The 57,263-nt window shown below is 70.0% G+C and carries 48 protein-coding genes, 1 other RNA gene and 2 pseudogenes (1 of these 51 running past the window's edge); 41 read left to right on the top strand and 10 right to left on the bottom strand.

Translation table 11 applies throughout. From position 1 onward, the window contains the following. Nucleotides 1-231 carry the beginning of a polyprenyl synthetase family protein gene (locus tag ASE76_RS14190; protein WP_201781870.1) on the bottom strand. The gene continues 687 nt to the left of window position 1, outside the view, so the window shows 231 of its 918 coding nt (coding positions 1-231); its start codon is at nt 229-231; its stop codon lies off the left edge, out of view. 156 nt (nt 232-387) lie between these two features. On the opposite strand from ASE76_RS14190, the gene ASE76_RS14185 reads away from it, so the two are divergent. From ASE76_RS14185 to ASE76_RS14170, 4 genes are read left to right on the top strand one after another with little or no spacing between them, the layout of a single operon-like run. Continuing rightward, on the top strand, nt 388-1,686 hold the full coding sequence (locus ASE76_RS14185; protein WP_055840633.1) for a nucleotide disphospho-sugar-binding domain-containing protein: 1,299 nt from the start codon (nt 388-390) through the stop codon (nt 1,684-1,686). Next, complete coding sequence (crtY, locus tag ASE76_RS14180) at nt 1,679-2,932, top strand: lycopene beta-cyclase CrtY (protein ID WP_082448546.1); 1,254 nt, start codon at nt 1,679-1,681, stop codon at nt 2,930-2,932. The genes ASE76_RS14185 and crtY overlap by 8 nt, the downstream gene beginning before the upstream one ends. Further along, on the top strand, nt 2,929-4,425 hold the full coding sequence (locus tag ASE76_RS14175; protein ID WP_055840630.1) for a phytoene desaturase: 1,497 nt from the start codon (nt 2,929-2,931) through the stop codon (nt 4,423-4,425). The genes crtY and ASE76_RS14175 overlap by 4 nt, the downstream gene beginning before the upstream one ends. Continuing rightward, nucleotides 4,422-5,375, top strand: a complete 954-nt coding sequence (locus tag ASE76_RS14170; protein ID WP_055840627.1) for a phytoene/squalene synthase family protein — start codon at nt 4,422-4,424, stop codon at nt 5,373-5,375. The genes ASE76_RS14175 and ASE76_RS14170 overlap by 4 nt, the downstream gene beginning before the upstream one ends. Here the strand turns inward: ASE76_RS14170 and ASE76_RS14165 are convergent. Beyond that, the gene (locus tag ASE76_RS14165; protein ID WP_055840624.1) at nt 5,372-5,881 is read right to left on the bottom strand and encodes a sterol desaturase family protein; all 510 of its coding nucleotides are present in this window, start codon (nt 5,879-5,881) and stop codon (nt 5,372-5,374) included. The two genes, ASE76_RS14170 and ASE76_RS14165, sit on opposite strands and share 4 nt — an antisense overlap. Nucleotides 5,882-6,021: 140 nt before the next feature. Here ASE76_RS14165 and rnpB point away from each other — a divergent pair. Continuing rightward, nucleotides 6,022-6,468, top strand: an RNA gene (gene rnpB, locus ASE76_RS15595) — RNase P RNA component class A. Between the two features lie 181 nt (nt 6,469-6,649). Here rnpB and ASE76_RS14160 read toward each other — a convergent pair. Continuing rightward, complete coding sequence (locus tag ASE76_RS14160; protein WP_055840620.1) at nt 6,650-7,396, bottom strand: RNA pseudouridine synthase; 747 nt, start codon at nt 7,394-7,396, stop codon at nt 6,650-6,652. 237 nt (nt 7,397-7,633) lie between these two features. Between ASE76_RS14160 and ASE76_RS14155 the strand changes: the two genes are divergently transcribed. Both ASE76_RS14155 and ASE76_RS14150 read left to right on the top strand, forming a co-directional pair. Then, entirely contained in the window at nt 7,634-8,170 is a 537-nt protein-coding gene (locus ASE76_RS14155) for a helix-turn-helix transcriptional regulator (protein ID WP_055840617.1), read from the top strand. Then, nucleotides 8,167-9,429 carry a type II toxin-antitoxin system HipA family toxin gene (locus ASE76_RS14150; protein WP_055840614.1) on the top strand — a complete coding sequence of 421 codons (1,263 nt, stop codon included), beginning with the start codon at nt 8,167-8,169 and terminating at the stop codon, nt 9,427-9,429. Before ASE76_RS14155 ends, ASE76_RS14150 begins: the two co-directional genes overlap by 4 nt. Before the next feature lie 62 nt (nt 9,430-9,491). Here ASE76_RS14150 and ASE76_RS14145 read toward each other — a convergent pair whose 3' ends face one another. From ASE76_RS14145 to ASE76_RS14135, 3 genes are all read right to left on the bottom strand, one after another. Next, entirely contained in the window at nt 9,492-9,806 is a 315-nt protein-coding gene (locus tag ASE76_RS14145; protein ID WP_369793413.1) for a c-type cytochrome, read from the bottom strand. Between the two features lie 199 nt (nt 9,807-10,005). Beyond that, nucleotides 10,006-10,803 carry an SDR family oxidoreductase gene (locus tag ASE76_RS14140; RefSeq protein ID WP_055840611.1) on the bottom strand — a complete coding sequence of 266 codons (798 nt, stop codon included), beginning with the start codon at nt 10,801-10,803 and terminating at the stop codon, nt 10,006-10,008. Between the two features lie 156 nt (nt 10,804-10,959). Beyond that, entirely contained in the window at nt 10,960-12,597 is a 1,638-nt protein-coding gene (locus tag ASE76_RS14135) for an MBL fold metallo-hydrolase (protein WP_055840609.1), read from the bottom strand. Nucleotides 12,598-12,871: 274 nt separating this feature from the next. On the opposite strand from ASE76_RS14135, the gene ASE76_RS14130 reads away from it, so the two are divergent. Further along, nucleotides 12,872-14,704 (top strand): diguanylate cyclase, encoded by a 1,833-nt coding sequence (locus tag ASE76_RS14130; RefSeq protein WP_168389262.1) that lies wholly within the window; start codon nt 12,872-12,874, stop codon nt 14,702-14,704. On the opposite strand, the gene ASE76_RS14125 is transcribed toward ASE76_RS14130, so the two are convergent. Further along, nucleotides 14,701-16,134 carry a PLP-dependent aminotransferase family protein gene (locus ASE76_RS14125; protein WP_055841381.1) on the bottom strand — a complete coding sequence of 478 codons (1,434 nt, stop codon included), beginning with the start codon at nt 16,132-16,134 and terminating at the stop codon, nt 14,701-14,703. The two genes, ASE76_RS14130 and ASE76_RS14125, sit on opposite strands and share 4 nt — an antisense overlap. Nucleotides 16,135-16,338: 204 nt before the next feature. Between ASE76_RS14125 and ASE76_RS14120 the strand changes: the two genes are divergently transcribed. From ASE76_RS14120 to ASE76_RS14070, 11 genes are all read left to right on the top strand, one after another. Further along, nucleotides 16,339-17,970: an ABC transporter substrate-binding protein gene (locus ASE76_RS14120; RefSeq protein WP_055840603.1), complete on the top strand. Its 1,632-nt coding sequence runs from the start codon at nt 16,339-16,341 to the stop codon at nt 17,968-17,970. 12 nt (nt 17,971-17,982) lie between these two features. Continuing rightward, nucleotides 17,983-18,924, top strand: a complete 942-nt coding sequence (locus ASE76_RS14115) for an ABC transporter permease (RefSeq protein WP_055840601.1) — start codon at nt 17,983-17,985, stop codon at nt 18,922-18,924. A 1-nt stretch (nt 18,925) separates the two neighbouring features. Continuing rightward, nucleotides 18,926-19,798, top strand: a complete 873-nt coding sequence (locus ASE76_RS14110; protein ID WP_055840598.1) for an ABC transporter permease — start codon at nt 18,926-18,928, stop codon at nt 19,796-19,798. Between the two features lie 13 nt (nt 19,799-19,811). Next, a complete protein-coding gene (locus tag ASE76_RS14105) occupies nt 19,812-21,485 on the top strand; it encodes an ABC transporter ATP-binding protein (RefSeq protein ID WP_055840595.1) in 1,674 nt (557 codons plus the stop codon). Next, complete coding sequence (locus tag ASE76_RS20135) at nt 21,485-22,252, top strand: AzlC family ABC transporter permease (RefSeq protein WP_156362787.1); 768 nt, start codon at nt 21,485-21,487, stop codon at nt 22,250-22,252. The genes ASE76_RS14105 and ASE76_RS20135 overlap by 1 nt, the downstream gene beginning before the upstream one ends. Continuing rightward, entirely contained in the window at nt 22,249-22,593 is a 345-nt protein-coding gene (locus tag ASE76_RS20700; protein WP_055840592.1) for an AzlD domain-containing protein, read from the top strand. Before ASE76_RS20135 ends, ASE76_RS20700 begins: the two co-directional genes overlap by 4 nt. Nucleotides 22,594-22,630: 37 nt before the next feature. Continuing rightward, complete coding sequence (locus ASE76_RS14090) at nt 22,631-24,109, top strand: amidase (protein WP_055840589.1); 1,479 nt, start codon at nt 22,631-22,633, stop codon at nt 24,107-24,109. Between the two features lie 115 nt (nt 24,110-24,224). Further along, a complete protein-coding gene (gene dapF / locus ASE76_RS14085) occupies nt 24,225-25,094 on the top strand; it encodes a diaminopimelate epimerase (RefSeq protein ID WP_055840588.1) in 870 nt (289 codons plus the stop codon). Continuing rightward, nucleotides 25,091-25,810: a DUF484 family protein gene (locus tag ASE76_RS14080; RefSeq protein ID WP_055840585.1), complete on the top strand. Its 720-nt coding sequence runs from the start codon at nt 25,091-25,093 to the stop codon at nt 25,808-25,810. Before dapF ends, ASE76_RS14080 begins: the two co-directional genes overlap by 4 nt. Before the next feature lie 176 nt (nt 25,811-25,986). Beyond that, nucleotides 25,987-26,916 (top strand): tyrosine-type recombinase/integrase, encoded by a 930-nt coding sequence (locus tag ASE76_RS14075; protein ID WP_055841377.1) that lies wholly within the window; start codon nt 25,987-25,989, stop codon nt 26,914-26,916. 238 nt (nt 26,917-27,154) lie between these two features. Then, on the top strand, nt 27,155-28,345 hold the full coding sequence (locus tag ASE76_RS14070; protein WP_055840582.1) for a class I SAM-dependent rRNA methyltransferase: 1,191 nt from the start codon (nt 27,155-27,157) through the stop codon (nt 28,343-28,345). Here ASE76_RS14070 and ASE76_RS14065 read toward each other — a convergent pair. Continuing rightward, nucleotides 28,314-28,931, bottom strand: coding sequence for a DUF2239 family protein (locus tag ASE76_RS14065; RefSeq protein WP_055840579.1), 618 nt, complete (start codon nt 28,929-28,931; stop codon nt 28,314-28,316). The genes ASE76_RS14070 and ASE76_RS14065 overlap by 32 nt on opposite strands. Nucleotides 28,932-29,105: 174 nt before the next feature. On the opposite strand from ASE76_RS14065, the gene ASE76_RS14060 reads away from it, so the two are divergent. From ASE76_RS14060 to ASE76_RS20880, 22 genes and pseudogenes are all read left to right on the top strand, one after another. Next, complete coding sequence (locus ASE76_RS14060) at nt 29,106-30,161, top strand: GTP-binding protein (RefSeq protein WP_055840576.1); 1,056 nt, start codon at nt 29,106-29,108, stop codon at nt 30,159-30,161. 148 nt (nt 30,162-30,309) lie between these two features. Beyond that, nucleotides 30,310-31,017 carry an RNA polymerase-binding protein DksA gene (gene dksA / locus ASE76_RS14055; protein WP_369793412.1) on the top strand — a complete coding sequence of 236 codons (708 nt, stop codon included), beginning with the start codon at nt 30,310-30,312 and terminating at the stop codon, nt 31,015-31,017. A gap of 40 nt (nt 31,018-31,057) precedes the next feature. Beyond that, the gene (locus tag ASE76_RS14050; RefSeq protein WP_156362785.1) at nt 31,058-32,737 is read left to right on the top strand and encodes an STAS domain-containing protein; all 1,680 of its coding nucleotides are present in this window, start codon (nt 31,058-31,060) and stop codon (nt 32,735-32,737) included. A gap of 125 nt (nt 32,738-32,862) precedes the next feature. Beyond that, a complete protein-coding gene (hslV, locus tag ASE76_RS14045) occupies nt 32,863-33,411 on the top strand; it encodes an ATP-dependent protease subunit HslV (protein ID WP_055840571.1) in 549 nt (182 codons plus the stop codon). 250 nt (nt 33,412-33,661) lie between these two features. Beyond that, the gene (gene hslU, locus ASE76_RS14040) at nt 33,662-35,014 is read left to right on the top strand and encodes an ATP-dependent protease ATPase subunit HslU (protein ID WP_055840568.1); all 1,353 of its coding nucleotides are present in this window, start codon (nt 33,662-33,664) and stop codon (nt 35,012-35,014) included. A gap of 477 nt (nt 35,015-35,491) precedes the next feature. Beyond that, nucleotides 35,492-35,920 (top strand): division/cell wall cluster transcriptional repressor MraZ, encoded by a 429-nt coding sequence (gene mraZ, locus ASE76_RS14035; protein ID WP_055840565.1) that lies wholly within the window; start codon nt 35,492-35,494, stop codon nt 35,918-35,920. Nucleotides 35,921-35,929: 9 nt separating this feature from the next. Then, nucleotides 35,930-36,853 carry a 16S rRNA (cytosine(1402)-N(4))-methyltransferase RsmH gene (gene rsmH, locus ASE76_RS14030; RefSeq protein ID WP_055840561.1) on the top strand — a complete coding sequence of 308 codons (924 nt, stop codon included), beginning with the start codon at nt 35,930-35,932 and terminating at the stop codon, nt 36,851-36,853. 10 nt (nt 36,854-36,863) lie between these two features. Then, a pseudogene (gene ftsL / locus ASE76_RS14025) lies at nt 36,864-37,217 on the top strand (cell division protein FtsL); the annotation flags it as partial. Beyond that, entirely contained in the window at nt 37,214-38,965 is a 1,752-nt protein-coding gene (locus tag ASE76_RS14020; RefSeq protein ID WP_055840555.1) for a penicillin-binding protein 2, read from the top strand. The pseudogene ftsL and the gene ASE76_RS14020, both read left to right, overlap by 4 nt. Beyond that, nucleotides 38,965-40,485 carry a UDP-N-acetylmuramoyl-L-alanyl-D-glutamate--2,6-diaminopimelate ligase gene (locus ASE76_RS14015; RefSeq protein ID WP_156362783.1) on the top strand — a complete coding sequence of 507 codons (1,521 nt, stop codon included), beginning with the start codon at nt 38,965-38,967 and terminating at the stop codon, nt 40,483-40,485. The genes ASE76_RS14020 and ASE76_RS14015 overlap by 1 nt, the downstream gene beginning before the upstream one ends. Beyond that, nucleotides 40,482-41,975, top strand: coding sequence for a UDP-N-acetylmuramoyl-tripeptide--D-alanyl-D-alanine ligase (gene murF / locus ASE76_RS14010; protein ID WP_082448542.1), 1,494 nt, complete (start codon nt 40,482-40,484; stop codon nt 41,973-41,975). Before ASE76_RS14015 ends, murF begins: the two co-directional genes overlap by 4 nt. A 36-nt stretch (nt 41,976-42,011) precedes the next feature. Next, nucleotides 42,012-43,190 (top strand): phospho-N-acetylmuramoyl-pentapeptide-transferase, encoded by a 1,179-nt coding sequence (gene mraY, locus ASE76_RS14005; protein WP_055840553.1) that lies wholly within the window; start codon nt 42,012-42,014, stop codon nt 43,188-43,190. Nucleotides 43,191-43,194: 4 nt separating this feature from the next. Then, complete coding sequence (gene murD, locus ASE76_RS14000) at nt 43,195-45,153, top strand: UDP-N-acetylmuramoyl-L-alanine--D-glutamate ligase (RefSeq protein WP_082448540.1); 1,959 nt, start codon at nt 43,195-43,197, stop codon at nt 45,151-45,153. A 35-nt stretch (nt 45,154-45,188) separates the two neighbouring features. Then, nucleotides 45,189-46,430, top strand: coding sequence for a putative lipid II flippase FtsW (ftsW, locus tag ASE76_RS13995; RefSeq protein WP_055841365.1), 1,242 nt, complete (start codon nt 45,189-45,191; stop codon nt 46,428-46,430). Further along, nucleotides 46,427-47,491: an undecaprenyldiphospho-muramoylpentapeptide beta-N-acetylglucosaminyltransferase gene (gene murG, locus ASE76_RS13990; protein ID WP_055840550.1), complete on the top strand. Its 1,065-nt coding sequence runs from the start codon at nt 46,427-46,429 to the stop codon at nt 47,489-47,491. Before ftsW ends, murG begins: the two co-directional genes overlap by 4 nt. A gap of 79 nt (nt 47,492-47,570) precedes the next feature. Then, nucleotides 47,571-49,016 (top strand): UDP-N-acetylmuramate--L-alanine ligase, encoded by a 1,446-nt coding sequence (gene murC, locus ASE76_RS13985; protein ID WP_055840547.1) that lies wholly within the window; start codon nt 47,571-47,573, stop codon nt 49,014-49,016. A 59-nt stretch (nt 49,017-49,075) separates the two neighbouring features. Continuing rightward, nucleotides 49,076-50,023, top strand: coding sequence for a D-alanine--D-alanine ligase (locus tag ASE76_RS13980; RefSeq protein WP_055841362.1), 948 nt, complete (start codon nt 49,076-49,078; stop codon nt 50,021-50,023). 7 nt (nt 50,024-50,030) lie between these two features. Beyond that, nucleotides 50,031-50,879: a cell division protein FtsQ/DivIB gene (locus ASE76_RS13975; RefSeq protein WP_055840544.1), complete on the top strand. Its 849-nt coding sequence runs from the start codon at nt 50,031-50,033 to the stop codon at nt 50,877-50,879. Between the two features lie 43 nt (nt 50,880-50,922). Further along, nucleotides 50,923-52,152, top strand: a complete 1,230-nt coding sequence (gene ftsA / locus ASE76_RS13970; RefSeq protein WP_055840541.1) for a cell division protein FtsA — start codon at nt 50,923-50,925, stop codon at nt 52,150-52,152. 299 nt (nt 52,153-52,451) lie between these two features. Next, nucleotides 52,452-53,678: a cell division protein FtsZ gene (ftsZ, locus tag ASE76_RS13965; RefSeq protein ID WP_055840538.1), complete on the top strand. Its 1,227-nt coding sequence runs from the start codon at nt 52,452-52,454 to the stop codon at nt 53,676-53,678. Between the two features lie 222 nt (nt 53,679-53,900). Continuing rightward, complete coding sequence (gene lpxC / locus ASE76_RS13960) at nt 53,901-54,824, top strand: UDP-3-O-acyl-N-acetylglucosamine deacetylase (protein WP_055840535.1); 924 nt, start codon at nt 53,901-53,903, stop codon at nt 54,822-54,824. Between the two features lie 24 nt (nt 54,825-54,848). Then, nucleotides 54,849-55,025 (top strand): hypothetical protein, encoded by a 177-nt coding sequence (locus tag ASE76_RS20880; RefSeq protein WP_168389260.1) that lies wholly within the window; start codon nt 54,849-54,851, stop codon nt 55,023-55,025. 22 nt (nt 55,026-55,047) lie between these two features. Here ASE76_RS20880 and ASE76_RS21240 read toward each other — a convergent pair whose 3' ends face one another. Further along, complete coding sequence (locus tag ASE76_RS21240) at nt 55,048-55,188, bottom strand: hypothetical protein (RefSeq protein WP_236698458.1); 141 nt, start codon at nt 55,186-55,188, stop codon at nt 55,048-55,050. 568 nt (nt 55,189-55,756) lie between these two features. Beyond that, a pseudogene (locus ASE76_RS20690) lies at nt 55,757-57,263 on the bottom strand (hypothetical protein); the annotation flags it as partial.

Raw genomic sequence — 57,263 nt, 5'->3', positions numbered from 1 at the left:
CAGCCCCAGGCCCTTGGCCGAGACCAGCAGCAGCAGGGGGCGCACCCGCTTGCCCGGCGCCAGCGTGCCGTAGCGCATCGCGGCGGCCACCCGGTTCTGGCCATCCGCCGGCAGCAGCGCGGCGAGCCGTTCCTCCACCGTGGCCCGCAATTCGGCCATCAGCAACTCGTCGCCGTCCTCGCGTCGCGCGGTCGCATTCACAGGCGGCAGGGTTCCGAGATTGACGAGCATGGACGTGGTGGCAGGTGCGGCAAAAGCGCTTAGCGTACACACCTTAGCCAAAAAGCGGTTGCGAAGGGTATGCCGGGCACAATCGCGACCACGTCCTACGCTCCGGGTGGACACAATAGCCCTCGCACGCCGCCGGCCCCGCCGGGGCGCAACACCATGCACTTCGCCTTCATCGCCCCTCCCTTCACCAGCCATGTCCGGGCGCTGGAAGCGCTCGCCGCGGTGCTGCTGGCGCGGGGGCACCGGGTCAGCTGGCTGCACCAGGCCGACGTGGGCGGGGTGGTCCGCGACCGGCGCATCGACTTCCACGCCGTAGGCGCGGCCACCCATCCGCCGGGCGGCCTGGCCGCGCTGGTGTCGCGCGCCGCCCGGCCCGGCGGGCCGCTCGGCCTGCGGCGGGTGATCCACGACGTCGCCGCCGGCACCGACATGCTGTGCCGGGAGGCGCCCGCGGTGCTGCAGCGGCTCGGCGTCGATGCGATCGTGGCCGACCAGATGGAGGCCGCCGGCGGCCTGTTGGCGGACGGCCTCGGCATCCCGTTCGTGTCGGTCGCCTGCGCGCTGCCGGTCAACCGCGATCCGCGGGTGCCGCTGCCGGTCATGCCGTGGGGCTACGCGGCCGACGAGCGCGGCGAGCATCTCAACGAAGGCAGCGCGCGGGTCTACGACTGGCTGATGACGCCGCATGCCAAGGTGATCCGCCACCATGCGGCGCGATTCGGCCTGAAAGACCGGCACACGCTGTCGGACTGCCTCTCCACCCGGGCGCAGATCAGCCAGACCACCGCCGGCTTCGAATTTCCCCGCTCCGCGCCGGAGCCGTACTTCCACCACGTCGGCCCGCTGCGCGGCGCACTTGCCGAGGAGCCGCCCCTCGATCTGGCGCTGGACCCGACGCGGCCCTTCGTCTTCGCCTCGCTCGGCACGCTGCAGGGCGGCCGCTACCCGCTGTTCAAGCGCATCGCCCAGGCCTGCCGGGCCGAGGGCCTGCAGCTGCTGGTGGCCCACTGCGACCGGCTGGGGCCGCGCGATGCGGCCGCGCTGCTGCGCCACGGCGCCACCGCGGTCACCGGCTTCGCGCCGCAGCGCTCGGCGCTGGACCGGGCCGACGTGGTGGTGACGCACGCCGGCCTCAACACCGCGCTCGACGCGCTGGAGGCCGGCACCCCGCAACTGGCCCTGCCGATCGCCTTCGACCAGCCGGGCGTGGCCGCGCGCATCGTGCACGCCGGCACCGGGCTGCGGGTGCTGCCGCCGCTGGCGGGCGTCGGCGCGCTGCGGCGCACGCTGCGGAGGCTGCTGGACGAGCCTTCCTTCGGCGAGCGCAGCCGTGCCCTCGGCGACGAGATCGGCGTTTCGGGCGGTGCAGCGCAGGCGGCCGACATCACCGAGGCCGCGCTGGCGCCGCGCTCGGCGGCGGCGTCGCACGAGGCCCGGAGCCCGGCCCATGCCTGAGGCGCCCGTCGCGACCGACCTCGACGCCGACCTGCTCCTGGTCGGCGGTGGCCTGGCCAACGGCCTGATCGCGCGCTGCCTGCGGCTCGCCCATCCGGACCTGCGGGTGCTGCTGCTGGAAGCCCAGCCGACGCTCGGCGGCAACCACACCTGGTCCTTCCATTCCACCGACCTGGGCGCCGCGCAGCGGGCCTGGATCGCACCGCTGGTCACCTACCGCTGGGATGCGCACGACGTGGCCTTTCCCGGCTACCGCCGGCGGCTGCCGGGCGGCTACAACACCGTCACGTCGGAGCGCTTCGACGCCACGCTGCGCGCCGAACTGGGCGATGCGGTGCGCTGCGGCACCCCGGTCGACGCGGTCACGCCCACCACGGTGCGCCTGGCCGGCGGCGGCCTGCTGCGGGCCCGTGCGGTGATCGACGGCCGGGGCCATCCGCCGGCCGCGCACCTGGCGCTCCGCTTCCAGAAATTCCTGGGCCAGGAGCTGCAGCTGGCGGCCCCCCACGGCCTCACCGCGCCGATGCTGATGGACGCCACCGTCGACCAGGTCGACGGCTACCGCTTCGTGTACCTGCTGCCCTTCACCGCCGACACGGTGCTGGTGGAGGACACGGTCTACGCCGACGGCGCCACCCTGTCGCGCGAGCTGCTGCGCGGCCACATCGCCGACTACGCGGCCGCCCAAGGCTGGACGGTGCTGAAGGTGCTGCGCGAGGAGGAGGGCGTGCTGCCGATCGCGCTGGCGGGCGACGCCGAGGCGCTGTGGCGCGGCATGGGCGGCGTGCCGCGGGCCGGCCTGGCCGCGGCGCTGTTCCACCCCACCACCGGCTACTCGCTGCCGCAGGCGGTGCGCCTGGCCGACCGCCTGGCCGCGCTGCCGCGTTCGGCTTTCGACGACTGCCGAACGCTGCAGGCCGCGGTGCAGGCGCACGCGCTCGGCCACTGGCATGCGACCGGCTTCTTCCGCGTGCTCAACCGCATGCTGTTCCTGGCCGCGGCGCCCGCTGCGCGGCGCAAGGTGATGGCGCGCTTCTACCGCCTGCGCGGCCCGCTGATCGCGCGGTTCTATGCCGGCACATCCTCGTGGATGGACAAGACCCGCATCCTGACCGGGCGCCCGCCGGTGCCGCTGGGAGCGGCCCTGCGTGCGGTCCTCTCTCCCGTGCCCTCTGCGCCCTCCGTGCCTCCCCCGCCGCCGCCCGACGGGCCGGCTCCAACCTCTCGCGTGGCACCTCTTCCATGACAACTTCGACAGCATCCCCGCGCACCGCCGCGGTCATCGGCGCCGGTTTCGGCGGCCTGGCGCTCGCGATGCGGCTGCAGGCCGCCGGCGTGCGCACCACCCTCTTCGAGTCCCGCGACAAGCCGGGCGGTCGTGCCTACGTCTACCAGGACCAGGGCTTCACCTTCGACGCGGGGCCGACGGTGATCACCGATCCGTCGGCGCTGGAAGAGCTGTTCGCGCTCACCGGCCGCCGCATGGCCGACTATGTGGAGCTGCTGCCGGTCGCGCCGTTCTACCGCCTCTGCTGGGAAGACGGCACCCACCTCGACTATGCCAACGACCAGGCGGCGCTCGACGCGCAGATCCGGGCACTGTCGCCGCGCGACGTCGAGGGCTACCAGCGTTTCCTGGCCTATTCCCGTGCGGTGTTCGAGGAGGGCTACCGCAAGCTCGGCACCGTGCCCTTCCTGCAGTTCCGCGACATGGTCGCCGCCGGCCCCGCGCTGGTGAAGCTGCAGGCCTGGCGCAGCGTCTACAGCATCGTGTCGAAGTTCATCGAGGACGAGAAGCTGCGGCAGGTCTTCTCGTTCCATTCGCTGCTGGTCGGCGGCAACCCGTTCGAGACCAGCTCGATCTACGCGCTGATCCATGCGCTGGAGCGCGAGTGGGGCGTCTGGTTTCCGCGCGGCGGCACCGGCGCGCTGGTGCAGGGCATGGTGCGCTGCTTCGAGGACATGGGCGGCACGCTGCGCCTGTCGACGCCGGTGGAGCGCATCGAGGTCGAGGCGGGCCGGGTCACCGCGGTCGTGGCCGGCGGGCAGCGCCAGGCCTTCGACCAGGTGGCCTCCAACGCCGACGTGGTCCACACCTACGAGCGGCTGCTGGGCCACACGCCCCGCGGCGCGAGCGAGGCCAGGCGGCTGCGCGGCAAGCGCTTCAGCATGTCGCTCTTCGTGGTGCACTTCGGCCTGTCGCGGCCGCAGCCGCAGCTGCAGCACCACACGGTCTGCTTCGGCGAGCGTTACCAAGAGCTGATCCACGAGATCTTCCACGGCAAGGAAGTCCCGGCCGATTTCTCGCTGTACCTGCACGCCCCCTGCGCCACCGATCCGTCGCTCGCGCCGCCGGGCTGCTCCAGCCACTACGTGCTGGCGCCGGTGCCGCACCTTGGCAACGCCGACGTCGACTGGAGCGTGGAGGGTCCGCGCCTGCGCGACCGCATCTTCGACTACCTGGAGCAGCACTACATCCCCGGCCTGCGCGAGAGCCTGGTCACGTCCCGGATGTTCACGCCCGACGATTTCAAGAGCGAGCTCAACGCCCACCTCGGCTCGGCCTTCTCGCTGGAGCCGGTGCTGACGCAGAGCGCCTGGTTCCGGCCGCACAACCGCGACGCGCAGATCCCCAACCTCTACATCGTCGGCGCCGGCACGCATCCCGGCGCGGGCGTGCCCGGCGTGGTGGGATCGGCCAAGGCCACCGCCGGACTGATGCTGGAGGCGTTGCCATGACGGCAGCCGACGCGGCGGTCGAAGACAAGGTCGTCGCCCACGGGGCCGAGGCGATCCGCGTCGGCTCGCACAGCTTCGCGGCGGCGGCGCGGCTCTTCTCGCCGCCGGTCCGCGAAGGCGCGGTGATGCTCTACGCCTGGTGCCGCCACTGCGACGACGTGGTCGACGGCCAGGTGCTGGGCCACGGGCAGGTCGACGGCGCGCGCGACGACGGCGCCGCCCGCCTGGCCGAGCTGCGGGAGCAGACGCGCCGCGCCTGCGCCGGCCGGCCGGGCGACGATCCGGTGTTCCAGGGCATCGCCGCGGTGGTGCGGCGGCACGGCATCCGGCCGGTGTACCTGGAGCAGCACCTGGACGGTTTCGCGATGGACGTGGCGGGCCACCGCTACACCACGCTCGACGACACGCTGGGCTACTGCTGGCGGGTGGCCGGCGTGGTCGGCGTGATGATGTCCCAGATCATGGGCCGCAGCGAGCCGGCGGTGCTCGACCGGGCCTGCGACCTGGGCATGGCCTTCCAGCTGACCAACATCGCCCGCGACGTGGTCGAGGACGCGGCCATCGGCCGCATCTACCTGCCGGCCGAATGGCTGGCCGCCGAAGGCCTGCCGGCCGATGCGACCCTGGCCGAGCCCCGCTACCGCGCGGCGCTGGCCCGTGTCGCGCAGCGGCTGGTCGATACCGCCGAACCCTACTACGACTCCGCCGCCGCGGGCCTGCCCGCGTTGCCGCTGCGCTCGGCCTGGTCGATCGCCACCGCGCGCAGCGTCTACCGCGCCATCGGCCGCAAGGTGCAGGACCGGGGCGCCGCCGCCTGGGACCGCCGCGCGTCCACCACCGGGACCGAAAAGGCGCTGTGGGTGGCCGCCGCCGCCGCCCAGGCCGTGGCGTCGCGGATGCGCAGCCCGTCGGCGTCGCGCGACGCCGGCCTGTTCCGCCGGCCGGTCTAGCCGCGCAGCGCGGCGTCGGGTTTTCGCTGCTGCTGCTCGGCGCGCAATGCCTGGATGCGGCGGCGCAGTTGCTCGGGCGCCGGCGCCCACAGGAAGCCGAACGACACGCAGCCCTCGCGCCCCTGAACCGCATGGTGCAGCCGGTGGGCCTGGTAGAGCCGCTTGAGGTAGCCGCTGCGCGGCACCCAGCGCCAGGGCCAGCGCTTGTGCACCAGCCCGTCGTGCACGAAGAAGTACAGGGCGCCGTACAGCGTCATGCCCGCGCCGATCCACTGCAGCGGCCAGCGGCCCGCCGTGCCGAGCGCGATCAGCACGATCGCGAAGCCGGCGAACACCACCGCGTACAGGTCGTTCTTCTCGAACCAGCCGTGGGTCCGCTCGTGGTGCGACCGGTGCCAGCCCCAGCCCCAGCCGTGCATCACCCAGCGATGGGCAGCCCAGGCGAAGACCTCCATGCCGACGACGGTGGCGAGGACGATGCCGATCGACACCAGGGTGGTGCGCATGGAGACTCCAGAAATCAGAACAGGGGGGAGGGCGGGCAGCCCCCGGAGTATGCCGCCGCGCCGGTCGCGCGGTGCCGCACCGGCCGGCGCCCGCACCGGCTGCGCGGGATAGGCCCGCTGCACTGCGATAATCCGCGGGTGAAGTCCGCCGGACCGCCGCTGGTGCATGTCTCGAAAGAGCGCACTGGAGGAACGTCCGGACTGCACAGGACAGCGCAGGAGCTAACGGCTCTCCACCGCGAGGTGAGGATCAGAGCAACAGAGACGAGTCTGAGCGGGTACAGGCCACCGAAGGTGTTCTGTGGGTGCCGGCGAAAGCCGGCAGTCGGCTGGCGCAAGCCAGTCGGCCCGGGCGCAAGCCCGGAGCCCACAGCCACCCTGGGCAGGCGGCGCCTGCCCAGGGTGAAACGGGCAATCTCTGCGCGCAGCAACACCAAGTAGGCCAGCGTCGATGTGGTTCCGCAGAGCTGGCGGGTAGGTGGCATCGAGCCGGGTGGGCGACCCCCGGCCCAGAGTAATGGCGGTCACGCCGGGCGACCGCAAGGGCGCCCGGTGCACAGAATCCGGCTTACAGGCGGACTTCACACTTTTTCTTTTTGGCCCTGCGCACGCCCATCGTGCGCAGGACGCCACCGCCAGCGCTCCCCCCACCGCGGCTGGCAGTCGCCACTGTGTTTTCCCCCCTCCAGGGAACCCGCGGAACCGGCTCCGCCGGACCGCCGGGTTCGCCCCCTGAGGGGGAGGCGCCGCAGGCGCATCGGGGGGGAGCTAAAACCTTTCATACGGCATCAGGTACCGCCACTGCCCCGGCTCCAGCCCCGAGAGCGCCATGCGGCCGACGCGGATGCGCTTCATCGCCCGCACCTTCAGCCGCACCGTCTCGCACATCTGCGCCGCCTGGCCCGGCCAGTGGCCCTTCATCGCGAAGCGCAGCCCGGTGGTGCCCTCGCCGCTGCGGCTGATGCTGACCTTGGCGGGCAGCATCGCCCGGCCGTCCACCACCGGCGCGCGGTTGAGCCACTCCAGCGCCTCGGGCGAGACCTCGCCGCCCACCTCGACGATCAGCTCGTGCTCGACGAAAGCGGCTTCCTCCAGCAGCTTGCGCTGGATGCGCGGGTCCTGGGTGAACACGATCAGACCGGATGCGGCCGTCTCCAGCGGCGTCACGCAGACCTGCTGCGCGAAGTGCCGGTGCAGGCCGCGCTCGGTCGACCGGTCCTGCGCCGAGCGGTTGATCGGCTGCAGCAACTGCAACGCCGGGCCCTCCCGGCCGGGCTGGGCGCCGGCCTCGAAGCCGACCGGCTTGTGCATCAGCATCGTCACCGGCAGCGAAGGCCCCGGCCGGGCCTTCGGGTCCACCGCGACCTGCTGCGCCGGGTGCACCCGCTCCTGCGGCACGTCGACCATCACGCCGTCCACCGTCACCCATCCGCCCTCGATCAGCTGCTCGGCCTCGCGGCGGGAGCAGCCGCGCTGGGCGGCCAGGTGTTTGGCGAGGCGGAGGGTTTCGGTCATGGTGGGTACGGCCAGGGAAATCGACAGGCAAAGGACCAGTGTAGGCGCGGAGCGGCCATCCTTTCAGATGCTATTGTTTTTATAGCTCCTGGCCGTTGCTGCTGGCCGGCTAGCGGTCTGTTTCATCCCGAAAATGAAGCCCTGTACCGTTCACCAGTACAAACGACTGACCACGGGGTGATGGGGCCTCGGTATTCATAGATTTGCATAAAGCAGCGGATTTACTAACATCTATGCATGCCACGCCAAAATACCCAGCCTGCCGACTACCCCCAGGCGGTCGTGCGCCAGATCCAGCAGCTCGCACGCAACATCGTCATCGCACGCAGGCGCAGAGGCGAGACTCAGGCCCAGTGGGCGCGGAAGCTGGGGGTGTCGCAGCCGACGATGGCGCGGATCGAGCGGGGCGATCCCGCGGTGGCGATGGCCTCATACGTGATGTGCCTGTGGCTGGTCAACCAGGCGGAGGGCCTGGCGGAGCTGATCGCTCCGCAGCACGACCAGGCCGCCCTGGAACAGGAGGTCGGCAGGGTGCGGCCGGCGCGCAAGGCACCGGCAGCGCGCACTCCTGCGGGCGCTGCGGCATCCGATCGACCGCGGGCGCCCGTGCCCCCCGCACCCGTACCTTCGACCGCGCAAGAAGCATCGGCCCCACCGGTCGCCGTGGTGCGGGAAGAAGCGTCGCCTTGGGCGACACCGGGCCAGGGCCGACCCAATGCCGCAGCCGCGGGCCTGGCCGCGCTGATGCGCAAGACCTCCGACCGCGCGACATGACCGTCCCTGCCTTCATCGACCCGCGCAGCTTCCCGCCCCAGGACCACCTGTATCTCTGGGCGCTGGTGAACCCCGCCGCACCGACGCTGGTGGGCGAGATCGGCCTGTCGCAGCTGGTGGCCGACTGCGCCGTCTTCGCCTACGACCCGGCGTGGTGGCAGTTTCCGCTGAGCGAGGACCTGCCGCTGGGCCACGGCCAGGCATTCACCGCCGGCGAGCGTGGCAGCGCCCCCGGTGCGATCGAAGACGCCCGGCCCGACCGCTGGGGCGAGCGGATCATCCGCCACATCGACCGGCCGGCGCGCCTGTCGATCCTGGAGATGCTGCTCTTCGCCGGGGACGACCGCTTCGGCGCGTTGGGCGTGTCGGTGTCGGCGGACCGTTATCGCCCGCGCGATCTGGGGCCCTACCCCCGCATTGCAGACCTGGCCGCTTTGAGCGCTGCGGTGGAGGACGTGCAGATGCAGGCGCCGCTCACCGCCGACATCCGCCGTCTGGTGCAGCCCGGCGCGACGCTGGGCGGCGCGCGGCCCAAGGCACTGCTGCAGACCGACGACGGGCCCTGCATCGTGAAGTTCGCCGAACTGGACGATGCCGTCGACACGCCGCTGGTCGAGCACGCCACGATGGGCCTGGCCGCGGTGGCGGGGATCGGGGTCGCCGCGACCGGCGTGCTGCCGCTGCCGGCACGCCACGGCCGGGCGCGGCATGCGCTCACCGTGCAGCGCTTCGACCGGATGGGCGGCTACCGGATGCACTGCCTCTCGGCCCGCACCGTCCTGCGTGCCGCGCGGCTGGGCGAGAGCTATGGCGCCCTCGCCACCGTGCTGCTGCGCCTGGGCCACCCGGACCGCCAGGCCGCGATGCGGGAGGAGCTGTTCCGGCGGATGGTCTTCAACATCCTGGTGGACAACACCGACGACCACGAGCGCAACCACAGCCTGCGCCTGGAACTCGACGGCTACCATGCCCTGACACCCGCCTACGACGTGGTGCCCACGCTGCAGAACCTCGGGTACCAGGCGATGTCGGTCGGCACGGCCGGTGCGGCATCCAGCCTGGACAACGCGCTGAGCGAGCTGAGCGAGTTCGGCATCAAGCGCGCACGCGCGCTGGAACTGGTACGGGACGTGGCCCGCACGGTGGACGGGTGGGATGCGCACTTCGCCGCACGGGGCGTCACGCCGGCCGACCGGGAACTGCTGCGCGCCAGCATCGACCGGGACGCGCTCATGGACCAGAGAAAAGCGTTCTGCTGAGCCCTGCGTGGGCGCGCGCTGTCGGATCTTCGGCAAGACCTGGCCGTCCCTCCTCGAAACCGTCACCGCGCCGGCTGCCCCAGCACCCACTCCGCCAGCACCCGCGCCTCCGCCTCGCCGACCTGCGCCTGCCGCGGCATCACCAGGCGGCCCCACTGGCCGACGCTGCCGGTCCGGATGCGGACGGCCAGGCGGGCCAGAGCGGTCGGGTCCTGCCGGTAGCGCTCGGCGATCTGGGCGAAGCCGGGGCCGACCTGACGGTGCACGATGCCGTGGCAGGTCATGCACCCCCGGTCCCGGGCCAGTGCCACCGCCGCGGCGGCCGTCGGCACCTGCGCCGATGCCAAACCGGCGCTACCGACGAGCAGCCCAGCCACCACCCAAGCAAAAGAAGAACGAGACCGCATCCGCCCATTCTGCGCGTTGGACCCGGCTGTCTTCCGCACGCCGCAGAAGGTGTGAAAGAAGCGTAGCGAGCAAGCCCGAGTGTGCATCGAGGACCGGAGCCGTACTCCCGTACGGTGAGGACCGCAGATGCGCAATCGGGCTGCGCAGTAGCTTATTTCACACCTTCGTTCAGAGGATGGGGGTGACGGCTCCGTCCATCGCGAGGATGGCGCCGGTGATGTAGCTGGCCTTGGCCGATGCCAGGAACACCACCGCGTTCGCGATCTCCTCCGGCTCGGCGATGCGGCCGAGCGGCAGGCGGGCGGTGGCGCGCTGCAATGCCTCGTCGGTGCCGATGCCCTGCAGCCGCGCATCGGCGGCCATGCCTTCCTGCAGGCGCTTGGTCATCGTGAGGCCCGGGTTGACCGCGTTCACCCGCACGCCCTTCGGGCCGTAGGCGGCGGCCATGCCGGCGCTGACCAGCATCAGCGCGGCGTTGGCGGCGCCGCCCGGCATGTGGATCGGGCTGGCCACCTTGCCACCGGCGCCGACCACGTTGACGATGGCGCCGCGGCCGCGCCGTCCCATGCGCTTGACCACCGGATCCAGCATGTGGATGTAGCTGAAGTACTTGGCGTCCATCGCCTCGTGCCAGGCGGCGGCGTCCAGTTCGTCGGGCGGTGTGCGGCGGGCGGCGCCGGCGGAATTGACCAGCACGTCGACCGGCCCGAAGGCCTGCTCCGCCGCATCCAGCGCGGCGATGGCCTCCGCGGACTGGCGCAGGTCGGCGGCATGGGTGGCGATGCGGGCTTCGCTGCCCGGCAGCTGCGCCAGCAGCGACTGCCGGCCCGCCTGCAGGTTGGCCGCGTCGCGCGAGACCAGGGTGACCCGCGCGCCTTCGCGCAGGAAGCCCAGCGCGCAGGCCAGGCCGATGCCCTTGCTGCCGCCGGTGACGAGGATGTGGTGGTCGTGGAGCTGCAGGTCCATGGAGGAAGTCCTTCGGGTCGGTTGGGTGGGTTGGGTTGGGCTGGGTAGCGGGAGGCAAGGGAAGCGATGGGCGCGTCTGGGAGAGGAGCGCCGAGCGGAAGCCACACGAGAAAGGCAGCGGGCCGCCCCAGGCCGACCAGGCGCGCCGCGTCGTGGCTACGCCATCGCCCGCAGCCGCTCGACATGCGCCAGCAGCGAGCGCTCGGCCACCGGCCACAGCGCCCGCGGCACGTCGTCGTAGGCATGGGCCAGCCAGTCGTCCAGGCTGCCGTGGGGCAGGGCCTGTACCGCGGCCGAGACCTTCGCCTCGCGTGCCAGCCGGTGGGCCTTCAGCCGGGCGATGGCGCTGTGCGCGTCGTGCAGCACGTGGCCGTGGGCGGGCAGGATGAAGTCGATGCCGAACTCGGCGCAGGCGGCGGTCAGCACGTCGAGCGACTCCAGGTAGTCGCCCATGTGGCCGTCGGGCGGGTCGATGACGGTGGTGCTGCCGTTGAGCACATGGTCGCCCGAGAACAGCAGGCCGTCCTGCGCCAGCACCAGGCACAGGTGGTTGGCGGCATGTCCCGGTGTAAAAATAACGGTCAGATCGTGCCCTGGCCCGCATCCGGTGCCGGCCACCTGCTCTCTATTCGATAGCACGCGGTCGGGCACGAACCGGCTGTGCGCCCGCGCCGTGGGCGCCGAGGGCAGCCCCAGCACCGGCGGTGCCGGCCGGCCGCCCGCCACGCACAGCGCCTGCAGCGGCCAGGCGCCGGGCGCGTGGTCGGGGTGCGAGTGGGTGCAGACGATGGCGCGGATGTCGCCGCCCGCGGCCGCGTGCAGCCGGGCGACGTGGCCCGCGTCGGCGGGGCCCGGGTCGATCGCGACATAGCCGGTGCCCGGCTCGCCGACCAGGTAGCTGTTGGTGCCGGGGCCGGTCATGGGGCCGGGATTGGGCGCGGTCAGGCGCAGCACGTTCTTCAGCAGCGGAACGGCGTGCGCATGCTGCCAGTCCAGCGGATGCGCGATCTGCCCGTCGGGGCAGACCAGGGCCAGCTCGCCGTACGGCGGGTCGCTCTCCATGTAGCGCGCCTCCTGTCCGGCCAGCAGGCCGGCGCGGGGACAGCTGGTCCAGAGCGGCCGGCCGTGCGCGCAGGCGGCCAGCAGCGCGTCGGCGCCTGCGAACGGCGCCAGCCGCTGCAGCGTGCGCACCGTCGGGAAGATCATCGAAAAACCGCCCGCCGCATGGCGCGCCAGCGCATCGGCCGGCCGCACCCAGACCGGCTCGAACTGCTCGGCCTCGTCGGCGACCGGCTCCTGGTCGTCGGGCATGCGGGCGACGAGGAAGGGCACGTCGAAACGCCGCGGCAAATCGCGGTCGGTGATCCAGTGGGCCAGCGGGAAGACGGTGTCGGCCGCCAGCACCAGGCCCGCCGCCGCGCACTGCGCCGCGAAGGGCGCCTGCCGGTCGAGCGCCGCGATATCGGCGGCGCCGGCCGGGCGGCCGTCGGGGTGGCGGGCCAGCAGCACGCCCAGCTCCTCGAAGCTCTCGCGGATCGCGGCGATCGCCTGGGTCAGCTGCAGATCGGCCTGGTCGGCGCGGCGGGCGGCGAGCGGGTGGGCCAGCGCATCGGCCGGGTCGATGCCGCCGCCGGGGAACACGTAGGCGCCGGGCGCGAAGCTGGCGGTGGCCGAGCGGCGGGTCATCAGCACCTCCAGGCCGCCCGGCGTGTCGCGCAGCAGCAGCACGGTGGCGGCGGCGCGGGTGGGGACGGGGGTGCGGGCGGGATGGAGCAGTTGGGAGGGGCGGACCATGCGGCCGATTGTGCGCAGCCGAGGCAGAGGCGCGCATCGCGGGCAACCCGCAGCGGATCGCTCGTTTGCCGCCGAATGGTCGAACGGTAACGAAATCCTCGAAATTCATTACAAAATGCGACAAATTGTGTATTTAGCAGGTTTGGCTTGGTGGCTGTGCCGGCGCAGGCGCTAGGTTTTTCGTGTGATACCTTGTTTTTCTCGTTGTCGACGGCGGTTCCAGGCTGCCATGGGTCCGTGCCGGCGGTCCGTTGCGGCATGGCGGAACGGCTGGTTGACGGGCGTCGTGTTCGCGATGTGCCTGATCTGCGCACCCGCACCCGCACCCGCACATGCGGCAGCGCTGCAGGAACCCCCGTCGATTTCGGTGGAGGCCCTGGGCGACAGCCTGCTGCTCGGCAGCCGGATGCAACTGCTGGAGGATCCTGGGGGGCGTATGGAGCTCTCGGCCGTGCAGCACGCCTCCGGCTGGCGGTCGCACGGGTCGAACGTGTTCGCATTCGGCTTCTCGCAGTCGGTCTGGTGGGCGAGGGTGCTGCTGCGCAACGACGGCGCGGCAGTGCTTTCGCTGATGCTGGAGATCGATTCGCCGCTGCAGGACGAGGTGGATATCCACCTGCTGCGCACGGGCGGACCGGAAGACACCCACGTTTTCACCGGCGACCGCCGGCCCTTCGCCGCGCGCGGCATTGCCACGGTCGTCCCCGCGGTGCCGGTACGGCTGTCACCGGGCGAGTCAGTAGCGGTCTACCTGCGACTCGCGACCCACGACGGGCTGCACGAGCCGATCACGACGCAGCTCTGGACGATGGAGGCGTTCCATACGCACCTGCAGGGCGAGCACCTGGTGATCGGCATGTACTACGGCGCGCTGGTCACCTTGCTGCTCTACAACCTGTTTCTGTTCGCCTCGACCCGACAGCCCAATTTCGGCCTGTATGCGCTGTACGTGGCGGCCTTCCTGCTATGGAGCTTCACCTTCCGCGGCTATGCGTTTCAGTATCTCTGGCCCGAGGCACCGGTGTTCAACAGCCAGGTGCTGCCTATCAGCGTGGCGGCCTGCTTCACCTCGTTCGTCTATTTCATGCTGTCGTACATCGACGCGCGCAGGCAGCTGTCGCGGGGCATCTACCGGGCGGTGATGGTGCTGGCCGTGTTCAATGCGCTGAGCGCGGTGCCGGCGCTGTTCAATCACTATGCCCTGCCGATCGCGCTGTGCATCGTGGCCGACACCGCGCTGATGGGTTTCGCGTTTTTCATGGGGGTCCGGCTGGGTCTTGCGGGCTCGCGGCCGGCGCTCTACCTGCTGCTGGCGTTCTCGATGCTGGCGCTCTCTGTCACGCTGTACTACCTGTCGCTGGCCGGTCTGCTGCCCTCGGTCGGTGGGGTGAAGGACCTTCCCCTGATCGGATCGATGCTCGAGATCCTGCTGCTCGCGTTCGGACTCGCCGACCAGATGAACACGCTCAAGGCCGCCAAGCTGCGGGCCGAGCGACGCGCACTGGCCGCACAGACGGCACTCACCACCGGCCTGGAACGCGAGGTAGCCCAGCGCACCGCGGCGCTGGCGGCCGCCAACCAGCGCCTGGCCGACATGGCGATCACCGACGAACTCACCGGCGCCTTCAACCGCCGCCACTTCAACGCGGTGCTCGCGGCGACGATGGCGCGCCACGCCCGCCTCCGCACGCCGGTGGCCTTCTGCATGGTGGACGTCGACCATTTCAAGCAGTACAACGACCGCTACGGCCACCCCGCCGGCGACCTGGTGCTGCAGGCGGTCAGCCGCGTGGTGCGCGAGCGGCTGGCACGGGCCGGCGACCACTTCTTCCGCATCGGCGGCGAGGAATTCGGCATCCTGATGGACGGCGCGGACACGCTCTCGGCCACCCGGCCCTTCGTCGAGCAGGTGCGCGCGGCGATCGAGGCGCTGGCCCTGCCGCATGCCGCGAGCCCGCACGGCGTGGTCACCGCCAGTTTCGGCCTGGTGCTGCTGGAGACGGGCGACCACCCGATCCGCGGCGAGGAACTGGTGGCGCGGGCCGACCGGTTGCTCTACGACGCCAAGCACGCCGGCCGCAACCGTGTGGTGGCCGAGGTGCTCTAGACTGCGGGGGGCCGGGCACGCGGCACGCTTCGCAACATCCGCGCCTCGCGCGTCAAGAACCGGTAGAGGTGCTTGTCGTCGGCATAGCCGGCGTTGAAGCGCATCCACGGCGTCGGCTGCAGGTCGGTGCGGAACAGGTCGCCGGGTGCCAGCAGAATGCCCTCGCTCACTGCGCGCTGGGTTAGGGCGCGCATGTCGACATGGTCGGCCTCGAAGCGTGCCCACAGGAAAGGACCACCCCAGGGCCGCAGGAACAAATGCATGCCGGCACCCTCGACGCCGTCGCAGACGGCAGCCATCGCGTGGCGCAGCCGTCCGGACAACTGTGCCAGATGGTTGCGGTAGCGGCCCTCGGTCAATACGCCGTGCAGCAGCTTCTCGTTGAGCTCCGAGGTGGTAAGGCCGCCCATCATCTTCTGGAAGATGAGCTTCTCCGAGAACTCCTCGCGCGCGGCGACGAAGCCGACCCGCAGCGCGGGCGACACCGTCTTCGAGAAGCTGCCGACGTGGATCACCCGCTCGAGTCCGCCCAGGCCCGCCAGGCAGGTCGCGCCCGGCGGGTCGAGGCCGGCCATCACGTCGTTGTCGACGATGACGAAATCGTGCTGCTCGGCCAGACGCAGCATCTGGTGGGCGACCGCCGGGGTGCACAGGCTGCCGGTGGGGTTGTGCAGGTTGGTGCTGGTGAAGAACGCCTTGGCCTTGTGGCGCTGCGCCAGCGCCTGCAGCGCTTCCAGGTCGGGGCCGTGGACGGTTCGCTCCACGCCGATCAGCCGCAGGTCCATCGCACGCAGGGTCGCGAAGAGGTTGGTCGAGCCGGGCTCGTCCACCAGCACCGCGTCGCGCGGCTGCAGCAGGCAGCGGGCGATCAGGCCCAGCGCCTGGAAGGCGCCGCTGGTCATGACGATCTGGTGCGGCGGGGCCTCGATGTCGCGCTGCGCCAGCATCACCTGGATCTGCTGGCGCAGCGGCAGGTAGCCGTGCGGCGTGCCGTAGCTGGCGAAGCCCACCGCCGACTTGCGCCCCAGGGCGGCAAGGGCGCGGCGGATGCCGTCGGTGTGCAGCATCTCGGGCGGCACCCAGCCGCAGCCGGCGTTGAGCAGCGTCTTGTCGTCCTCGTAGACATGCTTGAGCAGCCAGTGCGCATCCACCGCGGTGCGGCCGCGGAACGGCATGCGCCGGGCCGCCGTGGCCTTGCGCTGCGCCACGTAGTAGCCGCTGGCGCGGCGCGCCTCGACCAGCCCCTCGGCCACCAGCCGCTGGTAGGCGTTGGTGACGGTCATCGTGCTGACTGCGCACTCCTTGGCCAGGGCCCGCACCGATGGCAGGCGTGCGCCCGGGCCGAAGGCGGAGGAGCCGATCGCGCGGGCGATCGCTTCGTAGAGCTGGCGGACCAGCGGCGTCGGCAGGCGGGGGTCGATCGAGATCATGTCGGGGCGCGCACGTTCGGCGTGCGCCGGTTGCACCACTTCGGGCGGAAAGTTCCAACTGTTCTACAACAGTCCATGCCAACTGTATATACGCATTCGACCGCCGGCATGCGCCAATGAAGACCTCGCCGCAAACCGCGTCGAGCGGTGATCGGGGCGCTGCGGCAGGCCCGGCACCAGCCTTCTCCTCAGCGGAAACATCGTATGCACCTGCAGAACCGGATCCTGTCGAACCCGCGCCGTCGCACGGCGGCTCCCCATGCCGCCCTCCGGCGCTGCCTGGCGGCTGCCGTCGGCATCGTGCTGGCCGCGGCGGCTTCGCATGCCGCGGCCCAGGCCACGACGTTCAAGATCATCCCCACCAGCAACATCACCGTGCTGGACCCGATCTGGACCACCGCCTACGTCACCCGCAACTTCGGCTACATGGTCTACGACACCCTGTTCGCCACCGATGCCGAAGGCCGGATCAAGCCGCAGATGGTGGAGAAGTGGAAGGTTTCTCCGGACAGCAGGACCTGGACCTTCACCCTGCGCGACGGGCTGGAATTCCACGACGGCAAGCCGGTCGCCAGCGAAGACGTCGTCGCCTCCCTCAAGCGCTGGGCCAGCCGCGACACCTTCGGCGCACAGCTCGCGAAAGCCACCGACCGCTACGAGACGCCCGACGCCAGGACCTTCGTCCTGGTGCTGAAGGAGCCGTTCGGCCTGGTGCTGGAGGCGCTCGGCAAACCGTCGTCCAACGTGCCCTTCATCATGCCCAAGCGGATGGCCGACACCCCGGGCGATACCCAGGTAAAGGAATCGGTCGGCTCCGGCCCCTTCGTCTTCGTGGCCGAAGAGTTCAGGCCCGGGGAGCGGGTGGTGTTCCGCAAGAACGCCCGGTACAAGCCCCGTGCCGAGGCGCCGTCGGGAACTGCCGGCGGCAAGCAGGTCTACGTGGACCGGGTCGAGTGGCTCATCATCCGCGATGCCCAGACCCAGATGAACGCCCTGCTCGGCGGCGAGGCCGACCTGCTGGAGCAGCCCGCGTTCGAGCAATACGCCACCCTGCGCAGCAGCCCCGACATCCAACTGGTAGACGCGCAGCCCGCCGGCAGCCAGTTCATGCTGCGCTTCAACTTCCTGCAGCCGCCGTTCGACAGCGAGAAGATCCGCCGCGCGGCGATGCTGGCGCTGGGCCAGGAGGCGATGCTGCGCACCCAGGTCGGCGCGCCGGGCCTGACCCGGTTCTGCCGCAGCATGTTCCCTTGCGGTACCGTCTTCGAATCCGACCAGACGGGCGACTACACCGGCATCGCCAACCCGCAGAAGGCCCGCGCGCTGCTGCAGGAGGCCGGCTACCGGGGCGAGCCGGTGGTGCTGATGCGGCCCAGCGACAACCCCACCATCGGGAAGCTGCCCCTGGTCGCCAAGCAGCAGCTGGAGCAGGCCGGCTTCAAGGTCGACATGCAGTCGATGGACTGGGCAACGCTGGTGGCGCGCCGCGCCAGGAAGGATGCGCCGTCGGCCGGCGGCTGGAACATGTTCATGACCTCCTGGACCGCCTCGGACATCCTCAACCCGGTGACGATGGCGATGATGAACGCCACCGGGGAGAAAGGCTGGTTCGGCTGGCAGAACGATCCGCAGCTCGAATCCCTCAAGACCCAGTTCACCCAGGCCACGACCGACGCCGACAAGAAGAAGCTGGCCCAGGCGGCCCAGCTGCGCGCCTTCGAGACGGTATCCCACGTGCCGCTGGGACAGTACAGCCAGCCGGCCGCGCTGCGCAGGAACATCACCGGCCTGGTCCCGGCGGGTGCCCAGGTGTACTGGAACATCCGCAAGCAGTAGGGCGAGGCCGCGATGCTGACATTCCTGGCCAAGCGACTGCTCGCCACCCTGCCGGTGCTGCTGGTCGTGGCGATCGCGATCTTCATGATCGTGCGGCTCACGCCGGGCGATCCGGCGGCCGTCATCGGCGGCAACAGCGCGACGGGCGAAGACCTCGACCGCATCCGGGCCCAGCTGGGCCTGACCAAGCCGCTCTGGACGCAGTTCCTGATCTGGGCCGGCGGCGTGCTGCAGGGAAATTTCGGCCATTCGTTCTTCCTGAACAAGTCGGTGGTCGAGCTGATCCTGCAGCGGATGGAGCCGACGCTGTCGCTGGCGGGCGGCACGCTGGTGCTGGCGGTCTGCATCGCGCTGCCGCTGGGGACGCTGGCCGCGTGGCGCATGGGGGGCTGGCTCGACCGGGGCGTGATGGCGTTCTCGGTCGCCGGCTTCTCGGTGCCGGTCTTCGTCGTCGGCTACCTGCTGATCTACCTGCTGGCGATGCAGCTGCACTGGTTTCCGGTGCAGGGCTACCGGCGGCTGTCGGGCGGCGTGGGGCCCTGGCTCTACCAGCTGGTGCTGCCCTGCCTGACATTGGCCATCACCTACGTGGCCCTGCTCTCGCGGGTGACGCGCGCGGCGGTGAGCGAGGCGCTGACCGAGGACTACATCCGCACCGCCCGCGCCAAGGGTCTGGGCGAGATGGCGGTGTTGCGGCACCACGCGCTGCGCAACGCCGCGGTGCCGGTGGTGACGGTGATCGGCGTCAGCGCGGCCCTGCTGCTGGGCGGCGTGGTGGTCACCGAGACGGTCTTCGCCATCCCCGGCCTGGGCCAGCTCACGGTGGACGCGGTGCTCAACCGCGACTTCCCGGTGCTGCAGGGCGTGGTGCTGTTCTTTTCGCTGGTCTACGTGGCGGTCAACCTGCTCGTCGACATCAGCTATCTCTTCCTCGACCCGCGCATCCGCTACTGACATGCACACACTCCGCCGTCTCTCCCGCAACGGTGCGGTTCGCACCGGCGCCGTCGCACTGGCGGTGCTCGCGCTGCTCGGCCTCCTGGCGCCGTGGCTGGGCACCTTCGACCCGTCGGCGATGGATTCGGCCTTTGTCTCGGTGCCCGCCGGCACCGCCGGCGAGGTGACCCTGCCCGACGGCGCCCGCCTGGCCCACACCTTCTGGATGGGCAGCGACAGCGTCGGCCGCGACGTCTGGAGCCGGGTGCTCTACGGCACGCGGGTGTCGATGGCCGTCGGCCTGCTGACCGCGGCGGTCGCGGTCGGCTTCGGCTGCCTGCTGGGCATGCTGGCCGGCTACTTCCGCGCCGCCGACGCGGTGCTGATGCGGGTGATGGACGGCCTGATGGCCATCCCCGCGGTGCTGCTCGCCATCACCCTGGTGGCGGTGCTGGGCGCCAGCCTGCCGACGGTGATCCTGGCCATCGCGGTGCCCGAGATTCCACGGGTGACCCGGCTGGTGCGGGCCCTGGTGATGGGCCTGCGCGACGAGCCCTTCGTCGAGGCGGCCCGGGCGCTCGCGACCGGCAACGCGATGATCCTCTGGCGCGACATCCTGCCCAACGCACTGGCCCCGCTGATCGTGCAGGGCACCTTCATCGCGGCGTCGGCCGTGCTGACCGAGGCGATCCTGAGCTTCCTCGGGCTGGGCCTGCCGTCCGACGTACCCACCTGGGGAAACATCATGGCCGAAGGCCGGGTGCAGTTCTCGCAGAACCCGGGCAACGTGCTGTTCCCCGCGCTCTTCCTGGTGCCGACGGTGCTGGCGATCAACATGCTGGGCGACGGGCTGCGCGACGTGCTCGACCCCAAATTCTCCAAGCGCGTCTGAGCGCCTGCCCACCATGACCCTCTCTCCTACTGCGCCCGTCGTGCTGGATGTCCGCGGCCTGCGGGTCGCTTTGCCGGCCGATGCCGATCGGCCCTTCGCGATCGAACGGCTCGACCTGCAGATCCGTGCCGGCCAGACGCTGTGCATCGTCGGCGAATCCGGCTCCGGCAAGTCGGTGCTGGCCACCACCGTCATGGGGCTGCCGTCGAAGGGCCTGTCGGTCGCTGCCGGCTCGATCTGGCTCGGCGGCGAGCCGTTGATGACCGAGAGCGTCTACCTGCCGGCGCGCCGGCTGCGGCAACTGCGCGGTGCCGGCATGGGCATGGTGTTCCAGGAGCCGATGACGGCGCTCAACCCGGTCCTCGGCTGCGGCGAGCAGGTCGACGAGATGCTGCGCACCCATACCGCCGACGGCGCGGCGGCACGCAAGGCGACCATCCTCGCCACCTTCGACCGGGTGCGCCTGCCGGATCCGGCGCGCATCTTCGCCAGCTATCCGCACCAGCTCTCGGGCGGGCAACGTCAGCGCATCGTCATCGCCATGGCGATGATCCTGAGGCCGCGCCTGCTGATCTGCGACGAACCGACCACCGCCCTCGACGTCACCACACAGGCCGAGATCCTGAAGCTCATCGCCGAGTTGCAGCAGGAGCACGCCAGCGCGGTGCTGTTCATCACCCACGACATGGGCGTGGTGGCCGAGATCGCCGACGAGGTGCTGGTGATGCACCGGGGCACGGTGGTCGAGAAGGGGCGGTGCGAGCAGGTGCTGCGCCGCCCGCGCGAGGCCTACACCCGGTTGCTGCTGGATGCGGTGCCCAGCATGACCCCGCCCGCCCCGCGCGCACCCGCGGTCGGCAAGCACCTGCTGGCTGGCGATGCGGTCGGCAAGGTCTACCTGCGCCGCGACTGGCTGGGCCGGGCCAGCCGTAACAGCGCGCTGCAGGGCGCCAGCGTGGCGGTGCGCCGCGGCGAGACCGTCGGCGTCGTGGGGGAGTCGGGCTCCGGAAAATCGACCCTGGCGCGTTGCATGGTCCGGCTGATCGACCCCTCCGAGGGCCGGGTGCTATGGGGCGATACCGAGGTGCAGAGCCTGCCCGAGGGCCGCCTGCGGCCGCTGCGCTCCCGGGTGCAGGTGGTGTTCCAGGATCCCAACCGCTCGCTCAATCCGCGTCGCACCGTCGGCTCGTCGATGGTCGAAGGCGCGATGAATTTCGGGATGGACGCGGCGCAGGCGCGCAAGACCGCCGAAGAGCTGATGGACCGGATCGGGCTTCCGCGCGCGGCGCTTGCGCGCTACCCGCACCAGTTCTCGGGCGGCCAGCGGCAGCGGCTGGCGATCGCCCGCGCCGTGGCCTGCCAGCCGCAGGTGCTGGTGGCCGACGAGGCCGTCTCGGCGCTCGACGTGTCGGTGCAGGCGCAGATCCTCGAACTGCTGCGGGAACTCCAGCGCGATCTTGGCCTGGGCATCCTGTTCATCACCCACGACCTCCGGGTAGCCGCGCAACTGTGCGACCGGGTGGTGGTGATGCAGCAGGGCCGTGTCGTCGAGCAGGGGCCGACGGCCCGCGTCTTCGCCGAACCCGAGCATGCCTACACCCGGCGGCTGCTGTCGGCCGCGCCGCGGGCCGAGCTCGCGACCGGCGCGCCGTGCGCGGCGCCCGCGCTCCCGGTCGCAGCAGCGTGATGCAGGCAGCCCCACCTGCCACCCCGACCTGGCGGGGCCGTTGGCACGCTTGCCGCACCGACCGCGCCTGGCGCGCGGCGTTCGCCGCCGGCTGCCGCGACATCACCGGCGGCGCGCTCGGCTCCAGCGCCATCGGGCTGGTGGTCGGCGTGGCGATGGCCAAGAGCGGCGTCGACCTGCGCCTGGTGCTGGCCATGTCGCTGCTGGTGTTCGCCAGCACCTCGCAGCTGGCAGCGCTGCCGCTGATGGCCGCGGGCGCGCCGCTCTGGCTGATCGTGGCCACCGCCTGCGTGCTGAACCTGCGGTTCATGGTGTTCAGCGCCAACTGGCGGATGTACCTCGGCGGGCACCGGCGCAGCTTCCGGATGCTGCTGGCCTACCTGGCGGGCGACCCGGTGTACGCCCGTTTCGTGCAGCGCTACCCGCGGCCGCCGGCGGGCGGGCGGGCCAGCCGGTCGCAGCTGGGCTACTTCGCGGGCATGGCGCTCACGAACTGGGCCGCGTGGCATGCGTCGTCGCTCGCGGGCATCGTCCTGGCCGACGTGATTCCGGCGGCGTGGGGCCTGCGCTTCGTCGGGGTGCTGGCGCTGCTGGCGCTCGCCTTGCCCGCGCTCACCGACCGTGCGGTATGCCTGTCGGCACTGGTGGCGGCGGCGGTCGCGCTGGGCGCCGCCGGCCTGCCGATGGGCCTCAACATCGTGGCGGCCCTGCTGGCGGCGCTGGCCGCGGGCCTCTGGGCAGACCGCCGCTGGGGCGTTCCGCGATGAGCTGCGGCGAAGCGGTGTACGGCAGCCTGGCGGTACTCGCCCTCCTGCTCGTCACGGTGGGCACCCGCGGCTTCTTTCTGGTGCCCGACAGCGAGCCGCGGCTGCCGCACTGGCTGCGCCGCAGCTTCCGGCATGCGCCCAGCGCAGCGTTGCTGGCCATGGTCGCGCCGGAGGTGCTGCTGTCGCAGGGACACTGGCCCGCCGACTGGCGCGACGCCCGCCTGTTCGCCGTGGCGGCGACGGTCGCGGTATACCTCTGGCGTCGCGACAGCGTGACCGGCTGCATCCTGGCGGGCACCGCGACCTTCCTGGTGCTGCGACTGGGTTTCGGATGGATCTGAAGGTACGCCATGATGGCGGTGCAAGGGAGAAACGAAGATGACGTTGGCGATGGGTTGGAGCGAATGGGCCGGGCTCGACGGCCTGGGTTTGGCGGAACTGGTCCGCAAGGGGGAGGTCACGGCGGCCGAGCTGGCACGCCAGGCGGCGGCCGGCGTGGCGCTGACCGATCCGGCGCTGGACGCGGTGGTCGAGCTGTTCGACGACGCGGTGGCCGATCCGCTCTGCGACGGCATGTCGCCCGACGGTGCCTTCGCCGGCACCCCGTTCTTCCTCAAGGACCTGGGCCCGACGCTCGCGGGCCGGCGGCAGGAGATGGGCTCCCGCATGATGCAGGGCCACCGCGCGGCGCACGACACCTTCCTTGCGACCAGGATGCGGCAGGCCGGCCTCAACATCATCGGCCGCACCACCACGCCCGAGTTCGGCGTCTGCAGCTCGGTCGAGAACACGCTGCACCTGACCCGCAACCCGTGGGACACCGGCTACACCACCTGCGGCTCGTCGGCCGGCACCGCGGCGATGGTCGCGGCCGGCGTGGTGCCGCTGTCGCACGCCACCGACGGGGGCGGCTCGATCCGCATCCCGGCCGGCGTCAACGGCAACATCGGCCTGAAGGTGTCGCGCGGCGTCTTCTCGCTGGCGCCGCACGCGTCCGACCTGACCGGGTTGGTGTCGATCCAGGGCTGTCACAGCCGCACGGTGCGCGACACGGCCGCCTTCGTCGACCACTGCCGCGGCGGCGCGCCCGGCGAGTTCATGCCGTTCTGGACGCCGGCGCAGTCGTACGGTGAACTGATCGCCACCGACCCGCGGCCGCTGCGCATCGCGGTGTCCCACGCCTGGGGCGACTGGCGGGCGGTGCCGCACTTCGTGGCGGAGCTGGAGAAGGCGGGCCGGCTGCTGCAGGGCCTGGGCCACCAGGTCGAGTGGGTGACGCCGCCGGTCGACTTCCGGGCCGCGTTCGCCGCGCAGACCACCTGCTACATCAGCAACTTCGCCCAGGTGATCGAAGGCCACCTGCAGCGGCGCGGCGAAACCCGGCCCGACCCGGACCTGCTGGAGCCGATCAACATCAAGATCTGGGAGGCGGGCCGCGGCGTCTCGTTCGCTGAGCGGGCGGCGATGCAGGCGGTCTTCAACACCACCGCGCGGGCCTTCGGCGACTTCTTCGAATCCTGGGACATCGTCCTCACCCCGATCACCGCGCTTCCCACCCCGAAGGTTGGCACCACCGAGTACCTCACGACCAGCACCAACCCGTCGGTGCACGACTGGTTCGAGAACCTCTGGCGGAACTTCGCCTACACGCCGCTCGCGAACCTGGCCGGCCTGCCGGGCATCTCGCTGCCCCTGGGCACGCAGGAGAGCGGCCTGCCGCTGGGCATCCAGGCGCAGGCGCGGCAGGCGAACGACGGCCTGCTGCTGCAGCTGGCGGCGCAGGTGGAGCGCGCGATCGGCGGCCGCTGGAACGACGGCCGCCGGCCGGCGGTGCACGTGGCGGGGCAGGGCGGCTAGCACCGCTACCCGGCCGGCGGACAGGCGCTGGCCGGGCGCTGCCGGCGCCTGGCCGCCGCGCCGGCCTTTGCGACGTCGGCCCGCCGGACCGGTGGTGCGCGCGGATAATCGCCGGATGCAGATCCGCTTCACCAAGATGCAGGGCGCAGGCAACGATTTCGTGGTGCTCGACGAAACCGGCGGCCCGCTCGGCCTGACGACCGCGCAGTACCGATTCCTGGCCGACCGCCACTTTGGCGTGGGCGCCGACCAGATCCTCAGCGTGCGGCCCGCGCCGACGCCGGCGGTCGATTTCGAATACGTGATCCACAACGCCGACGGCGGCGAGGTGGAGCAGTGCGGCAACGGCGCCCGCTGCTTCGCCCGCTTCGTGCGCGACCAGGGCCTCGCCACCCGGGACGAGATCCGGGTCCAGACCCGCGCCGGCACCATCACCCCCCGCATCACCGCCGACGGCCGCGTGACCGTCGACATGGGCGCCCCGGTGTTCGACCTGCCGCAGGTGCCGTTCGACGCGGCCGGCACCGCGCCGCAGCCCGCGGGCGGCTGGGAGACCTGGCCGCTGGCGCTCGGCGCCGCCGACGCGACCGTGCAGGTGGCGGTGCTCTCGATGGGCAACCCGCACGCGGTGCAGATCGTGGACGACGTGGACACCGCGCCCGTCGCCCAGCAGGGCCCGCCGATCGAGCGCCACGCCCGCTTTCCCCGCCGCGTCAACGCCGGCTTCCTGCAGGTCGTGGACCGCGGCCATGTGCGGCTGCGGGTCTACGAACGCGGCGCCGGCGAAACGCTCGCCTGCGGCACCGGCGCCTGCGCCGCGGTGGTCGCCGGCATCCGCCTCGGGCTGCTCGATCCGCAGGTCGACGTGCAGACCCGCGGCGGCCTCCTCACCATCGCCTGGGCGGGCGGCGGCGCGCCGGTCTTCATGACCGGCCCGGCGACCACCGTCTTCCACGGCCAGATCGACCTACCGGACCTCCCATGACCAGCCTGCCCCCTTCCGCCGAATCCGCCACCGCGGTGCCCCCGATCACCGAGGACGACATCGCCGACTACCTCGCCAACACCCCCGACTTCTTCGAGCGCCATGCCCAGGTGCTGGCCGCGGTGCAGCTCACCAGCCCGCACGGCAACCGCGCGGTCAGCCTGCAGGAGCGCCAGGCCGAGATGCTGCGCGAGAAGATCAAGGGCCTGGAGCAGCGGATCATGGAGATGATGCGCAACGGCAGCGAGAACACGGTGATCGCCGACCGGCTGCAGCAGTGGTCGCGCGCGCTGGTCGCCGCCCGCGACGCCGCCACGCTGCCCGAGTGCATCGTGGCCGAGGCGCGGGAGCAGTTCATCGTGCCGCAGGCGGCGATTCGGCTGTGGGACCTCGCCTCCGCCTATGCCGCGCAGCCCTGGGCCGCCGACGTGGGGGCCGACACCCGCAGCTTCGCCGCATCGCTCGCCACGCCGTACTGCGGCCCCAACCGCGGCTTCGACGCGGTACGCTGGCTGGAGGCGCCCGAGCGTGCGGCATCCGTCGCGCTGCTGCCGTTGCGCGACGGCCCGGCCGCGGCGCAGGGCCCGGTCTTCGGCCTGCTGGTGCTGGCCTCGGCCGAGGCCGACCGGTTCGACCCGGCGATGGCCACCGATTTCCTGGAGCGCATGGCCGAACTGGCCGGCGCCGCCATCGGCCGGCTGCGCGCCACGCCATGAGCGCCGCCGGCCGGCTGGTGGTGCCGGGGGCGGGCGGCCTGCACACCGCTCCGGCCACGCGGCGCAAGGCCGCGGCCGCCTCGGCCGGCGGCAAGGCCAGGTCCCCGGCGAAGGTCGGTGTCGCTCCCGCTCCGGACGACGACAGCACCGACGCTGCGCCGGTCCTCGGTCCGCTGATGGCCCGTTACCTCGAACACGCCACGTTCGAGAAGCGCCTGGCCACCCGCACCGTCACCCTGTATGCGCTCGATCTGCAGAAGCTCGCGCAGGCCTGCGCGGCGGCCGGGGTGGCGCCCGAGGCGGCGGCCCACCACCATATCCGCCGTTTCGTCGCCCAGATGCACGCCGGCGGCCGCAGCGCGCGCGGCATCGCCCTGATCCTGTCGGGCTGGCGCGGCTTCTACGCCTGGCTCGGCCGCGAAGGCCGCATCGCGCAGAACCCGGTGCAGCACGTGCGGGCGCCGAAGGCTCCCAAGCCGCTGCCGAAGGCCCTGCCGGTCGATGCCGCGGTGCAGCTGGCCGACTTTGCCGATCCGTCGGACGAGCCGCAGAACGCCTGGCTCGATGCGCGCGACGGCGCGATGGTCGAGCTGCTCTACGGCTGCGGCCTGCGGGTGGGCGAACTGGTCGGCCTGGACGCCGCCCCCACCGCCGCCGGCCAGGCCGCCGGGCGCGGCTGGATCGACCTGCAGGACGGCATGGTCCACACCTGCGGCAAGGGCCGCAAATGGCGCAGCGTGCCGATCGGCGGGCAGGCCGCCGCGGCCATCGGCCTGTGGCTGCCCCAGCGGCTGGCGGCGCTGCCGGCCGATGCGCTGTCGCAGCCGGCGCTGTTCCCGGGCCGGCGCGGCACCCGGCTCACCCCGCAGGCGGTGTGGCAGCGCCTGCGCCGCCGCAGCGCCGCCGCGGGGCTGGCGGCGCCGGTGCATCCGCACATGCTGCGGCACTCGTACGCGAGCCACCTGCTGCAGTCGAGCGGCGACCTGCGGGCGGTGCAGGAGCTGCTGGGCCACGCGAGCATCACCACCACCCAGGTGTACACCCGGCTCGACTTCCAGCACCTGGCCCAGGTGTACGACGCGACGCATCCGCGAGCAAAGCGTTAGTTCTCCCCCAGAGGATTTGGCTCTCCCCCAGGCTTCGCACTGCGTGTCTTCGCCTAACCCCCTTCCGGGGGCGCCGCTGGCCGACTGGCAGAGCCAGATCGGCGGCGGCCTGGGGTCTTCGCTGCGCTCGACGTGCTGGGAGTGCGATGCTATTGAAAGTGTAGCTAGAGGTCGGCGTGAGGCGCCGGCCAGGTGCACTTTTTGTTCGGAAATCGGCGTGCGGGACAATCGGGGGCTTATGAAAACCATCCGCTTGCGCGAAGGCAAGGAGCGATCGCTTCTGCGCCGACATCCCTGGATCTTCGAATCGGCCATCGCCAAGGGCGGCGGCGACAGCGGGGAGACGGTGCGGGTCGAGGGGCACGACGGGCGCTTCCTGGGCTGGGCGGCGTTCAGCCCGGCGTCGCGGATCCGGGCGCGGGTGTGGAGCTTCGACGAAGGACAGCGGATCGACGCGGGCTTCTTCCACGCCACGCTGGCGCGGGCGATCGCGGCGCGGGCCTGGTTCGACATCCAGAGCGACGGCCAGCGGCTGGTGCATGGCGAATCGGACGGGTTGCCAGGGCTGGTGGTCGACCGCTACGGCGACGTGCTGGTGGCGCAGTTCGGCTCGGCCGGGGTGGAGCGCTGGAAGCCGCAGATCGCCGACGCGCTGCTCCAGATCACCGGCCTGGCGCAGCTCTACGAGCGGTCGGACGCCAGCGTACGCGCCCTCGAAGGCCTGCCGGCCGCCACCGGCTGGCTGCGCGGCGACGCGGCGGCCTCCACCGAGCGGACGATCCGCGAGCACGGCTGGCGCCTCACGCTGGACGTGGCCGAGGGCCACAAGACCGGCTTCTACCTGGACCAGCGCGACAGCCGGCGGCGCTTCTTCGAGACCACGCAGCGGCGCGGCTTCCAGCGGGTGCTCAACTGCTACTGTTACACCGGCGGCTTCACCGTCGCGGCGCTGGCGGGCGGTGCGGCGCACGTCACCTCGATCGACTCTTCGGCGCCCGCGCTGGAACGGGCCGCGGCCCACGTCGCCCTGAACGGCTTCGACCCGGCGCGTGCCGAATTCCTCGATGCGGACGTGAACGCCGCGCTGCGCCGCTTCGCGCAGGAAGGCCGGACGTTCGACGCGATCGTGCTCGACCCTCCCAAGTTCGCGCCCACGGCGGCCCATGCCGACCGGGCCGCGCGGGCCTACAAGGACATCAACCGCATCGCGCTGGGGCTGCTGGAGCCGGGCGGCGTACTGTTCACCTATTCCTGCTCGGGCGGCATTCCGCCGGAGCTGTTCCACAAGATCGTCGCCTCGGCCGGTGCCGACGCCGGGGTGGACGGCTTCATCGCCGAGCGGCTGATGGGCGCGCCCGACCATCCGATGACGCTCTCGTTCCCGGAAGGCGACTACCTCAAGGGCCTGGTCGTCGTGCGCAGGTCCTAGGGCAACCCGAGAAGGTGTTGGGCAGCCAGCCGGGTGCGGCCAGCCGCAGGCCGTAGGCGACCACGTCGCGCGGCCAGTGCGCGGTGTGCCGCTCGAAGGCCTCCCGGTCGCCGGCGAAGAGGGCGCAGCAGGCGTCGTCGAAGCCCGGCGCGTCGCCCGCCAGCGTGCGCAGCGCGCGGTAGGCGGCCTCGCGGGCGCCGCGGACCTCGTCGCAGGCATCGGCCGCACGCTGCCGGGCCTCGTCCACCAGTTGCCGCAGCGTGACCGACACGCCGTCGGACTGCTGGCCGAGCCAGTTCCAGTGCCGCGGCAGCAGGCTGACCTGGCAGGCGACCGCGTCGCGGAGAAAAGCCGCTTCCTGCTCGGCCGCCAGGCCGTCGCCCGGGGACACGAGCGGTGCGGGCGGTCCGTCGGGCACGGGGCCGTCGCGGCCGCCGCTCCAGGGCGGGCCGCCGCAGTCGTTCTCGATGAAGATGCCGAAAGAAGGGTCGCGATGCCGGTCCCGGAAGACTGCCAGCGGTGCCGAGAGCGAACTGCAGCTCTGGACGAAAGAAGGGCAAGGCAGTTTGGGCGAAGCAAATGGCATAGGCGCTTGACGGGCGGTTACAACTGAATTCTACCCATATAGAATTTTGTTTGTAAACCGCCGTACATCCGGATCGCGAGGGTGGGAACCCTTGGGTGCAGGGGGCAGCGAAGGTCCAAAACCGCACACGCCCGCTACACTGGTCGATTGCTCGTTTTTTTACCAGGACGCATCATGAGCCTCATACCTGCCACGATCCTTACAGGCTTCCTGGGATCCGGTAAAACCACGCTGCTCAAGCGCGTGCTGTCGGAGGCCCACGGCCAGAAGATCGCGATCATCGAGAACGAATTCGGCGAGGAGAACATCGACAACGACATCCTCGTCTCGGAGAGCAAGGAGCAGATCGTGCAGATGAGCAACGGCTGCATCTGCTGCACCATCCGGGAAGACCTGCGCGAGGCGCTGCAGTTGCTGGCCGCCAAGAAGCGCAAGGGCCTGCTCGACTTCGACCGGGTGGTGATCGAGACGACCGGCCTGGCCGACCCCGGCCCGGTGGCGCAGACCTTCTTCATGGACGAGGAGATCGCCGAGAGCTTCCTGCTCGACTCCATCCTGACCCTGGTCGACGCCAAGCATGCCCAGGCGCAGCTCGACGACCGCCAGGAGGCGCGCCGCCAGGTCGGTTTCGCCGACCAGATCTTCCTGAGCAAGACCGACCTGGTCGCCCAGGACGAGACCGATGCGCTGGTTCACCGCCTGAAGCACATGAACCCGCGCGCCCCGATCCAGGCGGTGCACTTCGGCGAGGTGCCGATCAAGGACGTGTTCGACCTGCGCGGCTTCAACCTCAACGCCAAGCTCGACATCGATCCCGACTTCCTGAAGGAAGACGACCACGGCCACGCGCACCCCGACCACGACCATGCCGAGGGCGAGGCCTGCGACCATCCGTCCCACCAGCACGGTGACGGGCACCACCATCGGCACGACGACGACGTGAAGAGCTTCGCCTTCAAGTCCGACCGGGCGTTCGACCCGGCCAAGCTCGAGGATTTCCTGGGCGCGGTGGTCAACATCTACGGCCCGCGGATGCTGCGCTACAAGGGCGTGCTCCATATGCAGGGCACCGACAGGAAGGTGATCTTCCAGGGCGTGCACCAGCTGATGGGCAGCGACCTGGGGCCGGCCTGGGCCGAGGGCGAGGCGCGCAGCAGCAAGATGGTCTTCATCGGCATCGACCTGCCGCGGGACATCTTCCTGCAGGGCCTGGAGCAGTGCCTGGTCTGAGGGTGGAAGCCCACCTCGGACTCCGCAAAAACTTATATAACCGGTGGTGCGTGATCGACATTCCAAGTCGATACAATCGCGCCCCGGCGACAACCCGGGGGCGATCGGCCACCGTGATGATGTCGTCAATCCCGCGAGGAGACAGCGAGTGAAAGCCCAGCCCACCAAACCCAAGACGGCCGCCAGCCCGGCCCCTGTGCCGGAAGCGCCCGCAGCCCCCGTCGCACCCGTTGCCACGTCCACGCCGGACATTCCGCGCAGCACCCGTCCGTCGTCGCGCCTGGCGCAATTGACCGTGCCGTCGATGGCGCAGCACGCGGTCGCCTCCACGGCGGCCAAGGCCAGCTTCTCGCAGGCCTCGTCCTCGCCGGCCCCGGCGCCGGTGTCGTACACCGTGCCCAAGAAGGACCCGAAGCTCGCCCAGAACTGGAAGACCAAGTCGGCCGAGGAACTGAGCGACGAGGAAGTGCTGTCGATGGCCGACGCCGAGTACATGAACGAGAAGCAGACGGCCTTCTTCCGCCTGAAGCTCGTGCGCCTGAAGCAGGACATGCTCAACAATGCCGGCGAGACCACCGAGCACCTGCGCGAAGACACGGTCGTCGTGCCCGACCCGGCCGACCGCGCCACGATCGAGGAAGAGCACGCCCTGGAGCTGCGCACCCGTGACCGCGAACGCAAGCTGCTGAAGAAGATCGAGCAGTCGATCGTCCGCATCGACGCCGGCGACTACGGCTACTGCGACGAGACCGGCGAGCCGATCGGCGTGGGCCGCCTGCTGGCCCGTCCGACCGCGACGCTCTCGCTCGAAGCGCAGCAGCGCCGCGAGTTGAAGCAGAAGATGTTCGGCGACTGACGCCTCGCGCCGCCGCCCCTCGCAGCAGCAGGTCCCGCGCATGGCCAAGAGCGAAACTCCGGGTTTTCTCTCCAGGGTGGTGCGCTTCGTGCGCAAGCCCGGCGCGGCCTGGGCCGACGAGGACGTCCCCGGCGACAACGCCGACAGCGGCTACAGCAAGCAGTTGCTCAAGGAGGTGGTCGAGCGGCGACGGCGCAACGACTCGATCCGCAAGCGCGAGTTCGACCAGCTGCGCCGCCTGCGCCGCCGAGGAGCCGGTGTCGACACCGGCGGCGACGGCGCGGTGTCGTTCTTCGCCACCAGTCTGCTGAGCCGGCCCGACGACCGGGCCGTCACCCTGCGCAAGATCGACGAGATCGAGGAGCAGATGTCCCAGCAGTGGTGGACCACCCGGCCGCCCGAGCCGGGCGAGCTGCCGCTGCGCGTCGTGCCGGCCGGCGAGCCCACCCTCTATGCCCACCGCGCCCGTGCATCTGTGCCGGGCGGCCCCGACACCCGGCCACCGGCGCCCGGCGGCCTGAAGGTCGACATCGAACTGCCCGATGCCGACCACCCGGCGGCCGACGCGGCGCCGCTGATGGCGCCGATGGACCTGCAGCCCGCGGTGGAAGACCTGCCGGGCTTCGTCCACGATCCGCAGCTCGAAGAGTCCGCGATCCGCTTCGCCAATGCCGACTACGCCGGGGCCGAGGCCGCGCTGCGGCTGCTGGCCGCGGAAGACGGCGACGAGGGCAGCACGGTCGAGCATGCCTGGGGCGCCCTGTTCGATCTCTACCGCTGCATCGGCCAGCAGGAGCGTTTCGAGGCGGCGGCGCTGGAGTTCGCCCAGCGCTTCGGCCGCTCGCCGCCTTCCTGGTACCTGGTCTGCCCGCCGGGCACGGCCACCCAGTCGATGGAGCAGGACGACTTTCGCTGGAGCAGCCCGGCCCGGATCGACGGCGCCGCCGTTGAATCGCTGGAAGACGCCCTGGCGGGTGCGCCTGCGCCGTGGTTGCTCGACTGGTCGGCGCTGCAGGGTTTCCAGGACGATGCGGTCCTGCCCCTGCTGGCCGCCTTCACCCGTTGGGGGGACCTGCGGATCCCCATCCGCATGGCCGGGGTGGAGCCGCTGCTGCAGGCGCTGCAGGCCCGCACCCCGTCGGCCGATGCGCTGGTCGATCCGATCTGGTGGCGGCTCCACATGGAAGTGCTGCGGGTGCTCGGCCAGCCCGATGCCTTCGAGATGGTGGCGCTCGACTACTGCGTCACCTACGAGGTCTCGCCGCCGTCATGGCAGCCGGCGCGCTGCGAATGCCGCACGGTGGGCGACGCCGCCGCGGAAGACTCGGCCCTCGGCCCCGACCTGCCGGCCGCGGCCGCGCCGCTTGTGGCGGCCGACCACGGCGGGGCGGGCTTCGGCGCCAATTTCCCGGTGCTCACCCAGACGCTGCTGCCGCCGGCCCCGGTGGCCGAGCTGTCCGGCGAGATCACCGGCGACGCCGACGCCGCCATCGCCCGGCTCGACGCCGCGGCCGAGCACGGCACCGGCACGGTGATCGTCTCGTGCGACCGGCTGATGCGGATGGATTTCTCGGCGGCCGGCTCGGTCCTCAACTGGGCGGCGGCGCAGGACGCGGCCGGCCGTCAGGTGCAGTTCCGCAACCTGCACCGTCTGGCGGCCACCTTCCTGAACGTCATCGGGGTGGACGAATACGCCCGGGTGCATGCCCGCAGCGACTAGGCCGGCCGCCTCGTCGCCCGCACGTCGGCGGCCCCCGGTCCGGAAACATCCCGGCTTGTTTCCAGCGGTTTCGGCAGGCCGCCACGGCATTGCAAAGCGGCGGTCCGGCCCTACCTGACGCGGTTATGGAACAATTTCACGGCACGACCATCCTCAGCGTGCGCCGCCAGACGCCGCAGGGCATCCAGGTGGCGATCGGCGGCGACGGGCAGGTCACGCTCGGCAACATCGTCGTCAAGGGCACCGCCCGCAAGGTGCGCAAGCTCCACCACGACAAGGTGCTGGCCGGCTTCGCCGGTGCCACCGCCGACGCCTTCACCCTCTTCGAGCGCTTCGAGGCCAAGCTGGAAAAGCACCAGGGCCAGCTGGTCCGCGCGGCCATCGAGCTGACCAAGGACTGGCGCACCGACCGGGTCCTGCGCCGGCTGGAGGCGATGCTGGCGGTGGCCGACCGCACCGCCTCGCTGATCATCACCGGCAACGGCGACGTGCTGGAGCCCGAGCAGGGCATCGTGGCGATCGGATCGGGTGGCGCCTATGCGCATTCGGCCGCCAAGGCGCTGCTGGAGCACACCGACCTGGCGCCGTGCGACATCGTCAAGAAGTCGCTGGAGATCGCGGGCGAACTGTGCATCTACACCAACATGCACCACACCCTGGAAACGCTCGATTGAGAAGCTGTGAGAGAACCTGCGGCGCAGCCCGAGCGCGCGGCTGTGGACCTCACTGCACACGCGGGCTCGCTCCGCGACGGTTCTTTCGCACTTTCTGGCATCCGCCAGATCGCCGGATGCCCGCACCGGCGCTTTCGATGCGCGGCCTGCAGGCTCCACGCACCCGTTTCCAGAAGAAAAGTGGCTGTAGCCGGCGTCGTATGCCGGCCATCAGCTATCAATTGAATAGCAAACCAATTCCGAGCACGCCATGTCCTCCATGACCCCCCAGGAGATCGTCTCCGAACTCGACCACCACATCGTCGGCCAGCAGCAGGCCAAGCGCGCCGTCGCGATCGCCTTGCGCAACCGCTGGCGGCGCCAGCAGGTCGAGGGCAAGCTGCGCCACGAGATCACGCCCAAGAACATCCTGATGATCGGCCCGACCGGCGTCGGCAAGACCGAGATCGCCCGCCGGCTGGCCCGCCTGGCCGACGCGCCCTTCATCAAGGTCGAGGCGACCAAGTTCACCGAGGTGGGCTACGTCGGCAAGGACGTCGACGCGATCATCCGTGACCTGGTCGAGGTGGCGGTCAAGCAGACCCGCGAATCCGAGATGAAGAAGCACCGCGCCCGCGCCGAGGACGCCGCCGAGGACCGCATCCTCGACGTGCTGATCCCGCCGGCCCGGCCTACCGGCGTGCCCGATGCCTCGGCCGCGCCGGCGCTGGCCGGGCCCGAGAGCGGTGCCCGCCAGGCCTTCCGCAAGAAGCTGCGCGAGGGCCAGCTCGACGACAAGGAGATCGAGATCGACCTGGCCGAGCCCGCCCGGGCGCTGGAAGTGAGCGGCCCGGCCGGCATGGAGGAGATGACCGAGCAGCTGCGCGGCATGTTCAGCCAGATGGGGGCCGGCAAGCGCAAGACCCGCAAGCTGCGGATCGACGAGGCGATGAGGCTGCTGGTGGACGAAGAGGCCGGCAAGCTCGTCAACGAGGAAGACAGCCGCACCCGCGCCGTCGCCAACGCCGAGCAGAACGGCATCGTCTTCATCGACGAGATCGACAAGGTCACCTCGCGCAGCGAAGGCGGCGGCAGCAGCGCCGACATCTCGCGCCAGGGTGTGCAGCGCGACCTGCTCCCGCTGGTGGAGGGCACCACCGTCTCGACCAAGTACGGCATGGTCAAGACCGACCACATCCTGTTCATCGCCTCGGGCGCGTTCCACCTGAGCAAGCCCAGCGACCTGATCCCCGAGCTGCAGGGCCGGTTCCCGATCCGGGTCGAGCTGCAGTCGCTGTCGGTCGAGGATTTCGAGGCCATCCTCACCCAGACCCATGCGTCGCTGGTCAAGCAGTACCAGGCGCTGCTGGCGACGGAGGGCGTGACGGTGGAGTTCACGCCCGAAGGCATCACCCGTCTGGCCCGCATCGCCTACGACGTGAACGAGCGCACCGAGAACATCGGCGCGCGGCGCCTGTCGACGGTGATGGAGCGGCTGCTCGACGAGGTGAGCTTCGACGCCGCCCGCATGTCCGGCCAGACGGTGACGGTCGACGTCGCCTATGTCGACAAGCGCCTGGGCGAGCTGAGCAAGGACGAGGACCTGTCCCGCTACATCCTCTAGGCATCGCTCGCTGCCGCACGGCGCGGAGACGGCGGCGTTCGCGGTATGGCGAACACCGCGTGAAGACGACCACGCTGGGTGCGCAAGCCCGGCGTGGTCGTTCCGTATCTAGGAGCCGGCACTTCGCACTCGCGTAGGACATCGTGAAGCGCCGGTGCAGGCAGGCCGCGCGCGGGGCCGTCGGGGTTTCGGCAGGTTTGTTACATGTCCAGCCCCGATTTGCACAGCCGGGCCGGGTCTGAGGAAGCACTTTGACTGGCTCTCCTAAGTGCTTAATCCAGAAGGTTTTTCCCTCAGGAGAGGTATTCGCAAGTGCTTGTAAGTTGTTGATTTCATTGTGGAAGTTGATCGATCGGCATTTGTGCCCGCTTCTTTTCCTGCTACAGTGCAAAAAAGTGCAATTAAGTGGTGAAAAGTGGCTGCGCGCCCGCTTTCCCCGGCACACCAAGCGAATCCAAACCCGGGGGTCTTCCAGTCGTGTTCCAAGGAGCGTCATCGCTGAGTCTCGATGCGAAGGGGCGGCTGTCCGTCCCTACGCGGCATCGTGACGTCCTGGCGGCGACGGCGGCGGGCCAGCTGACGATCACCCGGCATCCCGACGGCTGCCTGATGATCTTCCCGCGCCCGGAGTGGGAGAAGTTCAGGGAGCGCATCGCCCAACTCCCGATGTCGGCCCAGTGGTGGAAGCGCATCTTCCTCGGCAACGCGATGGACGTGGAGATGGACGCCACCGGGCGGGTGCTGGTATCGCCCGAGCTGCGCCAGGCCGCCGGCATCGCCAAGGAGACGATCCTGCTCGGCATGGGCAGCCATTTCGAGCTGTGGGACAAGGCCGCCTACGAGGCCCAGGAAGCCGAAGCGCTGCAGGGCGCGATGCCCGACGCGTTCAAGGACTTCTCCTTTTAGAGGCCGCAGGTGTCGAGCGACGTCCCCAACCACCACACCACCGTCCTGCTGCAGGAAGCGGTGGACGCGCTCGTCGTCTCAAGCGGCGGCGCCTACATCGACGCCACTTTCGGCCGCGGCGGCCATGCGCGGCTGATCCTGTCGCGCCTCTCTGCCAAGGGCCGGCTGCTGGCCTTCGACAAGGATCCGGACGCGATCGCCGACGCCACCCGCATCGAGGACCGGCGCTTCTCCATCCGCCACGAGGGCTTCCGCCATCTCGGGGACCTGCCCCCGGCCAGTGCCGATGGCCTGCTGATGGACATCGGCGTCAGCTCTCCGCAGATCGACAACCCCGTACGGGGTTTTTCTTTTCGTTTCGACGGCCCGCTCGACATGCGCATGGACCCCACGCGCGGCGAGAGCGTGGCCGACTGGCTGGCCACGGCCGAGATCCCACAGATGGCGGAGGTGATTCGTGACTATGGCGAAGAACGGTTTGCTCTACCGATTGCAAAGGCGATTGCAGCTCGCCGACAGGAACGGGGCCCAATTTCAACCACCACCGAGCTGGCCGAGCTCGTGGCTGGTACGGTCAAAACCCGCGAGCAGGGCCAGAACCCTGCAACGCGCACATTTCAGGCTCTTCGGATTTTCATCAATGCCGAGCTTGAAGAGCTGCAACAGGCGCTAGAGGCCAGCCTGTCGGTGCTGCGCCCGGGCGGCCGGCTGGCGGTGATCAGCTTCCATTCGCTCGAAGACCGCATCGTCAAGACATTCATCGCCCAGCATTCGAAAGAGGTGTACGACCGCCGCGCGCCCTTCGCCGCGCCGCAGCCGATGCACCTGAAGGCGCTGGGCCGGTTCCGCGCCTCGGCCGAAGAGGTGGCCGCCAACCCGCGGTCGCGCAGCGCGATCCTGCGGGTGGCCGAACGCACCGAGGTCCCGCTGTGAGCGGGTCTGCACCATGACGCGGCTGTCCGTCGTGCTCCTGATGGCCGTGCTGGCCAGCGCGCTCTACCTGGTGCACACCCAGTACGAATCGCGCCGCCTGTTCACCGAGCTGGAACGGGTGCGTGCCGAGGCGGTGCGCCTCGACGTCGAGCGCGACCGGCTGCAGGTCGACAAGCGCGCCCAGGCCACGCCGCTGCGGGTGGAAAAACTCGCCCGCGACCAGCTCAAGATGCAGGCCGCCACGCCGGCGATCACCCAGTACGTCGGCTATCCGGTGCTGCTGCCGACCCGCACCGCGACGCCGCCCGCTGGCACGCCCGCGGCCGCCGCGGCCACGGCCGCAGCCAGGAAGGCCACGCGATGAGCCGCAGCCGCAGCGTCCAGTACACCTCCAGCCCCTTGCTCGCCAGCAAGACGCCGGTCTGGCGCAGCAAGTTCATCGTGGCCGCGATCGCGCTCGGCTTCACCGGCCTGGCCGCGCGGGCGGTGTACGTGCAGGTCATCGGCAACGACTTCTTCCAGCGCCAGGGCGAGGTGCGCTTCGCCCGCACGCTGGAGCTGCCCGCCAACCGCGGCCGCATCCTCGACCGTAACGGCCTGCTGTTGGCCTCGAGCGTGATCGCGCCCAGCATCTGGGCGATTCCCGAGGACGTCGACCGGCAGGACCCGGAGGTGGTCGCCAAGCTGCGCCAGATGGCCAAGCTGCTCGACATGACGCCCGCCGCGCTCGACAAGAAGCTGGCCGACGAGGACAAGAGCTTCGTCTGGATCCAGCGCCAGGTCGACGAGCCCATCGTCAAGCAGATCGCCGCGCTCGACATCAAGGGCATCTACCAGCGCAAGGAATACAAGCGCCAGTACCCCGAGGGCGAGTCGGCGGCGCACATCGTCGGCTTCACCAACGTGGAGGACCGCGGCCAGGAAGGCATCGAGCTGGCCTTCAACGAGGCGCTCGGCGGCAAGGCCGGTTCGCGCCGGGTGATCAAGGACCGCCTGGGCCGCGCCGTCGAGGGCGTGGGCGAGACGGTGCCGCCGCTCGACGGCAAGGACATCCAGCTCTCGATCGACAGCAAGGTGCAGTTCTTCGCCTACCAGAAGCTGCGCGACCAGGTGATCGCCCAGAAGGCCAAGGCCGGCAGCGTGGTGGTGCTCGACACCGTCACCGGCGAGATCCTGGCCCTGGCCAACTACCCGAGCTACGTGCCCGACAAGCGCCAAAACCTCACCGGCGAGCAGCTGCGCAACCGCGCGCTCACCGACACCTTCGAGCCCGGCTCCACCATGAAGCCGATCACCATCGGCACCGCGCTGGAGCTGGGCCGCGTCAAGCCCAGCACGATGATCGACACCTCGCCGGGCCGCATCACCATCACCGGCTCGACCATCACCGACACCCACAACTATGGGCTTCAGACGGTCGAGGGCGTGATCCAGAAGTCGAGCAACGTGGGTGCCACCAAGGTGTCGCAGAAGATGACGGCGCACGAGATGTGGGACAGCTTCTCGGCACTGGGCTTCGGCCAGAAGCCGCAGATCTCGTTCCCCGGCACGGTGACCGGCCGCCTGCGCCCGTGGAAGACCTGGAAGCCGATCGAGCAGGCGACGATGTCGTACGGCTACGGCCTGTCGGCCAGCCTGTTCCAGATGGCGCGCTCCTACACCGCCTTCGCGCACGACGGCCAGATCATCCCGGCCACCATCCTCAAGTCGGACGCGCCCGCGGTCGGCACCCAGGTCTTCTCGCCGCAGAACGCGGCCGCTGTGCGCCACATGCTGTGGCTGGCCGCCGGCCCCGGCGGCACCGGCCAGAAGGCGCAGACGGTGGGCTACTCGATCGGCGGCAAGTCGGGCACCGCCCGCAAGCAGGCCGGCAAGGGCTACGCCGCCGGCAAGTACCGCTCGTGGTTCACCGGCATGGCGCCGATCGAGAAGCCGCGGATCATCGTCGCGGTGATGATCGACGAGCCCAACGCCGGCTCCTACTACGGCGGCACCGTGGCCGGCCCGGTCTTCGGCGAGGTGGTGCAGCAGACGCTGCGCATGATGGGCGTGCAGCCCGACATGGCGGTCAAGCCGCAGATCGTCGCGACTGAAGTCGAGGAGTCGTTCTGATGGCCGTCGCCCTCCCGATGCCGGTCTTCACCACCGTGCCGCAGGCGCTGGAGTGGCTGCGCGCGCATGCGCGCGGCGGCCTGCAGGTCGACAGCCGCAAGGTCGGTGCCGGCGACGGTTTCATCGCCTGGCCCGGCGCCGCGAGCGACGGCCGGGCGCATGTGCGGGCCGCCTTCGCCCAGGGCGCGGCCGCCTGCCTGGTCGAGCACGAAGGCATCGCGGCTTTCGACCTCGACGGCGCCGGCCCGGTGGCGGCGTTCGCAGGGCTCAAGGCCGCGACCGGCCCGCTGGCCGCGGAATGGTTCGGCGCGCCCTCGGCCGCGCTCGACGTGCTGGCGGTGACCGGCACCAACGGCAAGACGACCACCGCCTGGTGGCTGGCGCAGGCGCTATCGAAAGTAGAGCATGGGGCCGGCGCCGGATGCGGGCTGATCGGCACCTTGGGCATCGGAATTCCGCCCCGCGTGGTGAGCAACGGCCTGACGACGCCCGACCCGGTGCTGCTGCAGCGCGAGTTCCGCCGCTTCGCCGATGCCGGCCTGGGTGCCTGCGCGATCGAGGCCTCCTCCATCGGCATCGCCGAGCGGCGGCTGGACGGCACCCGGATCCGGGTGGCGGTGTTCACCAACTTCACCCAGGACCACCTCGACTACCACGGCACGATGGAGGCCTACTGGCAGGCCAAGGCGGGCCTCTTCGTCTGGCCGGGCCTGCAGGCGGCGGTGGTGAACATCGACGACGCGGCCGGTGCCGAACTGGCCCGCACCGTGGCTGCGGGCGCGGTCGACCTGTGGACCGTGTCGCTGCAGGGCCCGGCGCGCCTGTCGGCCGAGGACATCGGCTACGACGCCGTCGGCCACCTGCGCTGCACCGTGGTCGAGGGCGCCGACCGGCACCTGCTGGCCGCGCCGGTGATCGGCCGCTTCAACCTCTACAACCTGCTGGGCGTGCTGGGCACGCTGCGGGCGCTGGGCGTGCCGCTGGCCGCCGCCGTGGCCGCCTGCGCCGGCCTCTCGCCGGTGCCGGGCCGCATGGACTGCATCGCCCGCGCCGGCGCGCCGCTGGTGGCGGTGGACTACGCCCACACCCCGGACGCACTGGAAAAAGCCCTGCAGGCGCTGCGGCCCCTGGCGGCCGAGCGGGGCGGGGCGCTGGTCTGCGTCTTCGGCTGCGGCGGCGGGCGCGACACGTTCAAGCGGCCCCGCATGGCCGCCGCCGCCGCGCTGCAGGCCGACCGCGTCTGGATCACCAGCGACAACCCGCGTCACGAATCGCCCGAGACGATCATCGCGCAGACCGCCGCCGGCCTGCCCTTCGGCACCCGCGCCGAGACCGAGGTCGACCGTGCCCTCGCGATCCGCCGCGCGGTGGCCGAGGCCGGCCCGCACGACGTCGTGCTGGTGGCCGGCAAGGGCCACGAGGACTACCAGGACATCGCCGGCACGCGGCTGCCGTTCTCCGACCGCGAGCAGGTCGAGGACGCGCTCGACCGCCGCGCCGCACACGAGGCCCGCGCATGACGCCGCACGACACCACCGCCGCCACGCCGATGCAGCTGACGCTGGCGCAGGCCCACGCCTGGACCGGCGGCCACCGCCTGGTCGGCGACGGCACGCTGCCGATCGCGCGGGTGCACACCGACACCCGCAGCCTGCAGCCCGGCGACCTGTTCGTCGCGCTGCGCGGCGAGCATTTCGATGCCAACGACTTCCTGGCCGAGGCCCGCGCCGCCGGTGCGCAGGCGGCCATCGCCCACGGCGGCCTGGCCGCGGCCGGCCTGCAGGGCGTCGAGGTGCCCGACAGCCGCGCCGCCCTGGCCGCGCTGGCCGCCGGCTGGCGCCTGCAGTTCCGGCTGCCGCTGATCGCGGTGACCGGCAGCAACGGCAAGACCACCGTCACCCAGATGGTCGCGTCGATCCTGCGCGCGGCGCACGCCGAGGCCGCCTTTGCCACCCAGGGCAACCTGAACAACGACGTCGGCGTGCCGCTGACGCTCCTGCGGCTGCGGCCCCACCACCGCGCCGGCGTGGTCGAGCTGGGCATGAACCACCCCGGCGAGATCGCGGTGCTGGCCCACATGGCCCGGCCCACCGTGGCCCTGGTCAACAACGCCCAGCGCGAGCACCAGGAATTCATGCACACCGTCGAGGCGGTGGCGCACGAGAACGGCGTGGTGCTGACCGCGCTGCCCGACGACGGCGTGGCCGTGTTCCCCGCGGGCGACACCTTCACCCCGCTCTGGCGCACCCTGGCCGGCGCCCGCCGCTGCCTGACCTTCACCGATGCGGCCGCAGACGCGGTGCCCGACGCCGACCTGCGCCTGGCCGATGCCGAATGGCAGGGCGATGCCTGGCGGGTCCGCGCCGACACGCCTGCGGGATCGCTTGGCTTCCACCTGACCGTCGCCGGCCGCCACAACCTGCGCAACGCGCTGGCCGCCGCCGCCTGCGCGCTGGCCGCCGGCGTGCGGCTGCCGGCCATCGCCGCCGGGCTGGCCGCGTTCCGCCCGGTCAAGGGCCGCTCGCGTGCGGCGCAACTGGCGCTGCAAGGCCGTGCGATCACGCTGGTGGACGACAGCTACAACGCCAACCCGGATTCGGTGCGCGCCGCGATCGACGTGCTGGCCGCGCTGCCCGGCCCGCGCCTGCTGGTGCTGGGCGACATGGGCGAGGTGGGCACCCAGGGCCCCGCCTTCCACGCCGAGGCCGGCGCCTATGCGCGCGAGCGCGGCATCGAGCGGCTCTTCGCCCTGGGCCCCCAGTCCACCGCCGCCGTGGCCCGCTTCGCGCAGGCGGGTGGCGACGGCCGCCATTTCGCCGACTACGCCGCGCTCGAAGCGACCGTGCTGCTGGCCATCCGCGAGGCCGCCAGCGTCCTCGTCAAGGGCTCCCGCTCGATGCAGATGGAGCGGGTGGTCCAGGCCCTCGAACGCCTCGCGGCCGATGCCGGTGGCGCCGCTTTTCCAGAACAACCATCCCACCACGAGGCGACCCGCCATGCCGTTCCCTGAACCCGCCCGCCGGGCCGCCCCCACCGGAGCCGCCGCATGCTGCTGAGCCTGGCGCAGTGGCTGCAGACGATCTCGCCCGACTTCGGTTGGGCGCGCGTCTTCCAGTACCTCACCTTCCGCGCCGTGATGGCCGCGATGACCGCGCTTTTGCTGAGCCTGGCCGCCGGACCGTTCGTGATCCGCCGCCTCACCGCGCTCAAGATCGGCCAGCCGGTGCGCGGCTACGGCATGGAGACGCATCTCTCCAAAAGCGGCACGCCGACCATGGGCGGCGTGCTGATCCTGCTGGCGATCGCCATCTCGACCGTGCTCTGGGCCGACCTGGCCAACCGCTTCGTCTGGATCGTGCTGCTGGTGACGCTGGGCTTCGGCGCCATCGGCTGGGTGGACGACTGGCGCAAGGTGGTGCGCAAGGACCCCGAGGGCATGCGTTCGCGCGAGAAGTACATGTGGCAATCGCTGATCGGCTTGGTCGCGGCGCTCTACCTGGTGTTCAGCATCTCCGAGAGCTCCAACTGGCGGGTGATCGAGCTCTTCGGCACCTGGGTGCGTTCGGGCTTCGACGTCGACCTGCCGCCCAAGGCCGGCCTGCTGCTGCCCTTCTTCAAGGAAGTGTCGTATCCGCTGGGCGTGTTCGGCTTCGTGATCATGACCTACCTGGTCATCGTCGGATCGAGCAACGCGGTCAACCTCACCGACGGCCTCGACGGCCTGGCGATCATGCCGGTGGTGATGGTCGGCTCGGCGCTGGGCATCTTCGCCTACATCACCGGCAACGCCACCTTCTCGCGCTATCTGCTGTTCCCGCACATCCCCGGCTCGGGCGAGCTGCTGATCTTCTGCGCGGCCATGGCCGGCGCGGGCCTGGCCTTCCTGTGGTTCAACGCGCATCCGGCGCAGGTCTTCATGGGCGACGTGGGCGCGCTGGCGCTCGGCGCCGCGCTGGGCACCATCGCGGTCATCGTGCGCCAGGAGATCGTGCTGTCGATCATGGGCGGCATCTTCGTGGTCGAGGCGCTGTCGGTGATGGCCCAGGTGCTGTACTTCAAGTACACCCGCAAGCGCTACGGCGAAGGCCGCAGGCTGCTGAAGATGGCGCCGCTGCACCACCATTTCGAGAAGAGCGGCTGGAAGGAGACCCAGGTCGTCGTGCGCTTCTGGATCGTGACGATGCTGCTGTGCCTCGTCGGTCTCTCCACGCTGAAGCTCCGGTAAGCGCATGCGCCATCTGCAAGACCTCCCCGTACTGGTCCTGGGCCTCGGCGCCTCGGGCCTGGCCATGGCGCGCTGGTGCGCGGGCCACGGCGCACGGGTGACCGTGGCCGACACCCGCGAGGCGCCGCCGCAGCTGGCCGCGCTGCGTCAGGACGTGCCAGGCGCGACCTTCGTCGCCGGCCCGCTGACCGCGGCGCTGGTCGAGGGCGCCCCGGTGCGCGCGGTCTACCGCTCGCCCGGCCTGCCGCCCTCGGCGACGGCCGCGGTGCTGGACGCCGCCCGGGCGCTGGGCCTGCCGGTGGGCGGCGAGCTGGACCTGTTCGCCCGTGCGCTGGCCGATCTGCGCGATGAGACGGCGGAGGCGGCCGACGACACCGCCGCGCCGGAAACCGCCGGCGCCGATTCGGTCCAGGCCGCAGACATCGCCGGCGTCGATCCAGTGGCCGACGAGGCCCTGGCCGATCCGGATCGGGTTGCCGATGGGGATGCGGCCATCGATGCAGACACCGCTGCACCCGCCGACGCTCCTGACGCCGACACCCCGGCTTCCGCCGAGGCCGACGACACGGCAGCCGCTACCGCCGTCGCCGCCATCCCCGACGCCGACGACGCGCTGCACTTCGCCGACGCGGTACCGATCGAGCCGCCCGCGGTGCTCACCGGTTACCGCCCCGCGGTGCTGGCGATCACCGGCACCAACGGCAAGACGACCGTCACCGCGCTCACCGGCCTGCTGGTTGAGCGTGCCGGCAAGACGGTGGCGGTGGCCGGCAACATCGGCCCCACGCTGCTCGACACCCTGTCCGCGCACATCGACGCCGACACGCTGCCCGAGGTCTGGGTGCTGGAGCTCTCCAGCTTCCAGCTCGACGGCGTGCAGGGCTTCGAGCCGACCGCCGCCACGGTGCTCAACATCTCGCAGGACCACCTGGACTGGCACGGCAGCCTCGACGCCTACGCCGCGGCCAAGGCCCGGGTGTTCGGCAGCCGCGCCCTGATGCTGCTCAACCGCGAAGACCCGCGGGTGATGGCGATGCTGGACGGCGCGGCGCAGCCGGCACCCGCCGCGGTGGCCGATGCGGCCGCCGCCGTCGCGCCCGCGCGGCGCACCCCTTTCAAGCCCAAGCAACCGAAGCCGGTCGCGCGCACCTGGTTCAGCTTCGGCGCCGATGCGCCGCAGCGCGCCGGCGACTATGGCATCGACCTGGTCAACGGCATGGCCTGGCTCAGCCGCGCGCTGGAGGCCGACGAGACCCGCAAGTCCCGCCGGGCCGCGGCCGCCGAGGACCTGCACCTGCAGCGCCTGATGCCGGCCGACGCGCTGCGCATCCGCGGCCGGCACAACGCGGTCAACGCCCTGGCCGCGCTGGCGCTGGCCCAGGCCGCGGGCTGCGCGCTGGCGCCGATGCTCTACGGCCTGCGCGAGTACCGCGGCGAACCGCACCGCGTCGCCCCGGTCGCGGTGGTCGAGGAGGTCGAGTATTTCGACGACAGCAAGGGCACCAACGTGGGCGCCACCGTCGCCGCGCTGCAGGGCCTGGGCACCGAGCGGCGCATCGTCGTGATCCTGGGCGGCGACGGCAAGGGCCAGGACTTTTCGCCGCTGGCGGCGCCGGTGGCGGCGCATGCCCGCGCCGTGGTGCTGATCGGCCGCGACGCCGGCGCCATTCGCACGGCATTGGCCGATGCCGGCGTGCCGCTGGCCGCGGCCGAGACGCTGCAGGACGCGGTACAGGCCGCGCGCGGCCTGGCCCGCGCCGGCGATGCGGTGCTGCTCTCGCCCGCCTGCGCCAGCTTCGACATGTTCACCGGCTACGAGCACCGCGCCCGCGTCTTCTGCGAGGCGGTGGAAGCGCTGGCCGCAGACGCGCTGGCCGGCGGCGAGAGCCACCCGGACCACCAGGGCGACCAGCGCCGGAACGCGCACGCGGTTGCGCCCACCACCGAGGTTTCTTCTTCATGAGCACCGAATCCGCGAATCCGGGCCTCGGCGCCCGCATGCACGGCTGGTTCGGCGGCCTGTCGCAGGCGGCGGGCGAGGTGCTGCCGGTGCGCATCGGCTCGCGCGAATTCGCCCGTACCCAGTCGGCACCGGCGCGTCTGCTGGGCTTCGACCAGGCGCTGCTGTGGGTCACCGCGGCGCTGCTGGTCTGGGGCCTGGTGATGGTCTATTCGGCCTCGATCGCGATGCCCGACAACCCGCGCTTCGGCCGCATGGGCTACAGCCAGACCTACTTCCTGATCCGCCACGTGATGGCGTTGGTGCTGGCCTTCGCCGCGGCGGTGCTGGCCTTCCAGGTGCCGGTGCGCACCTGGGAGAAGGCGGCGCCGTGGCTCTTCGTCGCCTCGATCGTGCTGCTGATGCTGGTGCTGGTGCCGCACGTGGGCCGCAGCGTCAACGGCGCGCGTCGCTGGCTGCCGATGGGCGTGATGAACTTCCAGCCGTCCGAGCTCGCCAAGCTGGCGATCGTGCTGTACGCGGCCGACTACATGGTGCGCCGGATGGAGGTGAAGGAGCGCTTCTTCCGCGCGGTGCTGCCGATGGCGCTGGCGGTGGCCATCGTCGGCGCGCTGCTGCTGGCCGAGCCCGACATGGGCGCCTTCATGGTGATCGCGGTGATCGCCATGGGCATCCTGTTCCTGGGCGGCGTGAACGCCCGCATGTTCTTCATGATCGCCACGGTGATCGTGTTCGCCTTCGGCACGATGGTGATGTCGAGCCCCTGGCGGCGCGAGCGGATCTTCGCCTACCTCGACCCGTGGAGCGAGCAGCACGCCCTCGGCAAGGGCTACCAGCTCTCGCATTCGCTGATCGCCATCGGCCGCGGCGAGATCTTCGGCGTGGGCCTGGGCGGCAGCGTCGAGAAGCTGCACTGGCTGCCCGAGGCGCACACCGACTTCCTGCTGGCGGTGATCGGCGAGGAATGCGGCCTGGTCGGCGTGGGCATCCTGATCGTGCTGTTCCTCTGGCTGACCCGCCGCATCATGCACATCGGCCGGCAGGCGATCGCGCTCGACCGGGTCTTCGCCGGCCTGGTGGCGCAGGGCATCGGCATGTGGGTCGGCTTCCAGTCGTTCATCAACATGGGCGTGAACCTGGGCGCGCTGCCCACCAAGGGCCTCACCCTGCCGTTCATGAGCTACGGCGGCTCGGCGATCCTGATGAACCTGGTGGCGGTGGCCATCGTGCTGCGGATCGATTACGAGAACAGGGTTCTCATGCGCGGGGGCCGGGTATGACCGCACGTACCGCACTCGTCATGGCCGGCGGCACCGGCGGCCACATCTTCCCCGGCCTGGCCGTGGCCGAGGCGCTGCGCGCGGCCGGCTGGCAGGTGCACTGGATCGGCGCGCCGGGCAGCATGGAGAGCCGGCTGGTGCCGCCGCGCGGATTCGCCTTCGAGCAGATCGCGTTCTCGGGCGTGCGCGGCAAGGGCCCGCTCACGCTGGCGCTGCTGCCGGTGCGGCTGCTGCGCGCCTTCTGGCAGAGCGTGCAGGTGCTGCGCCGGGTCCGGCCGCAGGTGGTACTGGGCTTCGGCGGCTACATCACCTTTCCCGCCGGCCTGATGGCGGTGCTGCTGGGACGGCCGCTGGTGCTGCACGAGCAGAACTCGGTCGCGGGCTTGGTCAACAGGGTGCTGGCACAGGTGTCGGACCGCAGCTTCACCGCGTTCCCCGAGGTGCTGAAGATCGCCGAATGGATCGGCAATCCGCTGCGCCCCGCGTTCCTGGCCCAGCCGGTGCCGGCCGCGCGCTTCGCAGGCCGCAGCGGCCCGCTGCGGCTGCTGGTGGTCGGCGGCAGCCTGGGCGCCAAGGCCCTCAACGACACGGTGCCGCAGGCGCTGGCGCTGATCCCCGCGGCCGAGCGCCCGGTGGTCGTGCACCAGAGCGGCGAAAAACAGATCGACGCCCTGCGCGCCGCCTATGCGCAGGCAGGCGTCGAGGCGACGCTCACCCCCTTCATCGACGAGACCGCGCAGGCCTTCGCCGATGCCGACGTGGTCGTCTGCCGCGCCGGCGCCAGCACGGTGACCGAGATCGCGGCCGTCGGTGCCGCGGCCGTCTTCGTGCCGTTCCCCTCGGCGGTGGACGACCACCAGACGACCAACGCCCGCTTCCTGTCGGATGCCGGCGCCGCCTGGCTGCTGCCGCAGCCGCAGCTCGGCGCCGCGGACCTGGCGCAGCTGCTGCAATCGCTGACCCGCGACGAACTGCAGGCCCGCGCAGAAAAAGCCCTGGCGCTGCGCAAGACCGGCGCGGTCGAGACGATGGTCGCCGCCTGCGAGGAGCTGGTGGCATGAACACCCGGAATATGAATAAAAAGTGCCTCCGGCCGGCTCTGTGCGCCGACTGCATGCTACAAAAAAAGGAGCGTGCCGCATGAAGCATGCGATTCGCCACATCCATTTCGTGGGCCTCGGGGGGGCCGGCATGAGCGGCATCGCCGAAGTGCTGTTCAACCTCGGCTACGCCATCTCCGGTTCCGACCTGAGCGACAGTCCCACGCTGCACCGGCTGAAGGCGCTCGGCATCCGCACCTGCATCGGCCATGCGGCGGCGCACATCGACGGCGCCGACGCGGTCGTCACCTCGACCGCGGTGCAGGCCGACAACCCCGAGGTGCTGGCCGCCCGCGAGAAGCGCATCCCGGTCGTGCCGCGCGCCCTGATGCTGGCCGAGCTGATGCGCCTGAAGCAGGGCATCGCCATCGCCGGCACCCACGGCAAGACGACCACCACCAGCCTGGTCACCAGCGTGCTGGCCGAAGCGGGCCTGGACCCGACCTTCGTGATCGGCGGCCGGCTCAACAGCGCCGGCGCCAACGCCAAGCTGGGCAGCGGCGACTACATCGTGGTCGAGGCCGACGAGTCGGACGCCTCCTTCCTCAACCTGCTGCCAGTGATGGCGGTCGTCACCAACATCGACGCCGACCACATGGAGACCTACGGCCACGACTTTTCGCGGCTGAAGGGCGCCTTCGTCGATTTCCTGCACCGCATGCCCTTCTACGGCACGGCGGTGCTCTGCATCGACAACCCGGCGGTGCGCGAGATCCTGCCGCAGGTCACCTGCCCGGTGACCAGCTACGGCTTCTCGGAAGACGCCCAGGTGCGGGCGCTGGACGTGCGGGCCGTGGCCGGCAAGATGCACTTCACCGTGCAGCGCCGCAACGGCGTGGTGCTGCCCGACCTGGAGGTGGTGCTGAACCTGGCCGGCGAGCACAACGTGCTCAACGCGCTGTCGGCCATCGCCATCGCGGTGGAACTGAACATTCCCGATGCGGCGGTGGTCGCCGCATTGGCCCAATTCAAGGGCGTCGGCCGCCGGTTCCAGCCCTACGGCGACTGGCCGGTGGATGCGGCGCATGGCGGCGGCCGCTTCACCGTGATCGACGACTACGGCCACCACCCGGTCGAGATGGCCGCCACCCTGGCCGCGGCGCGCGGCGCGTTTCCCGGCCGCCGGCTGGTGCTGGCCTTCCAGCCGCACCGCTACAGCCGCACCCGGGATTGCTTCGACGACTTCGTGCAGGTGATCGGCCAGTTCGCCGACGCGGTGCTGCTGACCGAGGTCTACGCCGCCGGCGAGGCGCCGATCGTCGCGGCCGACAGCCGCTCGCTCGCCCGCGCGCTGCGGGTGGCCGGCAAGGTCGAGCCGCTCTTCGTGGCCGACGTGGCCGACCTGCCGCAGGCGATCCGCGACAACGCCCGCGGCGGCGACGTGGTGCTCTGCATGGGCGCCGGGTCGATCGGCGCCGTGCCGGGCAGGCTGGTCGATCTGCTACAGGAAACAGAGCAAATGGCCGTGGAAGGACAAGGGCGTTGAGCACATTCGATTCACCATTCGCACCCGATGTGGCGGCTTTCGGCAAGGTGGCCGTCCTGATGGGCGGCGCCTCGGCCGAGCGCGAGGTGTCGCTGATGTCGGGCACCGGCGTGCTGGCGGCGCTGCGCTCGCGCGGCGTCGACGCACATCCGTTCGACCCGACCGAGCGCGACCTCTCGGCCTTGAAGGCCGAGGGCTTCGCCCGCTGCTTCGTCACGCTGCACGGCCGCTTCGGCGAAGACGGCACGGTGCAGGGCGCACTGGAACTGCTGGGCATTCCCTACACCGGCCCCGGCGTGATGGCGTCCGCCATCGCGGTAGACAAGGTCATGACCAAGCGCTTGTGGCAGGCCGATTCGCTGCCGGTGCCGCGCTACGTGCGCCTGGCACCGGACCGGCACTCGGCCGACCAACTGCATGCGGTGCCGGGCGTGCTGGGTTTGCCACTGATCGTCAAGCCGCCGCGCGAGGGCTCGTCCATCGGCGTGACCAAGGTGCGTGAGGCTGGCGCGCTCGGCACCGCGGTGGCGCTGGCCGCCCGCTATGACCCCGACGTGCTGTGCGAGGAGTTCATCGACGGCGAGGAATACACCTGCCCGGTGCTTGGCACCGGCGCCGAGGCGCACGCCCTGCCGGTGGTCCGCATCGTCGCGCCGGGCGGGCTCTACGACTACCAGAACAAGTATTTCACCGACGATGTGCGCTACGACTGCCCGAGCGGCCTGCCTGCTGCCGAAGAGGTCGAACTGCAGCGCTTGGCGCTCGCCGCCTACCGCACGCTGGGCTGCCGCGGCTGGAGCCGGGCCGATTTCATGGTCCGCGCAAGCGACCGGCAGCCCTTCTTGATTGAGATGAACACCTCGCCCGGCATGACCTCGCATTCGCTGGTGCCGATGTCGGCGCGCGCCGCGGGCATCGGCTACGAAGAGCTGTGCCTGCGCATCCTCGCGACCGCGTCGCTCGACTACGCCGCCGCCGTGCGGCATTCGCACGCCGTGCAGGCCTGAGGGATCCATGGCCGATACGCTGCCGCAACCCTTCGACGTCCGGCTCATGAACGTGACCGCCGCGGTCCTGTTCCTGGGCTGCGTCGCGCTGGTCGTGGCCGCCTGCGGCTGGTGGGTGGTGCGCAACCCGGCCTTCGCACTCGGCAGCATCGTGATCGAGGGCGACCTGGCCCACAACAACGAGGCCACGCTGCGCACCCACGTCGCGCAGAAGCTCGAAGGCAACTTCTTCACGGTGGACATCGCCGGCACCCGCGCCGCTTTCGAGCAGGTGCCGTGGGTGCGCCGCGCGGCGGTGCGCCGCGAGTTCCCCAACCGGCTGCACGTGGTGCTGGAGGAGCATGTGCCGGTCGCCTTCTGGGGCCCCGATACAGGCTCGGCGATGGTCAACGACCACGGCGAGGTGTTCGACCCGAAGGTGGCCGACGCCGAGGACGACACGCTGCCCCGCCTGGGCGGCCCCGAGGGCCAGGCCCGCGAGGTGCTGGCGATGGAACGCCGGCTGGCGCCGGTCGTCGCCCCGCTCGAGATGCCGCTGGAAGAGCTGCTGCTCTCCAACCGGGGCAGCTGGCGCGCGACGCTCGACGGCGGCGCGGTGGTGGAGCTGGGCAGCGGCACGCCGGAAGAGCTGGAAACGCGGCTCGGCCGCTTCGTGCGCACCCTGAAGGACGTGACCGCCAAGTACGGCCGCAAGTCCGACGCGCTCGAGGCCGCCGACCTGCGCCATGCCGACGGCTATGCGCTGCGGCTGCGCGGCGTGACCACGGTCAGCGCCGAAGTCGCCGCCCGGCCGCCCGCCAAGCCGCGGCCCAGGCCGGCGGCCGCGGGCGCGCCCAAGAAGACAACCGCGCAATAGAAGAACCACACAGGCGCACAGCACAAGAATTACGGGATCACATATGGCAAAAGAGTACAAAGATCTGGTGGTGGGGCTCGACATCGGCACGGCCAAGGTGATGGTGGTGGTGGCCGAGGTGCAGCCGGGCGGCGACCTGAAGCTGGCCGGCCTGGGCGTGGCGCCGAGCCATGGCCTGAAGCGCGGCGTGGTCGTCAACATCGACGCGACGGTGCAGAGCATCCAGCAGGCGCTGAAAGAGGCCGAGCTGATGGCCGACTGCAAGATCACCCGCGTCTACACCGGCATCACCGGCAGCCATATCCGCGGCCTCAATTCCAGCGGCATGGTCGCGATCAAGGACAAGGAAGTCACCCCGGCCGACGTCGCCCGGGTGGTGGAGACCGCCAAGGCGATCAACATCTCGACCGACCAGCGGCTGCTGCTGGTCGAGCCGCAGGAGTTCGTGATCGACGGCCAGGACGTGCGCGAACCGATCGGCATGAGCGGCATCCGGTTGGAAGCCAAGGTGCACATCGTCACCGGCGCCCAGAGCGCGGCCGAGAACATCATCAAGTGCGTGCGCCGCTGCGGCCTGGACGTCGACCAGCTGATGCTGAACCCGCTGGCCAGCAGCCAGGCGGTGCTGACCGACGACGAGCGCGAGCTGGGCGTGGCGGTGGTCGACATCGGCGCCGGCACCACCGACGTGGCGATCTTCACGGGCGGCGCGATCCGCCACACCGCGGTGATCCCGATCGCCGGCGACCTGATCACCAGCGACATCGCGATGGCCCTGCGCACGCCCACCAAGGATGCGGAAGACATCAAGGTCGAGTCGGGCGTCGCCAAGCAGTTGCTGGCCGACCCCGACGCGCAGGTGGAGGTGCCGGGCCTGGGCGACCGCGGCCCCCGCATGCTGAGCAAGCAGGCCCTGGCCGGCGTGATCGAGCCGCGCATCGAGGAGATCTTCTCGCTGGTGCAGCAGGTGATCCGCGAGTCGGGCTACGAGGAAATGCTGTCGTCCGGCATCGTGCTGACCGGCGGCAGCGCCGTCATGCCCGGCATGGTCGAGCTGGGCGAGGACATCTTCCTGAAGCCGGTGCGCCGCGGCGTTCCCAAGTATTCGAGCGCCCTGGCCGACATGGTCAGCCAGCCGCGCGCCTCGACCGTGATGGGCCTGATGGAAGAGGCCCGGCTGGCGCGGCTGCGCGGCTTCAAGGTGGCGCAGAAGCACGGCTCGGTCAAGACCGCGTTCGGCCGCTTCAAGGATTTCATCGTGGGGAACTTTTAATGAACCCCCAGGCTGCGCGCTGCGCGTCTTCGCCAACCCCCTTGCAGGGGGCGGCACCGGTGGCCCGGCAAAGCCGGCTCCACGGTGCCCCTGTTACGTCGCGCACCTTCTCTTTCTGTTCCGCAGGGGGCGCCGCATGAGCTATTCCCGCAAGCCCTGGCTGGCGCGCGGCAGCCCGCCGCCGTCCGAGCGGCGGTGGCGATGGCGGCGCTCCGGCCCGCCGGAGCCCGCCGCATGACCCGTTTCCCATTCCTGCTTTCTTCCCCGTATTTGTCCGCACCCGTTTCAAGGAGATCCACATGAGCATCGAAATGATCGAAGTAGAAGAGTTCAACCAAGGCACCCAGATCAAGGTCATCGGCGTCGGCGGCGGCGGCGGCAACGCCGTCGAGCACATGATCGACCGCGCGGTGCAGGGCGTCGAATTCATCTGCGCCAATACCGATGCCCAGGCCCTGTCGCGCACCGCGTCGCACCGCACCATCCAGCTCGGCCACAGCGGCCTGGGCGCCGGCAGCAAGCCCGACAAGGGCAAGGAAGCGGCCGAAGCGGCGGTGGACGACATCCGCGCGGCGATCGACGGCGCCCACATGCTCTTCATCACTGCCGGCATGGGCGGCGGCACCGGCACCGGCGCGGCGCCCGTCATCGCCCGGATCGCCAAGGAAATGGGCATCCTGACGGTCGGCGTGGTCACCAAGCCGTTCGAGTTCGAAGGCGGCCGCCGCATGACCAATGCGGACGCCGGCCTGCTGGAGCTGGAGGCGAACGTCGATTCGCTGATCGTGGTGCTTAACGAGAAGCTGCTCGAAGTGCTGGGCGACGACGTGACGCAGGACGAGGCCTTCGCCCATGCCAACGACGTGCTGAAGAACGCGGTGGGCGGCATCGCCGAGATCATCAACGTCCCCGGCCATGTGAACGTCGACTTCGAGGACGTGCGCACCGTGATGGGCGAGCCGGGCAAGGCGATGATGGGCACGGCCGTGGCCGACGGCCCCGACCGCGCCCGGATCGCGGCCGAGCAGGCCGTCGCCTGCCCGCTGCTGGAGGGCATCGACCTGTCGGGCGCCAAGGGCGTGCTGGTGCTGATCACCGCCGCCAAGGGCAGCCTGAAGCTGTCGGAGTCGAAGCTGGCGATGAACACCATCCGCGCCTATGCCTCGCCCGATGCGCATGTCATCTACGGCACCGCCTACGAAGACAGCCTGGGCGACCAGATCCGCGTCACCGTGGTGGCCACCGGCCTGTCGCGCGAAGGCCAGCAGCGCCGCACCGCGCCGCCGCTGCAGGTGCTGCGCACCGGCACCCACGACATGGCGTTCAACCTGCCTGTGGGCGTGTCGGGCGGCGCGATCTCGGGCAACCACCTGAGCGGCGTGTCGCAGGCCGACTACGGCAACATGGCCGTGCCGAGCGTCTGGCGCACCAACCGCACCCAGGCGGCTGCCCGGGTCGATGCGCTGGCCTCCGGCGGCATGGACGACCTGGAAATTCCGGCGTTCCTGCGCAAGCAGGCCGACTAGATGTAGCTCCCCCCAGGCTACGCACTGCGTGTCTCCGCCTCCCCCTCGAGGGGCGGTGCTGGCCGACCGGCGGAGCCGGATCGGCGGCACCCTTGGGGTTTCGGCTCGTGCTGCGCACATTGCCTTTTGGGGCGATGTGCGCTTTTTTGCTATCGGCGGGATAGGCGGGGGAACGTCCCTGCTTTACCTAGGCGCAACCCGCCAAAACTAGAATCCGGGCCTATGTTGCAGCAACGCACTCTCAAGACACTGACCCGCGCCGTCGGCGTGGGCCTGCACAGTGGCCAGCGGGTCGAGTTGACGCTGCGGCCGGCGCAGCCGGATACGGGCATCGTGTTCCGGCGGGTCGATCTGCCGGAGCCGGTCGATATTCCGATGGCGGCCACCGCGGTCACCGACACCCGGCTGGCGTCGACCATCTCGACCGGCAGCGCCAAGGTGCACACGGTGGAGCACCTGATGTCGGCCTGCGCGGGGCTGGGTATCGACAACCTGTATGTGGACATTACCGCCGAGGAGGTGCCGATCCTGGACGGTTCGTCGTCGTCGTTCGTGTTCCTGCTGCAGAGCGCCGGCATCGAGCTGCAGCGCGCGCCCAAGCGGTTCATCCGCGTGCTGCGGCCGGTGGAGGTGCGCCAGGGCGAGGGCGCGGCCGCCAAGTGGGCACGGCTGGAGCCGTACCACGGCTATAAGCTGAGCTTCGAGATCGACTTCGACCACCCCGCCGTCGACCTGACCGGCCAGCGCGTCGAGTTCGATTTCGGTGCCGGCAACTACAGCCGCGACATCGCCCGCGCCCGGACCTTCGGCTTCACCAAGGATGTCGAGATGATGCGCTCCAGCGGCCTGGCCCTGGGCGGCGGTCTCGACAACGCGATCGTGATGGACGACTACAAGGTCCTGAACAGCGACGGCCTGCGCTACGACGACGAGTTCGTGAAGCACAAGATCCTCGACGCGATCGGCGACCTGTACTGCGTCGGCCGCCCCCTGCTGGCCGCCTACAGCGCCTTCCGCTCGGGTCACGCGATGAACAACCAGCTGCTGCGCGCCCTGCTGGCCGACGAAGCCAACTACGAGATCGCCACCTTCGCCGACGAGCGCCAGGCCCCGCGCGGCTTCGCGCAGATGGTGCGGGCCTGGTAGGGCGGGGCGCAGGGCCGAAACGCGATGCTGCTGTTCCGCTGGCTCGTTCTTTTCCTGCTGCTGGCCTCGGCGATCTCGTTCGCGTTCTTCATCGGGACGGGGCAGGCGCGGTACCGGCAGTGGGGATTGCTGATCCTGAAGTGGACCGTGCTGGCGGGGCTGGCGTTCTTCGGGGTGCTGATTCTGGAGCGGTTGGCTTGAAGAACGCTTGGCTTGAGGCGGTTTAGCCGGCCGACCATGGTTCAACCAATGTTCGAAGTTCGGTGATGGTGCCGCCGCTGGCAAAGCCCCGCGCGGCGATGCCGCCCTGGTATATCAGGTTGAGCGCGGCCTCGGGCTTGGTGACGCCGCCGACCCAGTTCATCGCCTGGTTGGCGGGCAGCTCGATGGTGCCCCACTGGTAGCGCGCGGGGATGCCGCTGGCGTGCAGCAGGGCGATGGTGAGAGGCTGGCGATGTCGTGGGCGTTGCCGCGGCTCTTGTCCAGGGTGTCCTGGGCGCTCTGGACGCTACCCCAGGTGGGCACGTAGTCGATGTTGTTGTGCACCCAGTTGTTTATTGTGTGGTGCGGGATAACTTCAGGAGCTAATCTACTAGTTTTCCTTGGAAATTATTTTCCAATAAGTAAGTTTTGACTTTTTGAAAGGAAAAATTTTCAGTGTCCATGACTTCGATGACCTTAATGTAATTTTTTTTCCCTCTAATATATACGTCAAAATCCCCGTAGAAAACGGTTTTTGATCTGTATTTCTTCACAGTTTTTATTTTTTCTAGTTCGATAATCTGAGTTGTCAAATCGCGATTTATTTTTATGTTTTTCGCGCCGAACTCGACGGTGTAACGCCTACCTAATTTTCTTCCAAGATATAAAAATATAAAAAGGAAAAAAACCGTTGAAAATATTTCAATGTACATTTGTTATCTTCTATTTAATCAGTAAAAATATTTGCCTTTTATCATTTGATAAAATACGAAAAAGCCTAGTGCGAAACCAACCATAGTTCCGCCTCCAAATAAGGCTGCCATGACGCCTAATGCCAAGAATATTTGAATGGCGCCAAAGCTATCGCACGTACTCAAACCGCCGCAACCTTTAGGATCCCAATCATCACCTGCCATGTAAATGCAAACAAGCGTTATTGCAGCGAGTGCAAGCATCAGCCATGGAGCAAGGGTAAGCGCAGCTATCAAGCCTGCTTTTGCAAGCAGGGAGCTTAGGCCGAGGACTATTAGCATTGCGCCTCCAGCTTGGCTGAGAAGAGAATACCATCCTCCATTGGCTCCGCCTTCAATTATGTAAGCGCCTGCACCAGTATTAGGGTCGATGCTGATATAGCCAGACCCTTTCCATCCTCCTTCAATTAAAGGATGCTCATGAGTTGTCACCTCTTGGCCCAGTTCAAGCGACCGCTGAATTTTTCCTTGTATTGCAGAGCTATGCGCCGATAGTGAAGTGCTAACGATTGCAGGATTTTTCTTGAATATTTCCTGTGTTATGGAATATATTTTTTGACCGGCAATTGTTGCGGAGCCAATAACTCTGACGGCTGATATTGCTGAGGGACATTCAGAAAGTCCCGCCATTGGCACTTTGTTCCCTGAGAAATTGCAGACGTTTGGGTTGTTGAAGAAACGTTCCAGTCCGGCGTGGTCCAGCGCGCTCATATATTGACCACGCAGTTTATTGTAGGTAACCCAGTTTTCCGCATCGTTCGTTTTTCCCCATGTGAGGCTGCGTACATGGCCAATGTCAAAGTTAACACCAGGAAAGTTCACTTTTCGAACCACGCCCCAGATGCGAAAAGAATTGATCGACGCATGAAATAAACCATAACTTAAACCAGGGTTTTCTACCATACCGGCTTGGTTGCTTGTTTGACGACTATGGCCCTCAGTGGCTGCAAACCAACTCCAAATGGTTGCTGTTAACAAATCCCCGCCAACTTGCTCACCCTGTAGGTTTGCTGAAGTCAGTGCTGCACTAGTCGCGTTGCTTCCAAGATTTTGAAGTGTCACATGCGTAGCGGCCAATCTAGCCTTAACCATCGTGAGCTGTTGGACGCCGATGCCCCCCGCACTTATCCCAATGGCCGTCGCCTGCCCCACGACATTGCTTTCCTCCGTGCTCAGGTCCCACTGCATCGGGTCACCTAATTGCGTAAATCCCCCCTGGCTGTAAAGATCGGTGCCCATGGTCATGGTTTGATTGGCCTTGGCCACGACCTGCCCATCCACGCTGATCTGCGGCGTCAGCCGGATCAGATATCCCGGCAGGCTCGTCGGCAACTCGTTGGGTTGGACCGGGCTGCCGTCGGCGTGCGGCTTGGGTAGGTAGTCCGCCCTGAACAACCCGCAAGCCGTTGATCTGGTTCGTAGTTCTTCGGGTTGATGGGCGCGGGATTTGCAAGATATGGTTTTGCCAGTACCTGTTTTCTTGCAA

Source organism: Xylophilus sp. Leaf220 (assembly GCF_001421705.1).
Lineage (GTDB): Bacteria > Pseudomonadota > Gammaproteobacteria > Burkholderiales > Burkholderiaceae_C > Xylophilus.
Note: the sequence above shows the minus strand (reverse complement) of the source record. Positions and strands in the feature narration are given on the sequence as shown.

Bases quoted from the DNA above. Each gene is read 5' to 3' on its own strand.
- ASE76_RS14185 (WP_055840633.1), top strand. From the start codon at position 388: ATGCACTTCGCCTTCATCGCCCCTCCCTTCACCAGCCATGTCCGGGCG.
- crtY (WP_082448546.1), top strand. From the start codon at position 1,679: ATGCCTGAGGCGCCCGTCGCGACCGACCTCGACGCCGACCTGCTCCTG.
- ASE76_RS14175 (WP_055840630.1), top strand. From the start codon at position 2,929: ATGACAACTTCGACAGCATCCCCGCGCACCGCCGCGGTCATCGGCGCC.
- ASE76_RS14170 (WP_055840627.1), top strand. From the start codon at position 4,422: ATGACGGCAGCCGACGCGGCGGTCGAAGACAAGGTCGTCGCCCACGGG.
- ASE76_RS14165 (WP_055840624.1), bottom strand. From the start codon at position 5,881: ATGCGCACCACCCTGGTGTCGATCGGCATCGTCCTCGCCACCGTCGTC.
- ASE76_RS14160 (WP_055840620.1), bottom strand. From the start codon at position 7,396: ATGACCGAAACCCTCCGCCTCGCCAAACACCTGGCCGCCCAGCGCGGC.
- ASE76_RS14155 (WP_055840617.1), top strand. From the start codon at position 7,634: ATGCCACGCCAAAATACCCAGCCTGCCGACTACCCCCAGGCGGTCGTG.
- ASE76_RS14150 (WP_055840614.1), top strand. From the start codon at position 8,167: ATGACCGTCCCTGCCTTCATCGACCCGCGCAGCTTCCCGCCCCAGGAC.
- ASE76_RS14140 (WP_055840611.1), bottom strand. From the start codon at position 10,803: ATGGACCTGCAGCTCCACGACCACCACATCCTCGTCACCGGCGGCAGC.
- ASE76_RS14135 (WP_055840609.1), bottom strand. From the start codon at position 12,597: ATGGTCCGCCCCTCCCAACTGCTCCATCCCGCCCGCACCCCCGTCCCC.
- ASE76_RS14125 (WP_055841381.1), bottom strand. From the start codon at position 16,134: ATGATCTCGATCGACCCCCGCCTGCCGACGCCGCTGGTCCGCCAGCTC.
- ASE76_RS14120 (WP_055840603.1), top strand. From the start codon at position 16,339: ATGCACCTGCAGAACCGGATCCTGTCGAACCCGCGCCGTCGCACGGCG.
- ASE76_RS14115 (WP_055840601.1), top strand. From the start codon at position 17,983: ATGCTGACATTCCTGGCCAAGCGACTGCTCGCCACCCTGCCGGTGCTG.
- ASE76_RS14110 (WP_055840598.1), top strand. From the start codon at position 18,926: ATGCACACACTCCGCCGTCTCTCCCGCAACGGTGCGGTTCGCACCGGC.
- ASE76_RS14105 (WP_055840595.1), top strand. From the start codon at position 19,812: ATGACCCTCTCTCCTACTGCGCCCGTCGTGCTGGATGTCCGCGGCCTG.
- ASE76_RS20135 (WP_156362787.1), top strand. From the start codon at position 21,485: ATGCAGGCAGCCCCACCTGCCACCCCGACCTGGCGGGGCCGTTGGCAC.
- ASE76_RS20700 (WP_055840592.1), top strand. From the start codon at position 22,249: ATGAGCTGCGGCGAAGCGGTGTACGGCAGCCTGGCGGTACTCGCCCTC.
- ASE76_RS14090 (WP_055840589.1), top strand. From the start codon at position 22,631: ATGACGTTGGCGATGGGTTGGAGCGAATGGGCCGGGCTCGACGGCCTG.
- dapF (WP_055840588.1), top strand. From the start codon at position 24,225: ATGCAGATCCGCTTCACCAAGATGCAGGGCGCAGGCAACGATTTCGTG.
- ASE76_RS14080 (WP_055840585.1), top strand. From the start codon at position 25,091: ATGACCAGCCTGCCCCCTTCCGCCGAATCCGCCACCGCGGTGCCCCCG.
- ASE76_RS14075 (WP_055841377.1), top strand. From the start codon at position 25,987: ATGGCCCGTTACCTCGAACACGCCACGTTCGAGAAGCGCCTGGCCACC.
- ASE76_RS14070 (WP_055840582.1), top strand. From the start codon at position 27,155: ATGAAAACCATCCGCTTGCGCGAAGGCAAGGAGCGATCGCTTCTGCGC.
- ASE76_RS14065 (WP_055840579.1), bottom strand. From the start codon at position 28,931: ATGCCATTTGCTTCGCCCAAACTGCCTTGCCCTTCTTTCGTCCAGAGC.
- ASE76_RS14060 (WP_055840576.1), top strand. From the start codon at position 29,106: ATGAGCCTCATACCTGCCACGATCCTTACAGGCTTCCTGGGATCCGGT.
- ASE76_RS14050 (WP_156362785.1), top strand. From the start codon at position 31,058: ATGGCCAAGAGCGAAACTCCGGGTTTTCTCTCCAGGGTGGTGCGCTTC.
- hslV (WP_055840571.1), top strand. From the start codon at position 32,863: ATGGAACAATTTCACGGCACGACCATCCTCAGCGTGCGCCGCCAGACG.
- hslU (WP_055840568.1), top strand. From the start codon at position 33,662: ATGTCCTCCATGACCCCCCAGGAGATCGTCTCCGAACTCGACCACCAC.
- ASE76_RS14020 (WP_055840555.1), top strand. From the start codon at position 37,214: ATGAGCCGCAGCCGCAGCGTCCAGTACACCTCCAGCCCCTTGCTCGCC.
- ASE76_RS14015 (WP_156362783.1), top strand. From the start codon at position 38,965: ATGGCCGTCGCCCTCCCGATGCCGGTCTTCACCACCGTGCCGCAGGCG.
- murF (WP_082448542.1), top strand. From the start codon at position 40,482: ATGACGCCGCACGACACCACCGCCGCCACGCCGATGCAGCTGACGCTG.
- mraY (WP_055840553.1), top strand. From the start codon at position 42,012: ATGCTGCTGAGCCTGGCGCAGTGGCTGCAGACGATCTCGCCCGACTTC.
- murD (WP_082448540.1), top strand. From the start codon at position 43,195: ATGCGCCATCTGCAAGACCTCCCCGTACTGGTCCTGGGCCTCGGCGCC.
- ftsW (WP_055841365.1), top strand. From the start codon at position 45,189: ATGCACGGCTGGTTCGGCGGCCTGTCGCAGGCGGCGGGCGAGGTGCTG.
- murG (WP_055840550.1), top strand. From the start codon at position 46,427: ATGACCGCACGTACCGCACTCGTCATGGCCGGCGGCACCGGCGGCCAC.
- murC (WP_055840547.1), top strand. From the start codon at position 47,571: ATGAAGCATGCGATTCGCCACATCCATTTCGTGGGCCTCGGGGGGGCC.
- ASE76_RS13980 (WP_055841362.1), top strand. From the start codon at position 49,076: ATGGGCGGCGCCTCGGCCGAGCGCGAGGTGTCGCTGATGTCGGGCACC.
- ASE76_RS13975 (WP_055840544.1), top strand. From the start codon at position 50,031: ATGGCCGATACGCTGCCGCAACCCTTCGACGTCCGGCTCATGAACGTG.
- ftsA (WP_055840541.1), top strand. From the start codon at position 50,923: ATGGCAAAAGAGTACAAAGATCTGGTGGTGGGGCTCGACATCGGCACG.
- ftsZ (WP_055840538.1), top strand. From the start codon at position 52,452: ATGAGCATCGAAATGATCGAAGTAGAAGAGTTCAACCAAGGCACCCAG.
- lpxC (WP_055840535.1), top strand. From the start codon at position 53,901: ATGTTGCAGCAACGCACTCTCAAGACACTGACCCGCGCCGTCGGCGTG.
- ASE76_RS20880 (WP_168389260.1), top strand. From the start codon at position 54,849: ATGCTGCTGTTCCGCTGGCTCGTTCTTTTCCTGCTGCTGGCCTCGGCG.
- ASE76_RS21240 (WP_236698458.1), bottom strand. From the start codon at position 55,188: ATGAACTGGGTCGGCGGCGTCACCAAGCCCGAGGCCGCGCTCAACCTG.